Genomic DNA, 57,671 nt, shown 5'->3' with positions numbered 1-57,671 from the left:
TGGTCGAGTGAAGAAGCAAAGGCAACGATGCCCCAGCGTGAGCAGCGGCCGTAGGTTGGCTTGATGCCGACCGTGCCTGTGAAGGCCGCCGGCTGGCGGATGGAACCGCCGGTATCTGTGGCTGTAGCGCCCATGCACATGCGCGCGGCAACCGCTGAAGCCGAACCGCCCGAAGAACCGCCCGGAACGAGATCCTGGTTGGAGCCGGTCTTGCGCCAGGGGTTGATGACGTCGCCGTAATAAGAGGTCTCGTTCGACGAGCCCATGGCGAATTCGTCCATGTTGAGCTTGCCGAGCATGACCGCGCCATCGGCCCACAGGTTCGACGTCACAGTGGACTCATAGGCCGGTTTGAACCCGTCCAGAATATGGGAACAAGCCTGGGTATGAACACCTTCGGTGCCAAACAGGTCCTTGATGCCGAGCGGAATGCCTTCCAGCGCGCCGCCTTCACCCTTTGCGAGTGTGTCGTCGGAGGCCTTGGCCATTTCACGGGCCTTGTCGGCGGTAACGGCAACATAGGCGTTGAGTGCACCATTGGCTTGTTCGATGTTGCCGAGAAAAGCATCAGTGAGTTCAGTGGACGTGTAGTCCTTGTTCTTAAGCCCCTCGCGGGCTTCGGCAATGGTGAGTTTTGTAAGGTCTGTCATGGGTCCAGGTCTTTCAGGCTGCCGTCAGGCGCCGGGAATAGAAAAGGGATTCAGGATGTTCGGGATAGTCCAGGATCGGGCTGCACACTTCAAAGCCGCTGGTCTCATAAAGGTGCTTCGCTGCCGCATAATTGACGCCGGTTTCCAGAGCGGCCTCAGAAAAGCCTTCCTCGATTGCGAGCGCTAGAATCCGGTCCAGCAATTTGCGTCCAAGGCCCAGGCTTTGGTAAGCCGGACGTGTGTACATCCGCTTGACTTCTGCAACACTGCCCTTGTGGCGGTAAAGCGAGCCGCAAGCGGCCAACTTGCCATCGACACGCGCAACGAAAACAGTTGTCCGCGCATCGGCCATCTGTTCGACGGTCAGATGATGGCAGGCGTCTTCAGACGTCAGGCTCAACAACAGGTCATTCAACTCGCCGACCATCACGCGCATTTCATCACTGAGCGGCGTTTCAACGGCGATGGAAATGGCTGGCGCGGACGACATCCCGGTTGCTCCTGCTTATTCGACGACTTTCGGCACCATAAAGAAGCTGTCTTCAGAGGCCGGAGCGTTCTTGGTGATGTCGGCAGCCTTGTTGCCGTCTGTTACGCCATCTGCGCGCTTTTTCATGGTTGTTTCGACCACGGAGGTCATCGGCTCAACACCGTCGATGTTCACTTCGTCGAGCTGTTCGACAAAACCGAGGATGGCATTCAGTTCGCCGGTCATGCGGGTGGCTTCATCTTCGCTCACCTTGATGCGGGCAAGACGCGCAACGCGCTTTACCGTTGCAGTATCTACGGACATGTTTTTTCCTTTGACCGTTGGAAATCTGGTTTGGGATTTGATTACCGCCCCAGACGTTCGTTTTCCAATGAATGTCCTTGCTGAACGCATCAAAACATGAAATACGGTCCTGATGAGGACCGAATTATGAGTGATGGTTCAACACGCCGGGGGCGGAAAGACGAGCCCAGCCTGACCGGCCGGCTGCAATCCGCGATGATGAGGGCTCTGGCACATCAGGGGTACGAGCCGGTTCGTTTGGACAATCTCGCGAACACCGCGGGCACCAGCAAACAGGCAATTTATCGCCGCTGGTCCGGCAAACAGGATTATGCACTTGCCACGCTTCAAACTGCCCTGTTTCAGATCCCTGCCCCCACACCCGAGCGCACGAACGCCGCGCGGGACCTCTACCGTTTGATCGCCGGTTACCGGGCCGCCTTGCACAGTGATCTTGGCAAGGCCCTGCTGCAGGTGCGGGCTTTCCCGGAATTCCGATCATTAATCTTCGAATTTGAGGATGAGATCCGGTTTCACATCCGCCAATGTTTGATCGCAACACCGTTTGAGCAGGACCTTCAGGCGAAAACCACGCTGATCCTGGGGCTCATCTGGCAGGACCTGTTTGATCTGCATTTCGGACGCGGCGGGCTGGATGACACCGGATTGGAAAACGCGATCTATCTGCTTTTGGGGCTGACTGCCCCCCGATCATCTATGGAACTGTCGCAGCTCCCCGGATTGTGAGCCACAGCAAAAAACCAAGGTGTTCACAAATTCTGGCGGCGTGCTTTCGTCTCTGTGAACAAGGGTGATTGGTGTTTGGCAGCGGTCATGGCCATTCTCCAGACACCGGGCGCGAACATGTGCCTCAACTCAAAAACCTTCCGGAGTTCTCGATGCCGCTCTACACCTCGAAATCCGTGCTTCTTGGCCTCACAGCTCTTTTTTCCGTCACCGGCTTTGCCGTCTCGGCTGACGAAATCACCACCTTTACGAAGAACGGCGCCGCCATTGGGGGCACCGATCCGGTTGCCTATTTCACCCAAGGCAAGCCGGTCGCCGGTTCTGATGAGTACACGTTCCAATATGATGATGTGACCTGGAAGTTTTCGTCCGCTGAAAACCGGGACAAATTCGCCGCCGATCCGGTGAAATACGCGCCGCAATACGGCGGTTTCTGCGCTTTCGGCCTCAGCAAGGGCTTCAAGGTACCGGTCATTCCGGAGGCCTGGAAGATTGTTGATGGAAAGCTCTACCTCAACAACAGCATCGCCGTGCAAGATCGGTTTGAAGGCAACACCGAAGAGTATATCAATCACGCAGACCTGAACTGGGACATAGTGAAAGACACCAAGCCGGAAGATCTGAAAGAACCGATCATCCGGTAAACTCTGCTGCCAATTTCAAGAAATAGCCCGCCAATTCGGCGGGCTTTTTCTTATGCCACCTGACACGCCGTTTCCTGTGATGAAACAATGACGCCTTTAAAAACTGCCTGGGCGATGCTAAATGCTGAGTATTGAAGTCAGCATTTAAAGGTTTTTCATGGCCGCCCTGCCGAAACGCAAACCCCGCTTTTTAACCGTCAAGTCGGCCGTGTATTTAAGCCCGCACATGATCCGTGTGACCTTTGCCGGACCCGAACTGGAAGGATTTCCGCTTCATCAGGAAGGGGCGAATTGCAAGCTGGTGCTGCCGAGGGACGGTGAAAGCCGGGAAGACTTCGAAGCATATTTTGGTCCCGATGGACCTGAAGAGAAGGTCCACCCGGTCAGGACCTATACCGTGCGAGGCTATCGGCCGAACGGTCTGGAGCTCGACATCGATTTTGTCGCCCATGGCGACAACGGACCGGCAACCCGCTGGGCCCAATCCGCCAAACCCGGATCATTCCTCGGCTTCTTCGGGCCAAGTCAGAAGAAGATCAAGGAATTCTACGCTGATTGGTATCTGGTGGCCGCGGACCTCTCCGCCATGCCAGTTGCCGAAGCCGTTCTGGAGCAGATGCCACAGGACGCGAAAGGCGTTGCCCTCTTTGAAGTGCCGTCCAAAAACGATATCCGGGAGATTGTGGTCCCAAGAAACATCGAAATCCATTGGTTGATCCATGAGGATCCGCATGTAGTTTCCACCGCACAGCTCGACTTCATAAGGTCGATGGCGTGGCCGGGCGGCGTCGTGCAAACCTGCATTGCCGGGGAAAGCTCGGTCATCCGGTCGATCCGCGATCATCTGAACAATACCCGGCAGGTGCCGCGAAAAGAAACCTACATCTCGGGCTATTGGAAAATCGGCCTTGTCGAAGACGAGCACCAGAAAATGAAACGGGCGGAAGCCGCCTGACACCCCTTTCGATCTGGCAGGCTGCCGAGCGCGTAGTCTCTTCAGTTGATGGAGAGCTGCGATGGCCCGCTATTACGTGTCAGTGACCGGTTTGCGGCTGAAGACCTGGTTTCATGCCGTCCGCTTCTGGCGGCATGCGATCCCAAGTTTCAATCAGGCAAAAGCAGCTGACGGCAACATCTTGACCGATACACGGACCGTGCGCGGTGTCCACCACACCTTGACCGTCTGGACAAGTGAAACGGCGATGAAACGCTATCTCTATCGCGGGGCACACCGCCAGGCGATCAAGGCGTTTCCATCAATCGCAACTGGAACGACATGCGGCTACCACACTGATGACATTCCATCCTGGCAGGAAGCTCTTGAGTATTGGGAGCGCCATGGACGAGACTACGAGACGCCTATGACGGACAGCACGCGGAGCCCCTAATCCAACTTTGTTGCTTCAGCCAAGCTGGAACGCGGCAACAGCTAATCCCGTGGCCCGAGGTATTCAACACGCAAATCTTCCACAAAGCCGGATTCCTTGGCGGCAAGAAGTTCGATATTGAAAGCACGGGTGTTCCGGCTGCGCAGCGACAAGGCAAACCCGTATTTGTTGGGATCAAAGAGCGGCCCGACCACTTCCACATCCGCATTCGGATTCGTGTGGTCGTAGTACTCAAGTGTCGGCGCATCACCAACGAACGCGTCGATTTCACCATTATCCAAAGCCGCAACACCCTGATCCAGTTCATCAAAGACCATCACCGACCATCCCTGCTCGCGCGAGTAGTCTTCGCCGACACTGCCATCGAACACGCCAACGACCTTTCCGGGCAGGTCCGCAACACTCTGGATCTGATTATGCAGCGACAAGGTGGTCATAACGCTTGTGACGGAGGACGTAATGAACGCCATTACCGCAAGTCCACACACCAGCCAGATCGCCTGCCACACACGCCCAATCCAACCGAAGAGGTTCTTGCGCGATGGAGCCTTGCCGGATGTCACAACAGACATCACCGAATAAAAACTGTCCGCAAGCCCATCGGGCCACTTTTGCGAAAAAGACTTGTCGAATCGGCGGTCAAAAAGGGTCATCAGGAGCGTGGCAACCACAATGACAAACGCGAGCCAGCCATAGGCCTTCAGGAAACCCGCCTCTTGAAGTCCTTTAACCACTTCCCAGAAACTGGTTGAGCCTGCAGAGCCAACCATGATGCGCAGACCTGAATCGAACCAGGGCTGGGTAAAATCCATTTTCTCCAAGCGCGCCTTGGTGATGGTCAGATTTGAGATCGCAGCATCTGTTTGACCCTCCGCAGTCGCGTCGATCAAGGCCCGCACATTGGGGTAAGGCTCATACTGGTATTCAACACCAGCGGCCGCAGCGAGGTCTTCCCAAAGCTCGATCGCCATCCCGGTGTATCCGTCAGCCGTTTGCATCACGAAAGGCGGACTCACCCGAACGCCAACCTTCAGCGGCGCTTCGCCGGTTACGGCTCCCGACGCTTGACCGGCATCCTGCGCAATACCTGGCGATACAACCAGTATCATTGCACTGATCAGCGTTATGATCGGGAATACGGCACGCAAAAAGGCACTAAAATTCAAAAGCATGGTTCCCCCAGGGCAAAGGCACAAAGACATATGCGTCCAGACGATACAACCTAAAGGGTAAAACAGTCGCAAACGCCGGTGCGATGCCTTTGAAATCGAGAATTGTGGCTGCTGGGTCCCGTCCTCCACCGGGCTGGCGCGGTAGTGTCGCGGCTCACGAGAACTTTCCCCACCAAATCCGCCTCCCGCGTCTCGCCAGCGCCGCATTTGTTGCTATATTGTTCTCCAAGCGCTTTTAACCGGACCGATAAACCATGACCGACCCGGACGGGTATGACGATCCCTTTGACGATCCATTTCAACCCATCGGGACGCGGGCGGAAGCTCCACCTGTTGCGCCGCCACCTGGCGCGTCGTCATCTGGGGCGCCGCCTCCTGGAGGCGGCATTGCCGCTCGGGCCATGGCGGCACGCAGGGCGCCCGACTATCTGACCGGCCTCAATCCGGAACAACGTCTGGCGGTGGAAACGACCGAAGGACCGCTTTTGGTTCTGGCGGGTGCGGGAACCGGCAAAACCCGAGTCTTGACCACCCGGATCGCCCACATTCTGGCCTCCGGCTTGGCGCGTCCGCACGAAATGCTGGCCGTGACCTTCACCAACAAGGCTGCGCGCGAAATGAAAGAACGCATTGCCGTGTTTGTCGGCGGCAATGTGGAGGGCATGGCCTGGCTCGGCACGTTCCATTCGATCTGCGTGAAGATCCTGCGAAAACATGCCGAGCTGGTGGGTTTGAAATCCGGCTTTTCCATCCTCGACACGGACGATCAGATCCGTCTGATTAAACAGATCATTCAGGCCGAAGGGCTCGACGACAAGCGCTGGACCGCCCGCGCCTTTGCCACCATGTTGGACGGCTGGAAAAACCGGGCCTTGACGCCGGATCAGGTCCCTGAGGGCGAAGCACGGGCTTTTGCGAATGGCAAGGGCCGCAAGCTCTATCAGGAGTACCAGGACCGCCTGTCGATCCTGAACGCCGCCGACTTCGGCGATCTGCTGCTTCACGTCATCACACTGTTCAAGACACGTACTGATGTTTTGGCCGATTACCAGCGCCGCTTCCGCTACATGCTGGTGGACGAGTATCAGGACACCAACATTGCCCAGTATATGTGGCTGCGCCTTCTGGCCCAAGGCAATCCGAATGTCTGCTGCGTCGGCGATGACGACCAGTCGATCTATGGCTGGCGCGGCGCGGAAGTCGACAACATCCTGCGCTTTGAACACGACTTCAAGGGCGCGGAAGTGATCCGGCTGGAGCGCAATTACCGCTCCACCAGCCATATTCTGGCCGCTGCCTCTCATCTGATCTCGTTCAACGAAGGCCGGCTCGGCAAGACGCTTTTCACCGACTTTCACGAGCCGGATCATGACCTTGTGTCCGTTGCCTCCGTCTGGGATTCAGAAGAAGAAGCCCGCACCATCGGTGACGAAATCGAAGCGCTGCAGACCAAGGGCCATGCGCTCAACGAGATGGCCGTTCTGGTCCGCGCGTCTTTCCAGATGCGCGAGTTCGAGGATCGTTTTGTCACTCTCGGGCTGAACTACCGGGTTATCGGCGGTCCGCGCTTTTATGAGCGCATGGAAATCCGCGATGCCATGGCGTATTTCCGCTGTGTCATGCAGCCGGCGGATGATCTGGCATTTGAACGCATCGTCAACACGCCGAAACGCGGCCTTGGAGATGCCACGCTAAAGCTCGTGCATGAACTGGCGCGGGCCGAACGCATCCCCTTGATGCAAGCCGCCAGCCAGCTGATCGATTCTGAAGAACTGAAACCCAAGCCGCGCAATTCCCTGAAAACCGTGCTCGACAATTTCGAGCGCTGGCGGCGCCAGCTCGACAGCATGAAGCACACGGATCTCGCTGAGATCATTCTGGATGAAAGCGGCTACACGGAAATGTGGCGGCAAGACCGCTCGGCCGAAGCGCCCGGACGGCTCGACAACCTGAAAGAACTCATCCGCTCCATGGAAGAGTTTGAATCCATGGCCGGTTTTCTGGAACACATTTCCCTCGTCATGGACCGTGACAGCGCGGATGCACAGGACGCCGTCTCGATCATGACGCTGCACTCTGCCAAGGGCCTGGAGTTCGACACGGTCTTCCTGCCCGGCTGGGAAGAAGGCCTTTTCCCGCACCAGCGGGCACTGGATGAAAGCGGCCGGGCGGGCTTGGAAGAGGAACGCCGCCTCGCCTATGTCGGCGTCACCCGCGCCAAGAAACGGGCAAAGTTGTATTTTGCCTCCAACCGGCGCATTCACGGCCAATGGCAGTCGAGCATTCCGTCCAGGTTCCTCGATGAACTGCCGACTGAACACGTTGAAATCGCGGAAGCTTCGTCCAACTACGGCGGGTATGGCGGTGGCGGCTATGGTCCGTCGCGCTTCGACCGTCAGGATGCCTTTGAAACCGGCAGCTATTCGACGCCCGGCTGGCAACGCGCTCAACGCGCGCGCCAATCCTCGAACGGGTTTTCAGACGGCAGCGGGCGTGGCTATAAGTCCGCCCGGCAAAAACGCCAGGGCCCGCTGACCATTGAAGGGGAACTGGTTGCCAAGTCGGTCAGTGACACACCCTCGGAGTATTCGGTCGGCGAACGAGTGTTCCACATCAAGTTCGGCTATGGCGCGATCAAGTCGATCGAAGGCAACAAGCTGACCATCGATTTTGAAAAGGCCGGTCAGAAAAAAGTCATCGACAGCTTCGTCGAGCGACACTGATTTTAAGACATTGATATTTATAACAATATCAAACTGAACTGAGCAATATTTACGTTAGGTTAAGCATAAAATCGCTAGTGTGATCGGACAGTTAGACTGATCCGCATTTTGTTTCTGCGTAGCGGATACGGCAGGAGCACAACATGCGTTTAGGAAACAACAAGTCGGCCGTCAATCGCGCAGGTTTTCATGCAGCCACGCTGGTGTTTACGGCAACTGCGGCGACCTTCCTGGCCCCTGCAGCAGCAAATGCAAAATGCGATGCGTTGGGGGCGGGCGTGCTCCGTGCTTCGGGTAGTGAACGGCTCGACCCAAGCAGCTTCACCCCTTCAAGTGTTATATGCCTTGAGAGACGGACGGAGATCGTGGTTTCCCCGGGAACCATTCCCGCCGATGGTGCCTATGACTATTATTCGCCCGTTTTCTTTGACCTGAAACGGGCCTCGAAAGTCAACTCCTTTACGTTCATCGGGAATAGCATTGAAAGTGCTCCGTCTCCGGGCACAAACTTCCTCAGATTGCTCCAGGCACCGGCGACTGACGATCTCGGGGCAACCTGGATCAACTTGATAGATGTCGGTATTGGTGCAAACCGCGCTATCACCTTAACCGAACAAAGCGGTGATACCCAATTTCAGAATGTTTATATCGCAAGCGCGTCGTCTTCCCCTTTGACATACACCTCCTTTACTGTCGCCAACCCGTCCTTGTTTGCGGTTGGGCAGTACAACATCGTGGGGCAGAATTTCGATTCAGCGACTGAGCTGACCCTTAAAGACAGTTCAATTTCAAACGCTCTCATTACTTCCGTCGTGGCCGGTTCCGAGCTGAAGCTCGACAATACGACAATCGATACCCGCTTCTTCAAACTTGACGGAAAGTTATCAGGCAATGGCACCATCAATGGCAAGACAGGCGCAGGCGGCACGGGTTTCCTGACATCCGCAGGTGCCGAGATCCGTCCCGGCAACTCCATCGGAACGCTTTCGATCAACGGCGATATGTCTTTTCAGGGCGCGACAAGTCTTGTCTCTGAACTGGACCCGACAGCGTCTCAGACTGCGGACCTGCTGGATGTGTCCGGTGACATAACCGGTGCAGACAACTTGACCGCGACACTTGAAAAGGACAGCGGATATTCAGGGGCGGGCGCCACCGAAATCAGTGATTTCATCAACTCCACCTTTGTCATCGCGCGCGCCGGCTCGTTTGACAGTGACAGTGTTACCCTGGTCGAAGGCAGTTCGTTGAATGCACATCTGAGTGCAAGCCTCGCCAGTCCGCCGACACAAACCTCACAGGTTGAAGTCAAGTTCTCCGACAACTCGCCAACACCAACCTTCCTGCCGACCAAGGTAAAGACCATCCAGCAGACCGGTGGCGGTAAGCAAGTGATCCCCCCGCCTGTGACAACGACCACCACGACACCAACGGCGACAGTTACAACCACCACCACGACGACACCAACGGTCACAACAACGACGACGACCACAACGACAACCAACACGACCACGCCCACCACGACGACGACAACATCAACAGTTCCGACCCAAACCACGAAACCGCCTGTCTCGACGCCGTGGGTGGATTTGGTGACGGCCGTATCAGCGACGCACAATGAAACACCCATAGATGGCGTGTCAGGCGGGAGCGGTGGCGGCAACCAAATCCTTGCCGGCGGCAACACGGTGAGCGATGGGTATTTGTCCTTGACCAACGGTGACCTGATCACCTTCAACGAAGTTCACGCTGAACCCTATTCCTCCAACCTGACCGTTGGCCTGGAACATCTCGATCACATTGCCGCTTCGGTGATGAATCGGATTTCCGGCAGTCACGATGTCCTCGACAAAGCCAATCAGGTTCGCGATGCTCAAGGACGGGCCATCTGGCTGGATGCGTCCGGGCTGAAGGGAAACGTGGACGGCAAAGACGGTCTTGGAAGTTTCAATTATTCAATTGCCAGCGTAATTGGCGGTGCTGATCTGCTCGCAAGTGATCAGGGAAGCGTCGGGGCGTTTGCAGGCTACGGCTATCAACGGATGGACGAGCATGACACCGTCGATCAGTCCTTCTCTGCTCAATCCGGCTTTGCCGGATTGTATGGAACACTCTACCGCGACAGTTGGCGGCTGGCGGCCTCCGGCGGATACTCTTACAGCGCGAACAAAGGCAAGCGAAACAACCCGAATGTCGGCTTGTTCACCGGTGGGCGCGCGGAATCCGATTTCGATTCCCATGCCGCCTTTGTCGCCGCCAAGGCAGGCTATGAACTGCCTCTAACGACCCAGTTCAAATTGACGCCGTTTGCTGCAGCTTCCTACGCTCATATTTGGCAGGGCGAGGCACGGGAAACCGGAGGCGGTGACTTCAACTACACCGTCCATGCTGCGACTGCGGACGCGGTTTTGACCGGTCTTGGATTCGACTGGGCAGCGGACGTTTGGACGACGGACACGGGAACGGCGAAGCTGGTCGGTTTTGCGCGCTACGATCATGACTGGAGCGCGTCAGCAGATTCAGCCCACGATATCACTGTCACGTCCGATCTCTTCGGAACTTTCAATCAGACGGGCCAAAACCGCGGCGCCCATTCCGTAACCGCCGGATTGGGCTTTGTTGGCTCCGTCGGCAGCGCGGGCGCTTGGCGATTGGGTGTTGCCGGCGCACTCAATGAACATGGTGAAGAAATTGGCGCGGGCGCCCACTTTTCCTGGCGGTTTTAGAAACGTCGAGGTTGCAGACCTCAGTAGGCAGCTGGGTTCCGGCGATCGTCCATTAAAGATCAATTCCCTTTTCCTCGTGCTCCCTGATCAGCAGGAAACGTTCGGGAATGAAGGGATGCAGGGCGACAGCCTCCCGCAAGGCTTGTTGAGCCAGCCTGACCCTGCCCTGCTCCATCAGGATCCGGCCCTTGCCGGAGAGGGCCCCGAAATGCCGGGGCTCAAGTGCGAGCACCCGTTCGATGTCCTCCAGCGAGCGGTCGGGTTTGCCCTGGAGGTAATGGATGAACGCCCGCTGGTTCCACGCTTCGGCATAGTCGGGCGCTGTCTCCAAGGCACTGTTCAACTCCATAAGTGCCCCCTCATAGTCGGCAACGCGCCGTTTGCTCATCGCTGATCGTACCTTTGCCTCCAAATCCGCAGAAGGAGCAGCTGCAATCCAGCTTTCCCAGATTTCCGCCTCCACAATCCGGGCCTCCATCTCGCTCTTCGAGGAAAGCAGCGCATCGAACAGACGCTGATCAGGAAGGTCACCTGCCTGCGCTAACCTGCATGCGTTCAGAAACGCAAAACAAAGCAGCAGAGCAAGTGCCGGCAAGATGCGCCGGGACTGAAGGATTGCGCTTGCCTGCATGTTGGATCTCCGTGGATATCGCCGGGCTTCATAGTGAAAATCTATGGCAGCTGAACGATTTCGCCAGATCAAGCGGGTTTTAGTATGAAAACAAAAAAGAGACTGGCCGGAGAAATTCGCTGAGGCTATACCGCTGAACCAAGCCACCAAACCAACAGACACCTCAACCGAAGGCCTGCCTTTATGAAAACCATCCGGGTGAAGATCACGGCCGAAGAACTGGAAGCCAAACGGATCTCCGAAATCCTGGAGCGGGCCTTCGAAGACGAGGGCAATCCGGTCACGATCTACGAAGACTCCAGCGACGGGAAGATCTGGTCGGCCGAAATCCTGCTCTTCAGCATGGAGCCGGACGAAGCAGCCGCACTGGTGCGCGACCGGGTCGGCGCCGATGCCTTTGCAGCGCCGCTGGAAGCCGAAGAGCTGCCGGACATCAACTGGGTGGAAAAGAGCCTCGAAGGATTAAAGCCGGTCCGCGCCGGGCGCTTTTTCGTCCACGGAAGTCACGACCGCGACAAGGTGCCGGGCGGAGCGATCGGACTGGAAATCGAGGCTGCGCTCGCCTTTGGAACCGGCCACCACGGAACCACCGCCGGATGCCTGGAAGAAATCGACCGGCTGTTGTCCATGCGCGAGTATGACAGCATTTTGGATCTCGGAACGGGAACAGGTGTTTTGGCAATTGCCGCAGCCTTGAAAGCCCGCCAGCAGGTGTTGGCGACCGACAATGATCCGATTGCAACGCGCACTGCTTTGGAAAACGCCCGGCTGAACGGTGCCCGCCATCTTGTGACCGGATTCACCGCCAATGGCGTGGAAGACCGGCGGTTCAACCTCTATGGCCCTTTCGATCTCGTGATCGCCAATATTCTGGCGCGGCCCTTGATGAAGATGTCGAAATCCATTTGCGCGCGGATGACACCCACATCAACGCTGATCCTGTCAGGTCTGCGGATCGAAGACGGTCCGCGGATCCTGTTTGCATATGGGTGTCAGGGATTTGTCCTGGACCGCCGCCGGGAAAAGGACGGATGGCTGACGTTGACCCTGGTCCGCGGACGCAAACACGCCTAAGGCATAAACTTACCGAAAACGAAAAGACCCCGCCGGTTGAGCCGGCGGGGTCTTTTTTCGTGCACAGTTATTCTTCAGCGGCTTAGAACGCGCTGGTCGCAGAGCCTTCGCGTTCCAGCTGCTCACGATCATAACCGTGGGCAGAAAGGGTCGCATCGTCCAGTGACAGGAGGTAGCCGTTGACATAACGGCGGGCCTGTACGGAGCGGGCTTCGATCATCCGGTCGAAAGCGCGGCGCATGAAGCCGCCAGAAGCGCGTGTGGATGTAGTCGTTGCGATGGTCATTGTCTTTAATCCCATTCGAAGTTGAAGAGCTTCCCTAGGGAGAAACGTCTTTATTAGCTTGTTGGCAGTTAATATGATCGTGGATGCGCGGTTTAGGTAGGGGGCGATCTGCATGCCAGCCCTGCGCATTTCGCATATGCGAAATGATTTGTGCGTTGCACATTTTCGAAACGAAAATTCCCGTATCCAATCTTTTCAAGAAATAATTATCCGACTTGATTGCGTCAGGGACCCCTTTTAGTTTTGCCGCCATGTTTCAGAATTTTGACGATCTCAGTGATCCTTCCTGCGGGGCGCCGCATGCAGCGCTTCTCAGAGCCGAACTCAAGCGTCTGGGCCTTGATGGTTTCCTGATTCCCCGTGCCGATGCGCATCAGGGGGAATATGTCCCGCCGCATGACTGCCGTTTGCAGTGGTTGACGGGCTTCACCGGATCCGCCGGTATGGCGGCAGTTTTGGGCGAAGATGCTGCCGTTTTCGTCGATGGCCGCTACACCATCCAGGTGCGCGAACAGGTCGACATGGACGTGTTTCCGGCCCAGCATCTGATCACGGAACCTGTCACGGAGTGGCTGGTCGCACGCCTCAAGCCGGGCCAAAAACTTGGCATCGACGCCATGCTGCACACCGTGCGGGAAGTCCGCCGGTTGCGGGAGATCTGCAAAGAGGCAGGTGCCGAACTGGTCACTTTGGAAGACAATCCGGTTGATGCGGTTTGGGCGGATCGCCCGGAGCCGCCTGTCGGTCAGGTTATGCTTTATCCGACAGAACTTGCAGGCCGTGGGTCGGAAGACAAGATCGCCGAGATCCAGAAAGCCATTCAGGACAAGAAGGCCGATGCCTGTGTCCTGACACAGCCCGATTCCATTGCCTGGCTGTTCAACATCCGCGGCTCGGATGTCACGCACACACCGCTGCCCCTGTCATTTGCAACCGTTCCGGCAGAGGGCAAACCCTCGCTTTATATCGATGGCCGGAAGCTCTCCAATTCCGTGCGCGATGCCCTTGCCGATTTGACCGAGATTTCCGAGCCGGCCGACTTTCAAGGCGGGTTGAAAACACTCGGCACGGAAGGGAAGAAGGTCATCATCGACCCGTCTCTTGCCGGGATTGGAATTGCAGAAGCCATCACAGATGCCGGTGGAACGCTTGTTGAGGCCTCTGATCCTGTTCTTTTGCCGAAAGCCGTCAAAAACGAGGTCGAGCTGAACGGCGCCCGAAAAGCCCATGTCCGCGATGCGGCTGCCTATATCGCCTTCCTCTGCTGGTTCGATGAAGAAGTTGCCAAGGTTGAGCTGGACGAGATCGGGGCTGCGGAAAAACTGGAAGAGTTCCGCGCGGCAACAGGTGAGCTAAAGGACATCTCCTTCGATACGATTTCGGGTGCCGGACCGAACGGGGCGATCTGCCACTACCGGGTCAGCCGCACCAGCAATCTGAAGATCCCGCAAGACAAGCCCTTCCTGATTGATTCCGGAGCGCAATATATCGACGGCACCACCGACATCACCCGGACGCTCGCCGTTGGCACTGTGAGCGAAGAGATGAAGAAGCACTACACGCTGGTACTGAAGGGCCATATTGCCATCTCGACCGCGAAGTTTCCGGAAGGCACGACCGGTGCCCAGCTGGATACCCTTGCGCGCATTGATCTTTGGAAAGCCGGCCTCGATTTCGATCACGGCACCGGCCATGGCGTTGGCACGTACCTCGGCGTCCATGAAGGTCCGCAGCGCATCGCCAAGACCGGCCATGTGCCGCTGAAACCGGGCATGATCCTGTCCAATGAACCGGGCTACTATCCCGCCGGTGAATACGGCATCCGCCTGGAGAACCTCGAAATCGTCACCGCACCGAAGGACATTCCGGGCGGCGAACGGCCAATGCTCGGGTTTGAGACGATCACGCTGGTCCCGTTCGACCGGCGCTTGATTGTCGGCGGCATGCTCGCGAGCGACGAGCGCTCCTGGCTCAACCGCTATCACCAGCGTGTCCGATCCGAAATCGGGCCTTTGCTGGCCGCAAAAGACCGGATTTGGCTGGAACAGGCGACCGAAGAGCTCTGAGCAACAGCCTTACGTCCCAAACAAAAAACCGCCCAGACAGTGTCCGGGCGGTTTTTCTATATGCTGAAGTTGGTCGGCATTCGACGCCGAACGAGCAACTTTCTGTCAGAGCGTGATGCGATAGCGGGCAAATCCATCGGCCCCATCGCCGTAAGGCTCAATGTTAACGCCTTCGACGGATGCTGCATGATCCTTGCCGCCGGGCCCGGTATCGAAGAGAACACTCGTTCCCGGCATCGGCTTAAAGGTCCAGTTGGCGTCGGCAGACGGATTGATCGTCCCTTCCTGAACAATGTAGCGGACCAGAGCATCACGGTTCGTATCGGGGGCAACCAGAATCACAACGCTCTCGTCGATCCCCGGGAAATTGCCGCCGCCTCCGGCGCGGTAGTTGTTGGTGGCAACCACAAACCGTGCTTCTGGATCAATCGGCGCTCCGTTGAACTGAAGATCAAACGATGCGGCTAGCCTCCGCATTGAGGACTTCACCCTTGGGGCCGTATTTTGACGGCTGGCTGAGGTCGATCTGATAGGTGACGCCATCGATGATGTCGAAATTGTAGCTTGGGAAGTCCGGATTGAGCAGAACCTGATCTTCCTTGCCCGGCTCGACCTGCTGAAAGATCCCTGCGGACCTCTCCAGCCATTCCTTGACCAAGGCACCTGTGATTTCGACCGCCCGAACCGTATTCGGGTAGAGATAAAGATCGGCGACGTTCTTGATCGCGACATCTCCAACCGGTACGTCGGTGTAATAGTCCGCCCCGCCGCGGCCGCCTGCTTTGAACGGAGCGGCGGCAGACAAAAGTGGCAAACCTTCCCAGTCCGTGTTTTTCAGCATTTCCCCGACATACCAAAGCTGTGCCTTGGAGACGATCTGGACACTCGGGTCGTCCGCAACCAATGCAAAATAGGAGTGCAGCGGTGCGGACGTCTTGCCGACCGGGCGGCGCACATAGGCGAGCGTTGCCTCGTGGTCGTCCTTCACCGCATCCAGCACATCCTGCTGGCTTTCGGTAAGTGGAGTGACCTTGCGGCCTTCCTTTTCGTAGATGGAGCGCGCTTCGGTGGTGAAGTTCGCCACGCGCCAGCTGCTGCCATCGCGCTCCAGCATCAAATCAATAACCCCGAGGTGCGAGCCCCAAAAGCCACCCATGGCTGCCGGTTTGCCAAAGAGCGTGCCCCTCTCGATGTCCACTTCCGGGATACCCTCATAGGCAGGGCCGGGGAATACCAGGTGATGGTGACCGGTAAAGACAGCATCAATCCCGTCAACAGCAGCCAGATGCAGGGACGCATTCTCCATGCCGTCGGTATAAGCACCACCGTCAATCCCGGAGTGAGAGAGCGCAACAATGATGTCGCAGCCCCGCTCTTTCATTTCCGGAACGAATGCTTTGGCGGTGCTAACGATATCGCGGGCATTCACCTTGCCTTCCAGGTGCCCGCGGTCCCAGTTCATGATTTGAGGCGGTACGAAGCCGATGAAACCGACTTTGATAGGGTGGCTGTTGCCTGCACCGTCCATCACAGTCTTTTCCACGATGACGTAGGGTTTCAGGAGAAGGTTGTCGTCACGCGCATTGGCTGCCAGGCCTCCCTTGGCGACGTTGGCGCACACAACGGGAAAATTCGCCCCGGCGAGCGCCTTTTCGAGGAATTCCAGACCATAGTTGAACTCATGGTTGCCGAGCGTACCGGCATCATATCCGAGAACATTCATACCCTTGATGACCGGGTGAACATCACCTTCCTTGAGGCCTCGCTCATAGGCAATAAAATCTCCCATCGGATTTCCTTGCAGGAAGTCACCATTGTCGACAAGGACAGAGTTGGTCGCTTCATCCCGGATGCCGCGGATCAAACTGGCGGTGCGAGCAAGGCCTGCCGTGTCAACCGGCCGGTCGCCGTAATAGTCATATGGGAACACATGGACGTGGAGATCCGTCGTTTCCATCAGCCGCAGGTGCGCCGTGTTCTCCTTGGCCATCAGGGAATAAGGATGCATGACGGCCGCAAATCCGGTTGCGGCCATGCCCCGCAAAAGCGTGCGCCGGGAGACGGACGATGAAAGAAGATGCGACATGGGAAACCTCCAAAACTTATCCGCCCGGGACCGGGCAAGGAATTTATCTGTTGTCCAGCCACCTGATAAGGCCACTGTGTACTGCGGTTCAAACCGCTGTCTTGTTTTATGTTTTGACGCTCACCATAACCAAGGCGCCATCACACTCAGCAATTTTTTGATCATATGGTCAAAAAATACTGACATGTTTTTCCTGCAACCGCCAGTTAAACCTGAATGATGACACAGTCATAACGCAAGCGCGGAAGGTTGCCGCCGACGGTGTGCCCGGCAAAAGAAAAGCCCCCGACCATGCCGGGGGCTTGTATCCGTTAGAAACTGACAGGCGTGTTATGCCGCTTCGTCTTCCTCGCGCACCTGCTCCAGGAAGTGGCTGACCGCACCCGAAAGACTGTTGGCAACCTTACCGAGCTGATCGGCTGATTGGCTCATCGCCTGCGACTGTTCGCGGGTCTGGTCAATAGACCCGGACACACCGGCAACGTTGGACGCTGCAGCAGACGCCCCGTCCGAGGCCAAGGTGATGCTGTGTGTGATCTCACTGGTCGCTATATTCTGTTCATCGACCGACGCGGCAATGGTGCTGGTGACCGACTGGACTTCACCAATCTGCTCCACGATGGACCGGATTGCTTCTACCGACTTCTGCGTGGATCCCTGAATGCCCGTGATCTGGGTTGCAATTTCGTCGGTCGCTTTGGCCGTTTGGGTCGACAACTCCTTCACCTCAGCTGCAACAACTGCAAAGCCTTTGCCAGCCTCGCCTGCCCGCGCAGCCTCAATTGTGGCGTTCAAAGCCAAAAGATTGGTCTGTTCTGCGATGGCTCGGATGATCTCGACAACCTCACCTATTTTGTCAGCAGTTTCCGCCAGAATGGAAACATCTTTGTCAGCCGAAACCGCAGTCGATGATGCCGTTTCAGAGATTTCCATGGCCGTATTGGCCTGGCGGGAAATCTCACTGATGGAGGCGGACAGTTCGGCAGCAGCGGACGCTACAGTCTGGACGTTGGTCGTCGCTTCTTCCGTCGCTGCATTGGCAGCACTCGCGCTTTCTGAAGCATGACCCGCAATCTGAACCATTTGGCCGGCAGATTGACTGACTTCGTGCGTTTCGTTCTTCAGTTGCTGCTGAACCGCGGAGACCTCATCTTCAAACTGTTTGATGGCAGCTTCCAGATGGGCGTTCCGTTTGCGCCGCTGAATACGGCCCTTTTCCGCTTCTTCTTCGAGCGTGCGTTGTTTTATCAGATTGTCCCGGAAGACTTCCGCAGATCGGGCAATGTCGCCGATCTCATCCGGACGGTCCGTATAGGGCACTTTTATGTCGATATCGCCTTCTGCAAGGCTGGCGATGGTATCGCGCTGGTCGCGCAACAACACCGAAATTGCGTAAACTTGCCAAACAGCAAGGCTTCCGCTGAACAATGTGACGGCAACTGCAATCACAGACACCCAAAGAAGCAGCGTGGCAAGATTTTCGGTGTCTGCATCAGCAGCAGCTTCCGCGCGGTGAATAAGCTTGTCGGACACTTCCTTGATAAGATTTAGGCGTTGCGTCGCGGTCGCAAACCAATCGCTGCCCGAAACACCCTTTGCGTCTCCGCTCTGAGGAAGTCCTTGAAGAATAGGCCGCCACTTTTCGACTGTTTCTATTGCGGGCCCTTTTACGGTCGCGGCAAAGAGTTCCTTTTGATCTGGCAGCGCGATCGCTTTAAACTCCGACAGGAAGGCTTGTTCAGCGCCGTACTTAGCCATGAACCTTTTGTAGACATCAAAGTTTACTTCACCTGTTAGCGCGAACTCATTCAACATGCCTGCGCCCAGGGCGCGTTCAAGCCCACCTGCTTCCTTTGCTTCAACAAGAGCAATGAAGGGGAACAGCTCTGCCGTGATTTCAGGTGACGGGCTTGCTTCGATGGCAAGGCCGATCAAATGAACAAGCGCATGGATCTCTTTGGTATATGAGGCGACCACTTCGGGCGCTGACTTGGAACGGTTATCAACCTTTATCCTGAAGCCGTCGACCTCATGCACCGCTTTACCGACCTTGCGCAACTCTTCGAGCGTATAGGCATCGTTGAGATCAACGGCGGCAAGATGATCGTCGAAGATCTTGATCGCCGCGTCCGTCAGGGGGCGCTGTTTTTGTAACTTAGACAGGTTTTCAGCAGCATAATCGGAACGGATCATGCCAACAGTCATGCCCCGTTCTTTTTGCAATTCGTGAATTACATTGCCGGCGTCTTCGGCGATCCGTGTCAAAGGCCGCATATGTTCGTGATGCGACAGCTGAACATTTGTTTCATAGACTGAGAAGCCTGCGAAACCGACCACCGCAAGCATTGGCACCAAAGCCAATACCATGATTTGTACTTTAATCCGTTTCATTGAGCCTACCCCTCCTAGGCGCTAATTGCTGGCAGAGTGGGTTTCTCAGCTTACTCATACCTTAACGTAAGGCAGAAATTTGGCATTTTACGACAGCGAAAAAACAATAAATCAATAGAAACAATTTAAGGTGGTGCAATTAAGAATTTCGCTATTGATAATTATACGGACATTGATCGCCTATATTTATTTTCGATAATAGTTTCAGATATTTAGAACTAAAGGAAATGCTGTTTAATTGGTTCGAGCAGACAAAACCAAAGGGCGACCCCTTAAAATACCACAATCTAGGAAACCGTGATCGTCACTCTGAAGATCAGAAGTGTCGCCAGATGCAAATTACGTTACGTCAACCAAATCGAACCAATCGTCCTCGGAAATGACTTCGATCTCGAGCTCGGACGCCTTCTTGAGCTTGGATCCGGCGCCCGGACCGGCAACGACCAAATCGGTCTTTTTGGACACCGACCCCGACACCTTCGCGCCGAACCGCTCTGCCATGGCCTTGGCCTCGTCACGGGTCATGCGCTCCAGGGAGCCGGTAAACACCACCGTCTTGCCGGCAACCGGCGAGCCGGAAGCATCGATCTTTTCCGCATCCGTCGGCGTCACCTCTTGCAACAGCGCATCAAGTTGCTCTCGGTTGTGATTTTCCGCAAAGAACTCCACCAGGGCATCGGCGACAATGTGCCCGATCCCGTCAATGTCGTTGAGTTCGGCCCAAGCCTCACTTCCATGATCGCTGGCCTCCGTCATGGCTTTGTAGAAGTTTGCCCATGACCCATAGGCCCGGGCCAACAACTTGGCATTCCCCTCACCGACATGCCGGATGCCGAGAGCGAAAATGAACCGGTGAAGATCAATTTCCCTTCGAGCATCGATCGCCTCGAACAGGTTCTTGGCGGAAACTGCGCCCCAGCCCTCGCGGTTGCGCAGCTTGGTCAGGGATTGCTTATCGCGTTCAGCAAGTGTGAAGATGTCAGCCGCGGTCATCACCAAGTCATCCTGATAGAACGCATCGACCTGCTTGTCGCCGAACCCTTCAATGTCGAAGGCGTTGCGGGAGACGAAGTGTTTGAGTTTTTCCGTTGCCTGCGCCGGACAGATCAGACCGCCTGTGCACCGGCGCACCGCGTCCTTGCGGCCGGTCTTTTCGTTTTCCTCGCGCACCGCATGGCTGTTGCACCGCGGGCAGCGGGTCGGAAATTCATAAGGTTCCGCGCCGTCGAGACGCTTGTCGAGGTCCACATCGACGATCTGGGGAATAACGTCGCCGGCCCGCTGAATCTTGACCGCATCGCCCTTGCGCAGGTCCTTGCCGCCGCGGATCGGCTCTCCATCCTGGCCAATGCCCTTGATGTAGTCTTCGTTGTGCAGTGTCGCATTGGAAACGACCACGCCGCCGACCGTGATCGGCTCCAGCTTGGCAACCGGGGTCAAAGCACCCGTTCGGCCGACCTGGATTTCAATGTCATTGAGCACCGTCCAGGCCTGCTCGGCCGGAAACTTGTGCGCAATCGCCCAACGCGGAGACCGGGAGACAAAACCAAGCCGTTCCTGCAGATCCAGCCGGTCGACCTTGTAGACAACACCATCAATATCATAGTCAAGCTGCGCCCGGTTCTCCTCAATACCGTGATAGACTGCGAGCAGCTCTTCCACCGTTTCACAGCGCTTCATCAGCGGATTGATCTGGAATCCCCACGCGGCCAGCTGCGCAACCATGCCGTCTTGCGTGTCCTTTGGCAGTGTGCTCATTTCCCCCCAGGCATAGGCAAAAAACCGAAGCGGGCGGGACGCGGTGATTTCGGATTTCAACTGGCGCAAGGAACCGGCCGCCGCATTGCGCGGGTTGGCAAACACCTTGCCGCCATTGGCCACCATCCGCGCATTCAACGCCTCAAAATCCTTGTGGGCCATATAGACCTCACCGCGGACCTCCACCACGTCCAGCACCGAGCCGGCCAGCGTGTGCGGGATGTCCGTGATGGTCTTGGCGTTTGCGGTGACGTTCTCGCCCGTCGTGCCGTCGCCCCGCGTTGCGGCATAGACAAGCTTGCCGTCCTCATACCGCAAAGACAGGGACAAGCCGTCAATCTTTGGTTCGGCAGTGACAGCAAGCGCACCCATCAGCGGATCGAACTTCAGGAACCTCCGCACCCGGCCGACGAAATCACGGACATCATCATCGCTGAAAGCATTGTCGAGCGACAGCATCGGGACGCGGTGCGTGATCTTTCCGAACCCGGAGGCCGGTGCCGCGCCGACCTGAGCGGACGGCCCGTCCGCAAGAATCAGGTCCGGGAAGCGGGCCTCGATTGCCGAGTTCCGCCGGCGCAACGCATCATAGTCCGCATCCGATATCGTCGGCGCATCTTCTTGGTGATAGCGCCGGTCGTGCTCGGCGATTTCTGATGCCAACCGCTCAAGTTCGGCCTTGGCAGCTTCCGGTGTCAGGTCCAGAACCGCGATATCAGGTGCCGGTGTGCTGGAAGATTCTTGGTCGCTCATGAGCAATATCCGGCTTAAACGGTCAACAGTTTGCGCGCTGCTGCGCGGGCTTCTTCGGTGATCACGCTGCCTGCCAGCATCCGAGCAATTTCCTCGCTGCGATGGTCGTCATCAATCCGTTTCACCCGGGTTGCCACCCGGTCCGGCTTCATAGCTTCCTTGGCGATCAGGAAGTGGCCCTCAGCCCTTGCAGCGACCTGAGGCGCATGGGTTACGGTCAGGACTTGCACATTGCTCGCAAGACGGGCCAGGCGCAGACCGATCGCTTCAGCCACGGCACCGCCGACGCCTGTGTCGATTTCGTCAAAAACCAGCGTCGGCGCCGATCCCTTGTCGGCAAGACAAACCTTCAGCGCCAGCAAGAACCGGGAGAGCTCGCCGCCGGAGGCCACTTTCATCATCGGGCCGGGTTTGGTGCCCGGGTTGGTCTGAACATGGAATTCGAGCTGGTCGATGCCGGATCGGCTACGCTGCTCCGGATCGCTTGCAGTTTCAACGATGAACTTCGCACGCTCCAACTTCAGATCCGGCAATTCCGTCTCAACAGCCTTTTCAAGGCGCGCAGCAGCCTTGCGTCGCTTGTCTGAGAGGTTTGCGGCCTTCCGGTCATAGTCGGTCCGCGCTTTTTGCGCCGCGTCGATCAAAGCCGCCAGTTTGTCCTCACCGGCATCCAGATCGGAAAGATCGGCAGCCATGCGCTCGGCCAGGGCCGAAAGGTCGTCAACGGGCATAGAGTACTTCCGCGACGCTGCCCGAAGCGCAAACAACCGCTCCTCCACAGCCTCAAGTTCGCGGGGATCGTACTCAGTCTCCCGGAGCGCTCCCTCCAACCCGGAGCGGCACTCTTCCAGCTGATCCAGGGCGCCTGCCAGATATTGAACCGGTTGCACGAACAAGTTCGGCACCTGATCGGCCTTCCGCTCCAACCGCCGCAAGAGACTGGCCAATTCTGGGATGGGCGATGCTGACCCGTTCAGAGTTTCGTAGGCTTCGCTCAGGTCCCCTGCAATCTTCTCGACCGCCATCATATCCGTGCGCCGGGCAGCCAACTGGTCTTCCTCGCCGGCTTCCGGCTTCAATTGGCTGAGTTCTTCGACGGAGGATCTCAGATAGTCCGCCTCGTTGCGGGCTGCTTCGATGCGCGCTTCATGATCCGACACTGCCTTTTCGGCTGTGCGATACGCTTGGTAAGCTTTCGCCACCGCGTCCACGTCGGAGGTCAATCCGCCAAACACGTCGATCAAGGCCCGATGGCTCTCCGGATCAACCAAGGCCCGGTCATCGTGCTGACCGTGAATTTCCACCAGCAAGGCCCCTGCTTGCCGCAAAAGCCCTGCACTGACCGGCTGATCATTTATGAAAGCCCGCGTGCGCCCGTCTGCAGCCTGAACGCGGCGCAGAATGACATCACCATCATCATCGATGCTGTTGTCTTTCAGAAAAGCGCGGACCGGATGCGCCATCTCGACATCGAAAACGGCGGTCACCTGTCCTTGCCCCTCGCCGTGACGGACAAGATCCGCATCCCCCCTTGCGCCAAGCGCGAGGGACAGGGCATCCAGCAAGATGGATTTGCCGGCGCCAGTCTCACCAGTCAGCACAGACATTCCGGCGGCGAAATCAAGATCCAGACGGTCGATCAGAACAATGTCACGGATAGACAACGTGACCAGCATGAACAGGACGCTCCTTAGAAGTCGGCTCGGACGGGCACCTTAAACATAGGTGCCTTTTCGAGTCGGTCTAGTTTAGAGCTTGATACCCCTGAATGCGCGGCTAATCCAGCTGCCACTGTCTTCAGACGGTTCATATCCGCCGCTGTTCAAAAGAGTGTAAGCGTCTTTGTACCACTGCGTGTCCGGGAAGTTGTGCCCCAGAACCGCGGCAGCGGTCTGGGCTTCGCTGATCACCCCAAGCGCATAATAGGCTTCGGTCAAACGGAACAACGCTTCTTCCACGTGGCGGGTGGTCTGGTAGTTGTTCACAACGGTCTTGAATCGGTTCACCGCTGCAACGTAATTCCGGCGTTCCAGATAGTACCGGCCCACCTGCATTTCCTTGCCGCCAAGTTGGTCTTGAACGATCAGAAGCTTGCGTTGCGCATCCGGCACATATTCCGATTCAGGAAAACGCTGAAGCAGCTCTCCGTAAGCGGAGGCTGCACGTTCGGTCGTTGCCTGGTCGCGTGTGATGTCCGGCATCTGGCGGTAGTAGCTCTGGCCAACAAGGTAGAGCATATAGGCCGAATCCGGGTCGCCCGGATAAAGGGTCACGAACCGGTTGGCCGTTGTCACAGTCTCCGTGTACTTGCCTCGCGTGTAGTTAAGATAGGCAAGGTTCACCAAAGACTTCTTTGAGTATTCAGAATAAGGGTAGAGCTTGTCGAGCTCCTCGAATTTGGCGGTCGAATCTCTCAGTTTGCCCTGCGCCCGGAGTGCCAGGCCTTCATTGAACAGAACTTCTGCAGGCGTGTCGTTCAGCGCAAGCTCATCGAACTCGTCCTTGCTGCTGCACGCTGACAATGCCAAAGGCGCAGCCAAAACCGCGAGAGCCAAATAACGCTTGAGACGTGGAGCCGTCCACGCCGAAAAGCCGAGTTGTCTTCCGTTCACACCTATCTCCCGAGCTGCACATATCAGCCCAAACACAGCCCTGCACCGAGCGGCGCAGAAATTCCCGATTTCATTAACACGAGTGTTTAGCGGAAACGAACCGTCCGCGTCACGCTTTCAAACGCGATCTGCCGGATTTTTAGAGCTATTTTGTGGCAAGCCACCACAAACGGCGGGTCTGCCAGTAATTAATTTGGGAGGCATTCGGGCCTCCCTTGAAAGAAAAATATCAGGAAACGTCCGGACCGAAGGCCGCGGCAGCAGCCAAACCGCCCTTGTCGACCTGGCCAACCTGGCGGAAGGCCGGAGATTCGACGATCTCGAATGCAGACGGGTCTTCGAACAGTCTGACAAGAATGGAGTGGTTCATCTTGTGACCACCCTTGAAGGAGCGATAGAGCCCCAGGATCGGCAGACCGGCCAGCGCCAGGTCACCTACGGCATCAAGTGCCTTGTGACGCGCAAACTCATCCGGCCAGCGCGTGCCTTCCGGGTTAAGAACCTTGTCGTCGGAGATGGCGACAGAGTTTTCCAGCGAAGAGCCGAGAGCGAAGCCCATCTTCCAGAGCTGCTCAACATCCTTCACGTAACCGAAGGTCCGTGCACGGCAGAGTTCATTGCGGAACACATCCGGTGTGATGTCGGAAACGAATTTCTGGTTGCCGATCGCCGGAGTGTCGAAGTCAATTGTGATGTCAAACTTCGTGCCGTCATAGGGATGCAGTTCACACCAGGCGCTTCCGTTGTCGACGCGAACGGTTTTCTTGACTTTCAGATACCGGCGGCCCCGGTCAAGCTTCCTGATACCGACCTGTTCTATCGCCTCAACGAACGCATGGCTTGAGCCGTCCATGATCGGCATTTCAGGGCCGTCGATTTCAACGATGACGTTGTCGATGCCCATTCCAAACAACGCAGCCATCAGGTGCTCAACGGTCGAGATGCCATCTTTGGACGGATCATCGAGAACGGTGCACAACGCGGTCGCGGACACTTTGTCCCACAGCGCGGGAATTTCCTTGGAAGAGTCGCTGTCAGTGCGTGAGAACACAACCCCCACACAAGCTTCAGCAGGCACCAATGTGATTGACGCAGGTTTACCCGAATGAACACCGATACCTGTCAGCGTCACCTGATCGGCGAGCGTCGTCTGTCGGTCTACATATGCGGTCATATTCCCCTACCCTTCCGGTTTGGCGCCGGTAATGGTCAGTCATTTGCACGTGCAAAGTTACGGACTTTTAACGATCGCCAGCTGCGGGCAACATAGTCGGTAATTATGGTAGGGCGAAATAAAGCTTTATTACGGTTTGTAACGATTCACAGGCCGGCAAATCATTGAATTATCACGTCATTTGACTCAGTGTAACAAAAGCGGCCCGAAGTCGTGACTTCGGGCCGTTGCGATCAGGGAAGAAGATCGCGGGTCGAATCAGTTGGCCTGCCGGCGCAGGAACGCCGGGATCTCCAACTGATCGTCTTCTGACTGGCTGACCGGCGTTGGGGCCGATCGGCCGGTGCTATCAAGTTGTCCGGTTGCCCCTTCGCTGTGAGACCGCGGCTGCGGTGCACGCGGAGCCGGACGAAGTTGCGCTGCCGGACGGGCAGTCTCAACGGGAGCCTCTTCGTGGTGCTCTTCTTCGTCTTCCTTGCGGCCAAGACCACTGGCAAGACGCCGCAGAAGACCCATTGGGCGCCGTTCATCTTCAACATCATGCTCCAGATCCGCAGCCGGATCGGCCGGAACTTGCGCCGCTGGTGCTGCCGGAGCGCTGGCCGGAGCAGAGCTTGCCAGAATTTCACGCTGGGCAATCGGCGGGAAGTCTTCAACGCGCGGCATCCGCGGGGCCGGAGCATGTTCTTCGGCTGCCGGCGGAATGTATGGCTGTGCCATCGGCGCTACATCGGCGACCGGTGCCGGCGTGTCGTTGTCCAGATCCATCATCGAAGACGTTCCTGGCGCTGGTGTGCGGGCAGGCTGCACTTTCTTGATCTCAACGTCCGGATCACTGGCAACAGAAACGGCTGCCGGCTCTGGAATCGCCAGTTCTTTTTCAAGGCTGGCCATCGCCTTTGCTGCAGCATCGTGAACCTTTGGCATTTCAGCCGCCAGCGCGGGCTTTGACTGGAGTTCCGGTGTACGTGGCGCGACGTGCTCGGATTTCAGAGTTGGAGCTGTGATTCCGGGAAACGTGCCAGCCATTTGGCCCTCCTCCCGGTCAATTCCAGTTGCAACAACCGACACGCGTATGATGCCATCCAGCGTCTCGTCAAAGGTCGCACCAAGGATGATGTTGGCATCCGCGTCGACTTCTTCCCGGATCCGGGTTGCTGCTTCATCCACTTCAAAGAGCGTCAAATCATTGCCGCCAGTGATGGAGATCAGCAATCCTCTCGCACCCTTCATGGAAGATTCATCGAGCAGCGGATTTGCTATTGCGGCTTCAGCCGCTTGCTGAGCGCGCTTCTCGCCAGAGGCTTCACCGGTCCCCATCATCGCTTTGCCCATGCCGCGCATCACAGAACGCACGTCGGCAAAGTCGAGATTGATGAGACCTTCCTTGACCATCAGGTCGGTGATGCAGGCAACACCGGAGTAAAGAACCTGGTCGGCCATGGCAAACGCGTCGGCGAATGTCGTCTGCGCGTTTGCAATCCGGAACAAGTTCTGGTTAGGAATGACAATCAGCGTGTCAACGTTGCGCTGAAGCTCTTCGATGCCGCTGTCGGCAATGCGCATCCGGCGCGCACCTTCGAACTGGAACGGCTTGGTAACAACACCAACCGTCAGGATGCCCTGCTCGCGCGCTGCACGGGCGATCACAGGAGCTGCACCGGTGCCGGTACCACCTCCCATACCGGCCGTGATGAACACCATGTGCGATCCAGACAGATGATCGTTGATCTCATCGATCACTTCTTCGGCCGCTGCCCCGCCAACTTCTGGCTGGGAACCGGCTCCGAGACCTTCCGTAACGGCCACGCCCATTTGGACGAGACGATCGGACTGGTTCATTGCCAGTGCCTGGGCATCCGTGTTGGCCACGACAAAGTCGCACCCCTGGAGGCCTGCTGTGATCATGTTATTGACGGCGTTTCCGCCCGCGCCGCCGACACCGAAGACCGTGATACGCGGCTTCAGTTCCTGAATGTCGGGCATCTTCAGGTTTATGGTCATGTTATCCTCGCGACCCGTTGGCGCCCCCGATACGGGAGAACCCTCTTCTTCCCTAATTTCCTCTGCCACTCCTGGCAGCTCCAACTCTAGGCTCTTGTCGTCTGTCATTTGCTCAAAAGCTCTCCCTGATCCATTGGCCCACACGAGCCAAATAGCCAGATTGCCCGCCCCACCCGGATCTGCGGTTCTTGTGTTCGAACTGCTCGATCTGGGCGACTTGCGGATAAATCAGGAGGCCAACGGCCGCGGCGAATGCCGGACCTTTTGCAGCCTCGGGAAGACCGGCGACGCCTAGAGGCCGGCCAAGACGGACGTTGCGGCCAAGGATATGGCGCGCAACCTCACCAAGACCTGTGAGCTGACTGGCACCCCCCGTCAAAACGATCTGCTTGCCGACCCGCCCGGCAAAGCCGGACGCCGTCAAACGATCTCTCACAAGTTCAAGGATTTCTTCAACGCGTGGGCGGATGACACGGGTCAACGCCGAACGCGGGATCTGGTTTGGCAAATCGCTGTCGCTTTCCAGCGCCGGAACGGTCAGCATGTCCCGTTCATCCGAGCCGGAAGCCAGCGGTGAGCCATAAAGAGTTTTCAGCCTTTCGGCATCTTGCAGACGCGTTGCGAACGCCCGAGCAATGTCCATGGTAACGTGGTTGCCACCAACCGCGATTGCGTCGAGGTGGACCATATGACCGTCCACGAAGACGGACAGCGTTGTGGTACCACCACCCATATCAATGCAGGCAACGCCGAGTTCAGCTTCATCATCCACGATTGTCGACAGACCGCTGGCGAACGGTGTGGCAACCATGGTTTCGACGTGCAGATGACCACGGTTGATGCAATGTTCCAAATTCCGGACCGGCGGCACTTCTGCCGTGACAACCTGCATATCGACACCGAGCTTGTGGCCCATCATGCCGCGTGGATCCCGGATACCCCGGCTGCCATCCAGAGTGTAGGAAATCGGCAGCGCATGCGTTACTGCACGGCCATCGGTCACCGAGTGACTGGAACCGGCGGAAAGGACCCGTTGAATATCCGCCTCGCAGACGCTTTCGCCGGACAGTGGCACACTCGCGCTGTAGATTTCGCTCTGCAACCGGCCGCAGCTGATATTCGTGATCAGCGATTCAACGGTCACCCCGGCCATACGCTCGGCGCTGTCGACGGCAAGACGAATGGCGTGTTCGGCCGCATCCATGTCAACGACGACACCGGACTTGATGCCTCGGGACCGCTGATAGCCGTAGCCGAGAACCTCGACCTTGTGGGACCGGCTGGACAGGATCGCGTTGTCGTCTTGAGGGATCAGTTTGGCAATCAGACAGCAGATCTTTGTTGATCCAACATCGAGGACCGACATAACGACGGAGCGCCGGCTAGGCAGCGGGCGCATCTTTGGCAAATACAAGGGCTGATCAGACCGGCTCATGTGTCCCGCCCTCCATTGCCCGAACGCCCACGACCACCGGTCATGATTTTACGCTGTTCCGCAGCCTCTTCGCTCAAGCGAACCGTGATCCGGTCCTCAAGACGCATGTCGATGGCCATGATATCGCGGGCAAGCAGCCCGTCTTCCTTGTCCATTCTCACCAATTCAGCCAAAGCGGCTTCCATATTCTCTTCCGGCAAGCGGACAAAAATCCCATTTTCCAATTTCAAGTCCCAGCGGCGGTCACTGATCAGGAACGCAGCGCGCACCCGTGGACGAAGATCCGGCACTGTGGCAAGCGCCGCACTGATCTCGCCGGCCCGGCGCTGCGCACCGTGGTTGACCACCAGCAGGAGATTGGCGTACCGGCCATCCACCTCATCGGTGATAACCTCCCCGGCCTCGTTCACGATCGAGACCAGATCTCCCCGCTGCCAAAGCGCGTAAGGCACCTTCTCCTCGATCCGGATCTGCAATGTGCTCGGGTAGAACTTCATCACTGAAGCATTCTTGACCCAGGCCATGTCGTTCAGCCGTTCACGGGCGCCATCGGCATCAAACAGGATCAGGGACGACCCGTCGTGAATTTCGAGCGCTTCCAGGATCTGGAATTCGTTGATTTCCCGCTGTCCGGACAGCTTTACGGCCTCAATCCCGAAACCGACCGCCGACAAGAGTGCATCGCTCACGATACGCCCGTGTCCACCTATGACTATTGCGTAGGAAATCGTTAAGGTTAAGAAACCGATAGCAGCTGCAGAACCCGTCCAGCGTGGCAAGTCCGCCAATCGGCCCGCCGCGCGCCAAACAGGCTGCCGGTGCAAACGCGCAACGCCGCGCCCGCGCGGAGCCAGCTCGGCTTCCAGCGGCGCATATGCGTCCCGTTTATATTTGCGACCTAACGACAGCAACTCGCGTCCTCAACCATCCAACTCACCAGGTCCTTGAAGCTCATCCCCTTGTAGGCGGCCATTTCGGGCACCAAAGAGGTCGGCGTCATGCCTGGTTGCGTGTTCACTTCAAGGCAGATCAGGTCCCCGCTTCCGTCTTCGCGCTCGTCGAATCGGAAATCGGCCCGGGAAACCCCACGGCACCCCAAGGCCTGATGCGCCTTAACCGCTAGTGTCTCCGCTGTTTGGTAAACAAGTGGTGAAATTTTTGCAGGAAGAATGTGTTTTGAACCGCCTTCTGCATATTTTGCATCGAAATCGTAGAACTCCTGCCCTTGGGTCACGATGTCGATCACACCGAGTGCCTGATCATCCTTGACTGCGCAGGTCAGTTCGCGGCCCCTGATGAATTTCTCGCACATCAACACATCCGGATAAGGCCAGTCTTCCCGGTGCAGCTCCTGGGGCGGAAACTCTTGATCTTCCTTGACAATCAGGACGCCGAAGCTCGAGCCTTCGTTGATGGGCTTCAGCACGTAGGGCGGCTCCATTGGATGCTCCCGGCTGATATCATGACGGTTCACAACCTTGTGCTCCGTGACCGGAATCCCGGCCGCTGCCATGACCGCTTTTGCCTTCACTTTGTTCATTGCAAGGCTCGAAGCCATCACTCCGGAGTGGGTATAGGGAATGTTAAGAAACTCTAATATTCCCTGAACGCAGCCATCCTCACCAAAGGGTCCGTGCAAAGCGTTAAAGGCCACATCCGGCTGCAACTCGGTCAAAACGGCCGATACATTCCGGTCCACATCCACCCGTGAAACACGATATCCGGCTTCTTCCAGCGCGATCGCGCATTCCTTGCCACTTGAAAGGCTGACCGGCCTTTCATTGACCCAACCACCCATAAGGACAGCAACATGTTTCTTGGTCATGGATGGGTTCTCCCTTGATAGGACCGTTTCCCGGACTTGAATCCGGGAAAGCGGCACAAATAAAACGCAACTAATGGAAACTGTGGACAGAGACCGGCAACCCGGTCACGCCTGCCCCAAGAACGGCTCAATCGCGCCTTTCGGCCCGAATTCTCCAAGGCGCTTGATTTCCCACTCAAGCCGGATGCCGGTGACCTCAAGCGCCTTTGCTCGGACGGTTTCACCGAGCAGCTCCAGATCGTGGCCTGTGGCACCACCAGTGTTGATCATGAAATTGCAGTGCATCTCGGACATTTGCGCACCGCCGACCATCAATCCACGGCATCCTGCAGCATCGACCACTTTCCAGGCCGAATTGCCGTCCGGGTTCTTGAATGTTGACCCGCCCGTTTTTTCACGGATCGGCTGGGCGTTTTCCCGGTGTTCGACAACGGCGGCCATTTCCTCGCGGATTGTCATCTCATCCTGGGGCACGCCTTCGAACACAGCCGTTGTAAAGATCAGATCGGAACTGGCACCAGAATGCCGATAGCGGTATTCCATGTCCGAATTGGTCAAAACATGCCGGTTACCATCCCGATCGATTGCCGTGAGTTCAATCATCCGGTCCCGTGTTTCCGTGCCATGGGCCCCGGCGTTCATGCGGAGCGCCCCACCGAGCCCGCCTGGAATTCCGGTGTAAAACGCAAAGCCACCCAGGCCCGCCTTGGCTGCAGCTTCCGCAAGCCGCTTGTCCGGGACAGCGGCGCCAGCGCGGAGACGATTGTTGCCAAGCTCCTCGATCTGGCCAAAGCCCTTTGCGCTGAGCCGGACAACAACCCCTTTTAACCCGCCATCGCGGATCAGGAGATTGGAGCCGAGGCCCACCGACAACACGGGAATGTCTTTCGGCAGCTTTTTGAGAAATACCGCGAGATCGTCTTCATCCGCGGGCTGAAACATCAATTGCGCCGGTCCACCCGTACGGAACCAGGTCACGGCAGAAAGCGGCTGATTGGGCGTCAGTTTTCCGCGGATACCATCCGATAGGTCCGGAACCTCTTCCAGAAGGTCGGGAAAACTCATGCCCCCTCCTTTTGCAGAGCGTCCAGCTGTTCTGGCAGTGCGTAGGCCCACTGGGTGATGTTGCCCGCACCGAGGCAGATGACGAAGTCTCCGGGTCCCGCCAATTCCTTGACAACAGAAGCCAACTCTTCTGGGCCGTTAATGGCCTGCACCTGCCGGTGACCACGAGTCTTTAACCCGGAAACCAGATCCGTGTGGCGCGCGCCCTCAATCGGCTGCTCTCCTGCCTCGTAAACCGGTGTAATTACAACCGCATCTGCGTCGTTGAAGCAGTTCGAGAAGTCGTCAAACAAACTGTGCAGGCGGGTGTATCTGTGCGGCTGCATAACCGCGATCACCTTGCCGTCAGTGGATTCCCGGGCCGCATGCAGTACAGCTTTGATCTCCACCGGGTGGTGGCCGTAATCGTCGAAAACCTGAACGCCGCCGGCTTCGCCGGTGAACGTAAAGCGCCGCTTCACACCTCCGAAGGACGAAATGCCCTTTTCAATGTCTTGCGGCGACACGCCAAGCTGGGAGGCCACAGCAATCGCAGCGGTGGCATTTGAAACGTTGTGAAGGCCCGGCATAGGCAGGACCAAATTGCTGAGTTCAGTCTCTTCCCCGCTGCGGCGATCGCGGATGGTCACCGAGAACATGGACTTGCCACCATCCATGGAAACATCTGTGAACCGCACATCGGCCTGCGGATTGGTGCCGTAAGTCACAATCCGGCGATCCTCGATGTTGCCAATCATGGTCTGAACCTCTGGGTGGTCGAGGCACATGACGGCAAAACCATAAAACGGCACGTTGTCGATGAACTGGCGGAAAGCCTTTTGAACGCCCGAAAAATCTCCGTAATGATCAAGGTGTTCAGGGTCGATGTTCGTCACAATGGCAACGTCGGCCGGAAGCTTCACGAATGTGCCGTCACTCTCATCTGCTTCCACCACCATCCAGTCGCCGTCGCCCATCCGGGCATTGGTGCCATAGGCGTTGATGATGCCCCCATTGATCACGGTCGGATCGAGATGCCCGGCATCCAGAAGGGCAGCAACCATGGATGTCGTTGTGGTTTTGCCATGCGTGCCGCCGACTGCAATGGCCTGTTTGAAACGCATCAGTTCAGCCAGCATCTCGGCCCGGCGCACGACCGGGATCAGCTTTTCGCGGGCTGCCACCAGCTCCGGATTGTCTTTCTTGATCGCAGAAGAGACGACAAGAACTTCCGCCTCACCGAGGTTTTCGGCCGCATGGCCCACTGTCACCGGAATCCCGTTCGCGCGAAGACGCTGAACATTGGCATTCTCGGCCATGTCAGATCCTTGAACCTGATACCCGAGCGTTTTCAGCACCTCCGCGATACCGCTCATGCCGATGCCGCCGATCCCGACGAAGTGAACCGGCCCAATATCCTGCGGCATCTTCATGGCCGTACTCCCTTGTTTTCCGCGACGCTTTCAACAAGGTCGGCGAGCCGTTTGACGGCATCTGGTTTTGCAACTGTCCTGGCGGCCTTGGCAGCTGCCTCCAGCATCTCCGGCGCATGCATGAAACGGATCAATTCCTTGGAAAGGCGTGATGGATGCAGATCCACCTGCCGGATTGCCCAGGCTCCGCCGGCTTTCTCAAGAACCTTGGCGTTGGCAGCTTGGTCCTGATCAATAGCCCCCGGCAACGGCACCAGGATGGAAGGCCGACCGAGTACGCTTAGTTCCGATACAGAGCTTGCACCTGAGCGGCAAACCACCAAATGCGCCTGCGCGATCCGCTGAGGAAGGTCTGTGAAGAACGGAGCGCACTCCGCCTCAACCCCAAGATCCTGATAGGCTTTCTGGACCCGTTCCATGTCTTCCGGGCGGCATTGCTGAACGATCTTGACCCGTTTTCGCTGTTCATCGGACAGCTCCGCAACGGCCGGAGGAACGAGATCTGAGAAGAACCGCGCTCCTTGAGAGCCGCCAAAAACAAGCAGCTTCAAAGGACCAGCAGAGGCCGGTGGGGTGAAATCCAGTTCGGCTGCATCTAGGACAGCATCGCGGACGGGATTGCCTGTCTCGACCAGTTTGCTCGACAAATCGGATGGAAGTTCTTCGATCGGCACGCTGGTCGCAATTGCAGACACCCCTTTGGCCAACAACTTGTTTGCCCGCCCCATCACGGCATTGGCTTCATGCAGGATCGAGGGCGTGTTCGTTAGGCGCGCCGCGTACATGGGCGGAAAGGTTGGGTACCCACCGAAACCGGCAACGACATCCGGCTGCAAGGCCTTGATGACCTTGCGCGCTTGAAGCGTACCAAACAGCAGCTGAAATGCGGTTTTGGCCAGAGAAACAGGATTGCGGCCCCGGATAGTGGCGGAAGCAATGATATGAACCTTGCGGGCCGGAAACTCGGTGCCGTATTTGTCGGCCCGCTCATCCGTAGCCAGCTCGACGGTCCATCCGCGGCGGCTCAACTCACTCGCAAGTGCTTGTGCAGGAAATAGGTGACCGCCGGTTCCGCCGGCTGTGAGTAAAACGGTTTTGCTCATAAATCCGGGCCAACAATTACATCAAGGAAGACGGAGACAGACGGCTGACAGTAACCGTGTCATTCGACATGGGTCGCGGCCGCTTGCGGGTCAGCGCGAGTATCGCCCCGGCGGACATGGCGGACGCCAAAAGAGAGGACCCCCCATAGGAAATGAACGGCAGCGTCATACCCTTCGACGGGACCAGGTGCAGGTTCACCGACAGATTGATGGTTGCCTGAAGCCCAAACAGGACAACAAGACCGGCAGTCGCCAACCGGCCAAAGGCATCTTGGTCCCGGCTTGCGTGCTGCAATCCGCGGATCACGATGAAGGCAAAGACAATCACCAGCATGAGGCAGGCGATCACACCAAACTCCTCGCCCACCACGGCGAAGATGAAGTCAGCATGACTGTCCGGCAGGATCCGTTTCACCGTGCCCTCGCCTGGTCCCCGCCCGAACCATCCACCCGACATGAAGGCCTCGAGCGCGGTATCAACCTGAAAGGTGTCGCCCGTGCTTGGATCGAGGAACCGGTCGACCCGACTGGTCACGTGCGGCAGGAAGGCATAAGCGGCGAACAGACCGGCAATCCCGATAATCCCGAGCGCAACGATAATCATCCACGAGATCCCGTTCAAAAAGAACAACGCCGCCCAGACCATCCCAATCAGCATGGTCTGCCCAAAGTCCGGCTGGGCCACTAGAAGAGTTGCGCAGACAGCAAAAAGAATGAAGGCGAATAGAACGCCCGGCACTTCCCGGCGGCGGCCGCTTTCAGACAACAAAAACGCGATCAGCACAACAAAAGCCGGTTTGAGATATTCCGACGCCTGTACGGACACACCGGCAATATAGATCCAGCGGCGGGCGCCCTTGGTTTCAAACCCCATGAACAGGGTCGCAATCAGCAAGACCACGGAGATTGTGAACAGCACCAAAGCAGCTCTGCGAACCATCCGCGGCGTCATGAGCGATGCCGCCAGCATGATCCCGAGTGCGGGGATCGTGAACATCGCCTGCCGTTTCACGAAATAAAAGGTATCGACGCCAATGCGTTCGGCGACCGGCGGGCTTGCGGCAAAGGCAAACACCACGCCGGAAACGAGCAGAATACTGAAGGCCGCCAGCAGATAGTGATCAACTGTCCAAAGCCATTCGGCAAACCGGCTGCGATCAGCGCGTGAGACCATTTATGCGACCTCCTGAGTGTTTCCACCACCAGGCAAGGCACGCACCGCATTTACAAAAGCAGCGCCCCGCAGTTCGAAATTGGCATATTGATCGAAAGATGCACAGGCCGGAGACAGAAGAATTGCAATTTCTTCCGCGCCATCTTCCGCAGCCTCGGCCGCCGCATCCCGGACGGCCTGCGTGAGTGTACCACTGACTGCATACGGGACATGTCCGTCCAGCGTTTTGGCAAACTCTTCTGCGGCTTCACCGATCAAAAAGGCCTTCGCGATATTCGGGAAGTACTCGTCCAGAGAAGAGATCCCACCGGCCTTGGCACGCCCTCCGGCAATCCAATAGATCCGGTCGAAACTCGCCAGCGCCCGTGCCGCAGCATCTGCGTTGGTCGCCTTGCTGTCATTGATAAAGAGCGTCCGGCCAGTCCGGGCAACAATCTCCATGCGGTGATGGAGGCCAGGAAAGTTTTTCATTGCGGCTGCGATCTTATCGGCCGGTATTTCCAGCGCCCGCAGGCAGGCAAAAGCAGCTGCCGCATTTTGAGCATTGTGGTCCCCGCGCAAACTGTCGATCCCCATGAGCAGGGCGACTTCGGTCTGCGCTCCATCATGGGCCTCAATCAGCCGGCCATTGTGAGCGTAGATGCCGGCCGTCAACTCCCGTTCGCCTGCAATCCGGCAGACCGGTTTGCGGGCCAGTTCCAACCGGTCGGCGATCATGGAGGACAGGCCGTCATCGACGCCGACAATCGCGACCTTCGCACCAGCCACCAGCCGTTCCTTGATTGCGGCATAGTTTTCGAGCGTACCGTGCCGGTCGAGGTGATCCGGCGACAGGTTCATGTGAAGTCCGACCGTCGGGTCCAGCGTTGGGGCAAGGTCGATCTGGTAGGATGAACACTCAACCACATAGTGGCGGCCGGGGCGCGGCGGTTCCAGCTCCAAGACCGGAGTGCCTATGTTCCCGCCCATCTGCACATCCAGCCCCAGTTCGCGCAGCAGATGCGCAATCAGAGCGGTGGTGGTCGATTTTCCGTTGGTTCCGGTGATCGCAATGAACGGGGCTTCAGGACAGAGCTTGCGATGCTCGCGGCAGAAAAGTTCAACATCGCCGATCACCTCAACCCCGGCATTGCGGGCCAGATCGACCGACCAATGAGGCACCGGGTGTGTCAGCGGAACACCCGGCGCCAGCACAAGGGCAGACACGCCCGACCAATCGAGGGTCTTCAGGTCTTGGGTTTTGAGGCCAGCAGCCGCCGCCTCGGCAACTCGCGTTTCATTGTCGTCAAAGCACACCACATTGGCACCGCCCGCCTGCAACGCCTTGGCAGTGGCAAGTCCGGACCCGCCGAGCCCGAAAAGCGCAACGGTTTGTACTTCAAATGTGGTGACTTCAATCATCGCCTTACCTCAACTTCAGTGTGGCAAGGCCGATCAGGGCGAGGACGACCGATATGATCCAGAACCGGATGACCACCTGGCTTTCGGTCCAGCCCTGAATTTCGAAATGGTGGTGGATCGGAGCCATTCGAAACACACGCTTTCCGGTGAGTTTGAAGGACATCACCTGAACGATCACCGAGACCGCTTCCAGAACGAACAGGCCACCGATGATTGCCAGAACAATCTCGTGCTTGGTCGCAACAGCGATCGCGCCGATCATTCCGCCGAGCGCCAGAGATCCGGTGTCACCCATGAAGATGGCCGCGGGAGGCGCGTTGAACCACAGGAAACCAAGACCAGCGCCGATCACCGCACCGCAGATGACCGCGAGTTCACCGGTACCGGCCACATGGTGGATCTGCAGGTAGTTCGCGAACACCGCGTTGCCCGAGAGATAGGCGATCAATCCAAAGGAAGCGCAGGCGATCATAACCGGCACAATGGCCAGACCGTCGAGGCCATCAGTCAGGTTCACCGCATTGCCTGCTCCAACCATGACGAAGGCCGCAAACGGAATGAAGATAAGGCCGAGATTGAGCGTGAAGTCTTTGAAGAACGGGAATGTCAGCGCTCCGGAGAACGATGTCGTGTCGAGCACTGTAACGGTAAACGCCGCGGTTGCGGCAATCAGGAACTCAAGACCCAAGCGCGCCTTGCCACCGAAACCCTTGTGCGAGGACTTCGTGACCTTCAGGTAATCGTCGTAAAATCCGATCATCCCGAAGCCGACGGTCACACCAATCACGACCCAGACGTACGGATTGCTCAAGTCGGCCCATAGAAGCGCAGCCACCAAAGCACCGGATAAGATCATCAATCCGCCCATTGTGGGCGTTCCTTTTTTGGACAGGTGGCTTTCCGGGCCATCGGCGCGGATCGGCTGACCATGTCCCTGCCGGATCCGAAGGCTCGCGATAATTTTTGGCCCAAACAGAAAGACAAAGAACAGGGCCGTCATGATCGCCCCGCCTGTCCGGAATGTGATGTACCGGAAAACGTTCAGAGCAGAGATTTGGTCGGCGAACTGGCCGAGAAAATAAAACATCAGCTATCCTTCACGCCGCTTCGATGTCGTCTGCAGGCGGATATTCTTTTTTCAAGGCTTCGACAAGCGGGCCCATGCGGGTTCCCAAAGAACCTTTGATCATCACGACATCACCGGGCTGCACGTCTTTGAGTAACAGCTCGATCAGGTCTTTGGCCTCTTCGCGGTGATGGGCCTTTACATCGTCCGGCAATTTATCCCAGAGCGCAGCCATATGCGGGCCGGCGCAGAAGACCCTGTCAATCGCAGCTTCGCGGATCGGACCTTCAAGTTCTGCATGAAGCTGGTCGGCATCGGTGCCGAGTTCGCGCATATCGCCAATAACCGCAATCCGCCGCCCGGAGCCGCCAAGCGTGGCTTGCGCCAACACCGAAAAGGCTGCGCGCATGGACGCGGGGTTGGCGTTGTAGCTCTCGTCTATCAGCTGCACTTCGCCGCCACCAACGGACAAACGGCATTGCTCACCGCGGCCCTTGGGTGCAGTCATACCGCCGAGCGCGGCAGCGCCTTCCTGCAGATCCGCGCCCAGATCGGCTACAGCGGTTAACACCGCCAGGCTGTTCTGCACAAGGTGCGCACCCGGAGCACCAATTCCATATGACACGTCCTGCCCGAGGATCGAGGCTTCCACACTCGTGCCATCGTCGGTAGCGACCGCCATTTTCAGGTGGCTGTCTTCTGAACCGATTTGGCCGAATGTCTGAACGTTGCGCACGGCAGCGGTTGCCGCCAAAAACCGAAGCAAATCGTATTGCTTGTTGTCCCGATTGAGGATCGCAACGCCATCCGGCTCCAGACCATTGAAGATTTCCGCTTTTGCCTGGGCAATCTTCTCGACGGATTCGAAGAACTCGATATGAACGGCCTCGACGGTGGTGATAATCGCGACATGCGGCCGAACCATCTGTACCAGCGGCGTGATTTCACCCGCGTGGTTCATACCGATTTCAAAGACGCCAAAATCCGTATCGGCGGGCATGCGCGCCAGCGTCAGCGGGACGCCCCAGTGATTGTTGAACGAGGCAACCGACGCATGAACCTTGCCGGAGGGCGCAAGCGCCAGACGAAGGGCTTCCTTCGTCCCTGTTTTGCCAACCGATCCGGTAACCGCGACTATGCGGGCATTGGTGCGGGCCCGTGCGGCAACACCAAGTGCGCGCATGGCTTCGAGCGGATCATCAACAACGACATAACGCCCGTCATCAGGCAAATCACCGAGGCTGTCTTCGGCAACAAGCGCCAAGGACGCCCCTGCCTCAAGCGCGGCCGCAACATAATCATGGCCATCGAGCCGATCACCTTTGATGGCGATGAACGCATCACCCGGCTCCAGAGTTCGGCTGTCGATGGAAATACCGGTTATGTGCGCGCCCACATCTCCTTTGGCGGTTCCGCCACAGGCGTCGATAAAGACCTCAGATGTCCAAAGCGGGTCGCTCATTTTAATCCCAGTTGATTTAAAGCTTGGCGCACAGAGTCGTGATCAGAGAAAGGTATCACTGTGTCGCCAACAATCTGGCCGGTTTCGTGACCTTTTCCGGCAACGCACAGGATATCGCCAGATTTCAGGCGCCGGATGCCTTCGGCAATTGCTTCGGCGCGATCGCCAATCTCTAGACCACCCGGCGCACCTGCAAGAACAGCTTTGCGAATGGTTGCCGGGTCTTCCGATCTCGGGTTGTCATCGGTCACTATGACCAAATCTGCGTGCCGCGCAGCCGCTTCGCCCATCAGGGGACGCTTGCCGGGATCCCGGTCTCCGCCAGCGCCCACCACAACTGAGAGGCTCCCTTCGGCAAACGGCTTTAGTGCCGCCAACGCTTTGTCGAGAGCGTCCGGTTTGTGGGCGTAATCAACGAAAACCATACCGCCAGCCGGAGTTGTCCCGGCGAGCTCCAAGCGGCCCGGTGCGCCTTTTAGGTTCTCAAGAGCACGAAGTGCAGCGCCGGCATCTATTCCGGCAGTAATCGCAAGACCTGCAGCAATCAAGGCGTTCGAAACCTGAAACCGTCCAATGAGTGGAAGAGTCACCTTGTACTCGCCGCGCGAGGTCTCGACCGTCAAAAGCTGCCCAGCACCGCTCGGCCTTAAGCCGGTCAGCTTGAGATCCTTGCCCGTCTCGCCAACCGTGAAAACCGGCAATCCACGCTCTTCGGCAATGGCCAATACGCGATCTGTGTACTTTTCACCCGGATCTACAACAACATGACCGCCGGCCGGGAGAAGCTCACTGAAGAGACGCAGCTTGGCTTGCAGGTAATCCTCGATGGTCGGGTGATAATCCATGTGATCCCGTCCAAGGTTGGTGAAGGCTGCTGCTGTCAGCCGGACACCATCAAGGCGATACTGATCAAGTCCGTGGGACGAGGCTTCCAAAGCGGCATAGCGAATGCCTTCAGTCGCAAGGTCTGCCAGATCCTTTTGAAGCTGCACCGGATCCGGCGTTGTCAGCCCGCCGTAACTTTCACCATCCGGCTTAATGATGCCCAAGGTTCCAAGACTGGCCGCCGGATGGCCTGCAGCTTGAAAGATCTGACGCACAAAATGGGCGACCGATGTCTTTCCCGCCGTACCCGTGACGGCAACAATCGTATCCGGCTGACGGCCATAGAAGCGGGCCGCCATTTTTGAAAATGTCAGACGCGGTTCGTCTGCGCTGAGAACCGCGACGGTTGGCGGAACGAGCGCACGAACAGCCTCCGCAGCATTGGTAGCGCACAGGACAGCGACTGCGCGAGCTTCGACCGCTTTGGGAACGAACTGAACGCCATCAACCGTGGAGCCCTTGAAGGCAGCAAAGAGAAAACCTGGTTGGACCTTGCGGCTGTCCGCCGTCAGTCCTTCAATGGAAAGGCCATCTGCCGTGTCCGGCAAATCCATGCCGTCGGCTAAATGCTCAAGGTGCATAACATCCGATCATCCGGTTCGTGCATCGTCATTCTCGTGAAGCTTAAAACCGGACCGGATTTCGGCTGCGACCCCGCCGGACCAGTTTGCTTCTTTTATGTCTCCTTAATAGGAAATCTCGATCGGTTCATCCCCTTTGCCAAAGCGCGGCATCACACCGAGCATCGGTGCTGCGCGGCGAATGATCGCCCCGGTCGTCGGAGCCGTGTTCAAACCGGCGGTCGCACCAATGCCTTCCCGCTCCGATTTGGGCTCATCAAGAACAACCAAAACCACGTATCTCGGGTCGTCCATCGGGAAGGCAGAGAGGAAAGAGTTGCGCCGCTTGTTCGACACATAAACACCGTTTTCGATCTTCTCTGCCGTCCCTGTCTTGCCGCCGACGGTATAGCCTGGAACATCAGCCCGGCGCCCGGATCCGGAGAGGACATTTAGGCGGAAGAGATACCGCATCATGCGGCTGACTTCCGGTGAAATCACTTGCTTCTTCAGCGTCTTAACTTCTTCCTGTGTCCGAGGCACAAAGGTCGGCGGCAACAAGGAACCACCGTTGACCATAGCCGCGGCGGCCACCGCTGTTTGCATCGGCGTCACCGACAAGCCGTGACCGAAGGAGATGGTCATCGCTGCCAACTCATTCCATTTCGGCGGCAACAAGGGAGCGGCGTTTTCGGGCAATTCCGTCTGCAATCGCTTCGTCAGATGCAACCGCTCCATGAATTCCTTCTGGCGCGCGACCCCTGTCGCCAGCATCATTTTTGCGGTGCCGATGTTGGATGAATAAATGAAGATTTCCGGCACGGACAGAATGCGGTTTTTCCCGTGGAAATCGGTGATCGTCCGGCCCGCAGCGCGCAGAGGACGGGTCGCATCGAAGCTGTCATTGATCGTAACAGCCCCCGAATCCAATGCCATGGCGGTTGTGAACGCCTTGAACACGGATCCCATTTCAAAGACACCGCCGGTCGCCCGGTTCAGCCGGTCCTTTTCCAACGCTTCGGATCTGTCGTTCGGATCGTAGTCCGGCAGGGACGACATTGCGACAACTTCACCAGTCTTTGCATCCAACACGATACCGGCGGCCGCGATGGCCCGATACCGCTCCATTGCCTTGACCAATTCATCGCGTACGACGTGCTGGACCCTGAGATCTACGGAAAGGCGCACCGGCTCCATGGTGCGGCCAGAGGCAAACCCGATCGATTGAAGATCGCGCAACCATTGATCGTCGACGTATTTCTCAATCCCGCTGAGACCCTGATTGTCGACATTCACTGCGCCGACGATGTGGCCCGCGGTCGGACCGCCAGGATAAAAGCGCTGGTTCTCAGACAGGAAACCAATGCCCGGCAAACCAAGATCATGCACCTGCTCTGCCTTGTCCGGCGTCATTTCACGCTTCAACCAGACAAATCCGGCACCGCTCTCGAGACGGCGGCGGACAAGCGCCTCGTCCAGATCCGGCAAAATGCGGGTGAGCCCTTCGACTGCTTCATCAACATCGAGGATACGGCGCGGCTCAGCGTAAAGGGACGCTGTCTTGATATCGGTGGCAAGGATCTCACCATTGCGGTCGATAAGATCTGGACGGGACGCGGCCACAGAATCCTGGGCAGAAATCCACGCTCGGGACGGCGCCTCGTCCATCTGAGCAAGATAGATCAACCGGCCACCGATGGCCGCGTAAACACAGGCAAAAGCGAGCATGGCGAGATACACGCGCGACTTTACCGCACTCGATGAAACGGAGCTGCGCGCCGCCCTCGGCTGGGTCCGCCGAACCTGGAGAAAGCTCGCTGGTTCTGTTGCCAATGTCATTGCCCCTAAGCCCCTACCTGATCATCGCCGAAGAACCGGCATATCCGCCCATCTGGTCAGCCCCGCCAATCGGCTCCAGAGTCACCGGTCGTGCCGGAAGTTCATCCGGCATGACGATCTGCCGGACTTCCAATGCTTCGAGTTGAAGATACTCGTTGTAGCGTTCGACGAGGTTCTGCAGCCGTTCCGGCTTGTTCAGAACACTCCACTCGGCACGTAAGTGACGGATCGCATTCCGCTCCTCGTCGATTTGCCGCTGTAGCTCCGCGACCTTCGCAGCGGACTTCGTTGCCGCCATCTTCAGGTCGTAAACGGTTGCCGCACCGATCACGACGGCCACAATGAAAAGGATGTTGAGCACCCGAACCATGTCAGCCCCCTAGTCCATGAAACGCTGCAAGGCGCGGCACACCGGCGACATGAATGTCGAGCTCGCGCGCCGGAGCCTCTGTCCGCCGCCCGGCCCTCAGCTTCGCAGAGCGCGCCCGCGGGTTTGCATCCGTTTCCATGTCGCGCGCCTCGACTGCCTTGCGCGTGAGAATTTCAAAAGTTGCCGGCGGAACCTCTTCCTCCGGCATATGACGTGACCCGCCACCCCGTGTTTTTGTCCGATCCTGAAAGAACCGTTTTACGATGCGGTCCTCAAGTGAGTGAAAACTCACCAAAACCAGGCGGCCACCCGGCTTCAGGATGCGTTCCGCCGCGCCCAGCGCCTGAGCGGCCTGATGCAATTCGCCGTTCACATAGATCCGCAGCGCCTGGAACGTCCGTGTCGCCGGATGGATCTGCGCCTTCTTCGGGGAGCGGCCGAGCACTTTCTCGATCAGATTTGCAAGCTCCAGTGTACGGCTGAACGGCTTTTCCTTGCGCGCATTGTCGATCGCATGCGCAACGGATGGCGCCCGCTTTTCCTCACCCAAAACCCCGATGATCCGTATCAGGTCCCGGACCGGTAACTCGTTGACCACATCGGCAGCAGACGGCCCGGCCTGCTCCATGCGCATGTCCAATGGGCCGTCGCGTAGGAAGGAAAACCCGCGCTCGGCCTGATCGAGCTGCATGGAAGAAACGCCCAGATCGAGGACCACACCATCGACGCCGTCAAACCCGCTCTCCCGCGCATGAGTTTCCAGATCAGCGAACTGACCGGGCACCAGGATCAGCCGGCCATCGGACTGGGTGACGAGTTCCTGACCACCGGCGATTGCATCGGGGTCACGGTCAATCCCGACCACCGTCGCATCGCGCTCCAAAAGCTTGCGCGAGTAGCCGCCTGCGCCGAACGTACCATCAACCATGACCTCGCCGGGCTGCGGGTCGAGCCATTCCAGAACCTCGTTAAGAAGAACCGGCACATGACGCTCTGGTCCGCCAGCAGCAAGATCATCCGTCTTGTCGCCGAGCGCCATCATACCGGCTCTCCTTGTGAGGGTGCCGGGAGCTGCCCCGACAGCATTGCGAGTGCGCGCTTTTGGGCCTCTGCGCGATAACCGCGGAACTGCTCTGGTTCCCAGATCTGAAACTTGTAATCCATGCCGACAAACGTGACGGTGTCGGAGAGACCGGCATGGTCGCGAATCATGTCGGAGAGGGTCATACGGCCATCTCCATCAATCTTGATGATTTCGCTGGCGCCGAACAGCGCCGCGGCAAGCATGTCATGATCGGGTGTGAGCTTGGCAAACTGCTGGGCGCGGTTCTGAATTTCAGCCACGAGCTGATTGCCGCCGGCGTCGACTGCCCGGCAATGCGCTGATGAAATACAATAAAGCCCTTCAAACCCATCTCTCGCCAATACCGCGCGGAAGGGTGCCGGGATCGACACGCGACCCTTGGCATCCAGCCGGTTGGTAAAATGCGAAACAAAGCCGGCCATACATCCCCGCTACGGACCCCCGTCCGTGCAATCCCCGAAAAAACCCAAAAAAGAAGGAAACGGCCCACTCTGTCAGCACATGCAAATTGCAACGGCAGCTCTTGCCAGCTCGTCAAGTCATGTCCTGAGCCCGTCGAACATGGGCCCGCGCTCCCCATTCTGGGTAAATATGGGATACCATGGGAAATCATGGGCGGTCAATGGAATCTCATGGATTCCTGCAGGATTTGATCGCGCACGACCCCGTCGAGCGAAGGTAACGCCAACATGCTTAATGAAGCCTTGACAGAATAGTAGAATCGGAGTCGCAGAAATACGGAGGGTCCGCGCTCCAGCCGTCGGTGCGTGATGTCACCATCCCCAGTTTTCAAAGACTTGTGGATACAAAAAACGCCGCGGAAAATCCGCGGCGTAAGTTTGAGCATGCGCTCTTTGCGGCGCTCAAAGCGCTGAGGGTCAGGACCCAGCTATCTCACAGAAGAAAGTCTGTGTTGCCAAGGGCCCGCAGCTGATCGGACACGCCGCCCGCATCAGTGACGACCGTGTTCCAGTCTGCCGCGGTCAGGTTGGCGAGAGACAGATCTTCAGCCTGGATATCTTCCAGCACATAGGTGTGCCCACCATTGTTCTGAACGGTGATTGTCAGATCGGTTCCGACCTCCTGGAGCGAGATGTCGTTGACTGACAAGCTGCTGAAATCCAAAAGATCTTCAGAGGCATCAAAGTTGAGCACGGAGACTTCCCGCCCCCAATCCCACGTGATCGCCACCGTATCGGCACCCGACCCAAGGTTGATCGTATCCGAAGCGGACGGAGTAACCGTTGTTGCGGGCGGTGTTGGAACTTCCGAAGTGTCTGATGTATCGGGCGCGTCCGGTGTATCCGGGGTTTCGGTTCCAGGCACGGCACCCACACCTTCACGGACCTGGAACCCGTCAGTCCCTTGGCCTGCCGGCGCTTCCGGCGTCAGCAACGCTTCCCGCGACACCAACGACACATCGTTCTGATCGATCCCGAAAGGGGCTTCCAGATTGTCTTCCATCACCTGATCGAAATGGAACTCCAGATTGCCTGGAATGAGATCGGCTTTTTGAACGCCAGTGAAGGTGAAGCTTTGACCACTCGGCAGCACACTGATGACCATTCCATTCGGCGTATCCTCAACGCTCAAGCGTTCACGCGTGCCGAAATAGAGGAAACTGATATTCTGTGTTGCCGGATCAAACCCGTTGATCACTTCGGCCTGCCCGTATTCATGAGAGCGGATGTAGACCGTGTCGCCATCCCGCGGGCCAATGCCCTTTTCCCAGGACAGAACACCGCCGAGGTCCTGACGCAGGTGCTCGTTGCCGACCACACCGAAGTTCTCGATGGTGAGATCTGCGAGCTGCACCCCTTGCAGGATCTGCATGTCCGGCCCCCACGGATTGTCGACGATCGGCTCACCGTTCGGGGTCATGTTCAAGATCAGGCCATGAACCGAAGCATTGCCGAAGTCGAGCTGATCCGCGGCCGGGTTAAAGCCGACGATATCATCCTTGCCAAACTCCGCGGCCCATTTGACGCCGCCGAGATCACTCGCTCCAGTCGGAACCGGCGTGTTGGACCCGTCAGCATCGTAGATCACATCGAACCCACCAGTGTTCGGTGTCTCGACTATCTGACCAAGCAGACTGGCGACTTCATTGAGAGCCGATTCTTCAGCCACCATGAAGTTATTCATCGTCATATCTGCTAAAGAAACGCCCGTCAGCACGGTTGTGTTGGCGGTCTCTCCAGTGGCCGTGTAGACGACGACCGCCAGACCGTTTGCCGTATCCAGAATCTCCAGACGTTCAGCAATGACACCCGCCTCAAGATGAAGCATGTCCCCACCCGCCGGATCAAAATCCGGGATCACACGGGACGGGCTGTTCGGCATGATCATTATCATCTGTGCCCCGTCCGGCATGTCGGGCATTTCCGGCATGTCAGGCATTTCTGGCATATCAGGGTTGTCCGGCGTATCCGGTGTACCTGGTCCGGAAACCGTTCCAACTTGCGACAGGATTTCCTGACCGGTTTCCGCGCTTTGAATTGTGAAATTCGACGCCGACAGATCGCTCAAGGTTACGCCTTGAAGTGTCACTGTCTGGTTGTTTGATGCCATCGTGAAAATCACGTTGCCATTGACTTCTGCGACATCAATCGCTTCTGGACCAAACCAGTCGATGAAAATGGTATCATTCTGGGGATTGAAGTTGGACACAACACGATCCGTGCCCCAGGCCCAGGTAATCACAACCGAAGCATTGGCCGCAGTGACCCCCGCGGCTCCGTTCCAGCTGACCGGCTCGACAGGCGGTGTCGGAGTGGGATCAACCGGGTCCGGGTCAACGGGATCTGGATCGACCGGATCCGGGTCGACAGGGACTTCTGGATCTGGATCAACAGGATCTGGCTCCACCGGCACTTCGGGGTCAGGCGTACTACTATCAGCACCGATCAAACCGAAAATCTTGCTGGCTGTTCCAGAATCCAGGACAGTGAAACTGGACGGGCTGAGATCAGACAACTGCACCCCTTGAAGGGTTGTGGTCTGATTGTTTGACGGGACGGCAAACACAACACCGTTTGCTGTCTGGGAAACCGTGAGCTCAGCCGCACCGATCCAGTCAACGAAAATGGTGCCGGTTGCGGGATCGAAGTTCGAAACGACCGTATCCTGTCCCCAGGACCAGGTAATCACGACATCCGCAGAACCTTCGTCGACATCGGCCGATCCGTTGTCTCCGTTTCCAGGCGTCCCTGGTGTTCCAGGCGTGCCACCATCTGGCGTTCCAAGTCCTTCGTCTCCGGTTAGGCGGCTCTCATAGAAAGCGATCGCCTCGGCAACAGTCGGAGCATCGAAGCCACCGAATTGCTCCATATATTGCAGAATGGACGTGCCGTATTCATCTGTACTGACCGCCCCGCTCTGCAGAAGGGACGCAGTCCCCCAGGCACCGCGCAAATGTGCTGCGGCCATGATACCGGTCAACGTCAGCTCGACTGTAACGGTTTGACCGTTCTGCGTGTAGGTCGCGGTCTGGCCGATATAATCGCTCAGCGATTGACCACTGTTTGCGAGCTGGTTTTCGATGACCTGCAGATTGTAGCCAAAGGCTTCCTGGATCGCGACATCCTGGGCGACCTTGGTTGTGAAATCCGCAAAGGAGTTCACGCCATTCTTGCCGGTCCAGGTCCCATCCCACGTGTTGGTGGCCGCACCGTTTCCATAAAAAACAGTGTCGTCGTAGTAGCCGAGATCGATGAGCAACGCTTCACCGAACTGGAAACCAACAAACCCAAGCGAGTTTTGAGACTGGTAGGCCATCGCCTCCCATTCGGCATCTGTCAGCTGAGACCAGCTCGAATACTGCGGAAACCGGTCTTGCACCGGACCGCCAGCCCATTGATCAAGCTGCCAATCCTGAATGACACCAGAGTCGTAACGCTCTCGGTCCCATCCCGATTCAAATGCCAGCAATGCGGACAAGAAGTCTTGATATGTTCCGGCCATTTGTTCCCTGCCTTGTGAGTACATAACGATCTCAGACTAGGCAGCGAATTGGCGTGAATCATGGGCGTAAAATTAAATAGTAGAGGTATTATTGTGGCGAATATTTCATTATTTGTCAATTTTGGGGCAATGATTACTTGGTAAAACTGATCATAACACTTGAGAACAGATTTCATTCCCGAGAAGTTCGAAATTTATTTGGCTATCGGCTGCATCAGCAGAACACACGGCTGCGAGCGGTTGCCTTTGGGGACTCTCCGAAGCGCTTCTTATAGGCAACAGAAAACCGCCCAAGATGACGATGCCCTGATAACTCGGCGACGTCGCTGACAGGGAGGTCGCCATTTCGGGCAAGCAACAAATGACGGGCCATGTTCAGGCGGCACTGCTGCAAATATTGAACAGGTGTGAGGCCCATTTCGCGTTTGAAGACCAGCTGCAAGTTGCGCGGAGTGGTTCCGGCATGACGTGCAAGCTCTATCAGACTGAAATCTTCCCGCAGCCGGTCATGGATCATATCAACGGCCCGCTTCAGGATGGCAGGTCCGGACTTTGGCGTTTCATGTGAGAGCAAGACGGAAGCCGTGTTCTCTTGTACCTCAAGCAGAGAAACGATCAGTTCTTCTTCGAGATACAGTTGGGACGTGCGGTGTTCTGATCCAAACAGCTCTCCATTCTCCGCAGCATGAACCATACCCCAAAGTTTGCGCATCCATCGGTTTGCTTTCGATTGTCTCAGACGAAATTCCGGCACAAATCGCAAACGGGCGCCCAAGTCCATACCCGTGATCCTTGAGGCCACGTCGTCTACAAACTGCCGATCGATCTGAACCAGCAACTGCTCGCAGCCCGAATGCCAACGCATCACCGTATGGCGGTCAGGATTGAGGATGGAGGCTGTCTGCGGGTTTGACGCCACGGCCTGGCAGCCGTTGGTGATTTCGGCAGCACCGCTAAGCGGGATCTGGATCAGAAAAAACCGGGTCAGCTCGCCGGGCTCAATCGTCACGTCGCCGCCATAGCGAAGGTAATTGAGCGAGACATGCTCTCCGGAAACCCGGTGCTGGCAAGCGTCGAACTTGTCATTGGAGGATTGCCGCTGCAGCTTGTGACTGCAGAAATGACGCGCAACGATGTCCCGGGCCGCATCAACATCGAAGGTCTGAAAGCGGCGGAAGTCACTCAGCGGTGGGGGCCTTTGCGGTTGAGCCATCATATCCGAATGATGCCTCCGGCTTTACCGCAGGATCAAGCGTTCTCGCTGCTGCAATGCGGCATTTCGCAGCTCCCATCAAACTAATTTCGCAATCTGGATAAAATGTCCGGGACTTTCAGCGTTAGCCTGATCCTGTCTTGAAAGAGAGGGGACACAAAATGCAAAACGGAGCCGGGATCACCGCATCCAAAGACGGGCTCGACGGCATCAGCTGGAACGTCGTTGGCCACACTTACACACCCAAGGTCCATAGCACCAACGCCTTCATCTGGCATGCCGTGGTGCCGGCGGACACGTTCGTACCGCCGCACATCCACCCGACCCAAGACGAATGGATCGTCATGCTGGAGGGGGAACTGGAGGTCGAAATGGGTGGCAACGTCCATAAGGCAGGTCCAGGCGACACGGTGCGCATGCCCATGGGCGAAGCCCACGGTATCTTCAATCGGTCCGGCAAGACCGCGACCTGCGTCTTCGGCGTCGCGCCAGCGCGAAAGCTCTTCGATTTGTTTGGTGCCTTAAACGGTGTCACGGATCCGGAAGAACTCGTGCGCCTATCTGCCCTGCACGAAGTCGATTTCCTGCCTCCGCCCGATCAGGCCTGATCGCCGCGCATTCTGGAGGGGAAGACATGACAAAACGGAAAACAGTCGCCGTCATTGGTGGCGGCGTGAGCGGCCTTGCGGCTGCCAAAGCCTTCGACGAACGCGGCCACCGTGTTCTCGGGTTTGAACGACGTCACGATTTCGGCGGCGTCTGGGAGCTGTCCCGGTCCTATCCGGATGTGCAGACCCAATCGCCAAAGGATCTTTACCGGTTCACCGATCTGCCCATGCCGGACGATTATCCGGAGTGGCCGAAGGGTCCTCAGGTTCATGCCTATGTTCATGCCTATGCGAAGAAACACAATCTGGCGCGCCTCTTTCGGCTGAACACAACTGTCCTATCCATGGACCGGCGGTCAGACGGCCAACCGGGTTGGACACTCACCCTGGAGACTGCGGACAAGGCCTGGACCCAGGATTTCGACTTTGTCGCGGTGTGTACGGGACAGTTCTCGGACAAAAACATCATCTCCCATCCGGGACAGGAGGCGTTTGTTCAGGCTGGCGGGCAGGTCATGCACAGTTCGGACTATACCGACAGCAGCCTTGCGACCGGCAAAAACGTGGTCGTGCTTGGCGGTTCGAAATCAGCCACGGATATTGCGGTCAATACAGCCAAAAACGGGGCGAAATCGGTCACCCTGGTCTACCGGGAGCCCGTTTGGCGTGTGCCGTATTTCATCGGTGGCATCAACTTCAAGCGGCTGTTGTACATGCGGGCGCAGGAACTGCAATTCAACGGCTGGAGCCCGTCGATCACCGGCAAGATCCTCTCCACGTTGTTCAAGCCACTTATCTGGGCAAATTTCCGCGGATTGGAAATCATGCTCAAAACACAGCTGAAGCTGAAGAAGTGGGACATGGTGCCAGACGTGCCGATCGAGAAGGACGCCTCCTGCTCCTTGCCGATCGTGACGCCCGGTCTGTTCGAAGGTTTCGAGGCCGGGACGATCAAACCGGTCCGGGGAACCATCGACCACTACGAAAACGGCCAAGCGGTGCTGACTACCGGAGACCGGGTGCCCTGTGATGTTTCGGTTCTTGCTGTTGGCTGGAAACTGGGCGTGCCGTACCTCGCCAAAGAATATCAGGACAAACTGATCGAACCGGATGGTCAATACCGTGTCTATCGCTTGTCGGTGAACCCGGATCTGCCCGACATGGGCTTTGTCGGTTTCAACTCCAGTTTCTGCACAATCCTGTCGGCGGAAATGATTGCGAATTGGCTGGTGCGCTTCGCAGACGGTCAGCTCGCAAATCAACCAACTGACAAGGAGATGCAGCAAAACATCGACATGATGCTCGACTGGCGGCGCAAGGAGCGGCCCGCAGCCCAGGTCTATGGAGGCCTGTGTTCCGCCCCCTTCCACTTCCGTCATTTTGATGAGCTGCTGGCGGATATGGGCGCCACAAAAACCAAACGATCCAATCCACTCGCCGAACAGTTCTCCTATCCGAATGCGAACGCCTATGGCGGGTATCTCGCCAGCACGCCGCAATATATGGCTGGATAGAGTGAAGGAATAATGCCAGTCGGCCTATAAGCCGGGTTCTGTATGGCCCACGCCAATCCGAAGATCTGCGCGGACGTGACAGCCATTCATCTGGGACGTCTGTTGCCAGACGCCTCACGCAACCAACCCGGACAACTGGCCTGGAAACCGGCCTGGGCCCTGGATTGCTCCAGGGTCCGCGTTGTCCCTATTCGGTCTTGCTCCCGGTGGGGTTTACCGTGCCGCCGCTGTTACCAGAGGCGCGGTGGGCTCTTACCCCACCCTTTCACCCTTACCCCGGCAAAGCCGGAGCGGTTTGCTTTCTGTGGCACTTTCCCTAAGGTCGCCCTCGCCGGGCGTTACCCGGCACCGTGTCTCCATGGAGCCCGGACTTTCCTCCCCCGCGGCCTTTCGGCACTTGCGGCAGCGGCTGTCCGGCCGACTGGCGCTCCGGGACTTAAGTTGCTTTTAAAACAAGGTCAAGCTGAGCATCCGGTTCTGTTTATTTCCCTGTGCGAAAGCTACCTCAAAGCTGTTTCATCAGCCGGGTCTGTTTCTGGCTGTAAAGCCGAGGTTCTCAAAATCATGCGCTGGTACAGATATCCGATTCCGATGAGCGTCAAACCAAGTCCAATAAAGGACATAGCCCGAAGAACCCCTTCAAGCGCGGACATATCGATCAGGAAAACTTTGAATACAACAACCGCAATGATCCCGCCCGACGCCTGACGCACGCGCAGCTGGTCCAACTTGAGGCCGGCCAGAAGGCAGAGAACTCCGATCGACAGCCAGACCAAGGAATAGACGTATTGCTCCAGATCCCGGATTGGCGCAGTGGTCAAATCGTCTGGGCTGAAGCTGTTGCGTATGGTCAGATTGATAAAGAAGAAACCGAACAGAACGGCAAACACAAACACAGTCTTTGTGTACCAGCTGGGACGGCAGCCTCTTGACGCGAGTGACAGAAGCCCAAAAAGGATGCAGGGCACCCCGTAAGCAAAGGTCACCCAGTTGATGATCACACCTGTACCAACAGACTGGCCAGTCAGCACCGGATTGTTGATCAAAAACAGCGAGTAACCGCCAATCACCATACCGCCGACACTCAACGCCATAGCCATGGCTTCCAGCACCGACTGCCGTTTTCCCGGCAGGAAGCATGTCAACGCCAGCGACAAACCGGCGCCGACCAAAATCAGCATAGCAGATCCTTGGAAACGAGTCCCCGGATCACCGAACCGGAACATCGGATCAACTGCATGAAGCGACAGCATCGATAGGGTCAATGCCAAGGCGAAAATCGCAATAGCCTGCATCGCTTCGGACCAGCGGTCCTGTTTTTTTGTGGTCATCACGACAGCCGAGACGATAAATCCAGCGCACGGGACCCCATAACCGTAAAGGAGAGCGTTGAAGACCGGTGTTGTTCCAAGGGTATCAACGACGATGAAAGGGTCCCATTGAAGCCGAAGCGCATACGGAATGACGGCGAGCGGCGTTAGAACTCGCAATTGCGGCAAGGGATACCGCAGATAAGCGAGCATTACAGCCGGTACCAGCAAACCCAGCGCGACTGTAAGCGCGGCTTTTTCGAAGGCCAACGTTGCTGAGAACGTGAAGGCAAACAGCCCCCCTATAAGCCACGCGGACAGGCATTCCGTCCCGCCCAAGGCGTTGGAGAGCTCATCTTTGTACCGTTCGGCGATTGCGAAATAAAGCAACCCGAGAGCCAGCGACAATGCCGCGAAGGTGATTGAGACCTGCCAGGATTCAATGCGCAAGTACGCAATTGCGAAGAGCCCGGATGTGGCCAAAACAGCACCACTTGCAATCACAGCCCGCCCCGCGCTCCGCGCGGAACCCAAAATGCCCAAAAGGAAAACGAGAACACCGAAAAACAGAACAAAGCTGACAAATTCGATCAGGGCGTCCGTTGCTTCAGACGGCAGCGGCGATATCACTCGCGCCAGACCATCTGCACCATCCATCAAAGCTGTAATGTCCAGCTCTGCCTGAAACTGAAAAACATGGATGAGAGCACATATCAGCGGAACAAATATTGCGTAACGAAGTGCGGTATGAACGTAGGCAAGAGCGAACGGCAGAAGCAGCAGCATGGCCACTTCAAACCCGCTGGCGCTTACAGAATGCTGAAATTGCATCTGTCCGAGCATAGGCAACGCAAAGATGGATAATGCCACAGTCGCCGCGCGGTCAACTGGCATCGGATGAGCGGGATCTACGGCATGAACCCGCCAAACGAAACCGCCATAAACAATCATCAGCGCTCCGGCGAAAAAGATGTTTAGTAACAGCCTTTCACCCGGGCCCGCGCTCACTTCCATAAGGCCGGCATAGAGAAACAGGCCTCCTACCGCAGCCCCAGCAAACCAGAGCCAGCTGCGAAACCGCCCGATGGCAACAGCCGCCGCAGAAACAGCAAGAACATAAATAACCAACGGCAGAATATCGCTGGACCGAGAGCTGATAAGAAACGGCACCACATAACTGCCGAGCAGCCCCAATGTTGCCAGTGCCGGGCCATGAAGCAGTGCTGTCAGCATTGCTGAAAACGCGAGAAGGCCAAGAAGCACAAATGCTGCAAATGATCCGATCAATCCGTAAAGCGCATGAGCAGCAAAGACGGATCCAAACAGAACAAGTGTACCTGAAGCGGTGAGCGTCGCCGGGATGTTGGCATTGTCATATCCCGGTACTTTGAAACGCCGCGGTTGCCGCCGGCTCCACTCACCGCCGACAAGAAGCACCATGCCGAGCAGAGCCCCAATAAGAATGCGAGGAAGGGGCCCGAGAACGCCATGGTCCACCGCGTATTTGACCAGGAAAATGCCACCAATAGCCAGCGTTACACCGCCAACCCAAATGCTCCATCGCGCGCCAATTGTTTGTTCCTTTACGATACTGGCAGATGCCTGCGGCTCGGCTTCCGAAACACTTGCCGCGACAGACGGCACTGTTTTCTCTTCCTCGGAAATGCCCGTTGCTTTTGTAGGTTTTTCCGCGCGCCAAGGCCCAATTTGGAAATCCATGTTTGGCGATTGAGGTTCATCAGCCTCCTCTAAAGCACCTGACGGACGCGCAGCCGATTTTCTGCGGTCTGCGGTGTCACTCGCCTCAGCCGCATCTGTATCTGTATCTGGAGATGCGCTTTTATCTGCAAAGACCGCCTTCAGACTTGCAAGCTCGGCATGCATCTTATGAAAATCCTGCAAGAGCGTTGAGACTTGACGTTCAACACGGGACACCCTAGCCAAGAGTGCAACGGGCAAAACCAGGGCAATGAAAAAAACAACAAGACCGATAACTACAAACAACAAATCCAAAACAGCCCTTCCTGCATTCGAATCGTACTCACGCTGCCACACCTTAATGGGAGGTCAAGCGAAAGATGAATTCCCGCAAAGGTTGATCTTTCACATCAAGCTACAATTTTTCACTTTAACAAAAGCCTTTCAAAAACAATAAATTAAAAACGTTCCGAAGATCATGGCGGACTCATATACCGAGTCCGCGTGCCTTCTTCCGCACCTTCTAAAAGGTCACCCTCACCGGGTGTTACCCGGCGCCTGGCACTCAAGACAGGTCCATGGCACACCGAACCCAGCAGCATCTTTGGGATTGGACCGCCTATCTTTCCTCACGCATTTTCAAGACCTGGACACGTTTTTGAGAGCGCCGGACAAATGCTCGGATTTCTGCCCTTTCCCGCGTTGGATTTATTTTTGACTACTAAGTACAGAATACCTATCTGTGGTTTGGCAATCGCGCCACCCGATGGAGAATTCAATGACTGACTTTCAATTGCACACCAAGGAAACTGCGCCGGAAGGCGGCGCTGAACTTCTGGAAAGATCTGAAAAGGCATTTGGCCGGATCCCGGGCCTGCACGCAGTGATGTCTGAGTCGCCACAACACCTTGAGGCCTATCAAAAGCTTCATGAGCTGTTCCAGCAGACCAGTCTCTCAACGGTCGAACAAAACGTTGTCTGGCTGACCATCAACGTCGAGCACGAGTGCCACTATTGTGTACCGGCGCACACTGGAATTGCACACATGCAAAAAGTGCCGCAGGACGTGATTGATGCGCTGCGCGACAACACACCACTGGCGGATCCGCGCCTGGAATCCCTTCGCGATTTCACGCTGAAGGTGGTGCGTCAGCGCGGGAATGTCAGTGACGCCGATGTTCAAACCTTCCTTGATGCCGGCTTCACCAAACGCAATGTGCTCGACATCATTCTTGGGCTGGCCCAAAAGGTCATGTCGAACTATGTCAATCACTTGGCAGAAACGCCGGTCGACAAGGTGTTCGAAAAATTTGCATGGACACCGCCGGCGCGCGAAGCTGCAGAATAACCCCGTCCCCGGCCGGCATTTTTGTCGGCCGGGCCGCAACCTGATGACTAGGCATGGCAGGAAGACCGAAGAGTTTTGATGAAGATGCCGCAATGGACGCGTTCGTCGACGTGTTCTGGACAAAGGGCTATGGCGGGACGTCCGTAGATGACCTTCAGTCGGCTGCCGGCATCAAGCGCGGCAGTTTTTATGCTTCCTTCGGAAGCAAGGACGACGTCTTCCAAACCGTGATGGACCGATACTGGAAGGGTGTCACAGAACCGGGCTTGTCCAATCTGGAACCGGCAGTAACAGCGGTTGATGGCGTTGCAAGTTTCTTGCGGCACGTCGGCCGATTCATGTCGGAGAACCCGTTCCGCGGGTGTTTACTGCTGTCCTCCGCAGGCACAAGCACGTCCAGGGTTGATGCGTCGGAAGCCGTTTCGGAGCGTATGGCACAGTTGGAATCCCGGCTCACACAACGGCTGCATACCGATCCAGACCTCTCTTTGGATCGCGCCCGCAATCTGGCAGCTTATGTCCTGACCGTTCTACTCGGTCTCAACGCCATGGCACGCATGGGACACGATGGCAGTTCGATCCAGTCTGCGGCCGAATGCGCAGCGCAGTCTCTGTATGCTTTGTCCCAGCAACCATGACGCTCGCAAGCCCGGACTTGTCATATCAATCAGGCTAGTAGCGCTGGTGCGTCGCACAATCTTCATTTGCAAGGCCGGGCGAAACCGGTAATCTTCGAGCAACTGAACAGGCTCGCGGGGGCGCATTCATGAAACATGCGGTCAAGGCGGCGGAAGCTGCCGAAATGATACCGGACGGCTCTTCTTTGCTGATCGGCGGTTTTATGGGTGTGGGAACACCGCACCGGCTTGTCGATGCACTCGTTGCCCGCGGTGCCAAAGACATGGTTGTGATCGCCAACGACACGGCCATGCCGGGTAAAGGCATCGGCAAGCTGGTCACCTCCGGCTGTGTGTCCAAGGTGATCGCTTCGCATATCGGCCTCAATCCTGAAACACAGCAAAAGATGATTTCCGGTGAGATCGAGGTGGATCTCGTTCCTCAGGGCACGCTGGTGGAACGGATCCGTGCTGCCGGTGTCGGACTTGGCGGCATTCTGACCCCCACCGGCATCGGAACATTGGTCGAAGACGGCAAGCAAACCGTTACGGTCAACGGCAAGAACTATCTCCTGGAAGAACCTCTTGGCGGTGATTTTGCGCTGATTGCCGCGCAACAGGCCGATTATGTCGGCAACCTCGAGTATTCGCTGACCGCGCATAACTTCAACCCGATCATGGCGATGGCCGGTGCGACCGTGATTGCCGAACCTCAGACGATCGTCCCGGTCGGCGTCATCTCGCCGGATTCCGTCAAGACCCCGGGAATTCTCGTGGATCACCTGTTGGAGAGGGCTCACTGATGGATGCCAAGGAAATCATCGCCCGCCGGGTTGCACAGGAAATTCAGCCGGACACGCTGGTCAATCTCGGGATTGGCCTGCCATCAATGGTCGCAAACTACCTGCCGAAAGAAGTGCACGTCTTCTTCCAGGCGGAAAATGGTGTGATCGGACTTGGAGCACGGCCACCGGAAGGCATGGAGGATCCCGACCTCACAGATGCGGGCGGCGGATTTGTGACAGCGGTTCCGGGTGCTGCATCCATCGACAGCGCCATGAG

Annotated in this window: 44 protein-coding genes, 1 other RNA gene and 1 pseudogene (1 of these 46 running past the window's edge); 14 read left to right on the top strand and 32 right to left on the bottom strand. The window is 57.1% G+C overall.

Annotated features, from left to right (window positions below; genetic code table 11):
* The 3 genes in view from gatA to gatC are tightly spaced (at most 15 nt apart) and all read right to left on the bottom strand, a layout consistent with a single transcriptional unit that may run on beyond the window.
* Positions 1-650, bottom strand: partial view of an Asp-tRNA(Asn)/Glu-tRNA(Gln) amidotransferase subunit GatA gene (gene gatA / locus SADFL11_RS00235; protein WP_008188852.1) — the beginning only. The gene continues 835 nt to the left of window position 1, outside the view; only the first 650 of its 1,485 coding nucleotides appear in the window; it begins with the start codon at positions 648-650; its stop codon lies beyond the left edge, outside the window.
* 13 nt (positions 651-663) lie between these two features.
* The gene (locus SADFL11_RS00230; protein ID WP_008190492.1) at positions 664-1,140 is read right to left on the bottom strand and encodes a GNAT family N-acetyltransferase; all 477 of its coding nucleotides are present in this window, start codon (positions 1,138-1,140) and stop codon (positions 664-666) included.
* Between the two features lie 15 nt (positions 1,141-1,155).
* Positions 1,156-1,443: an Asp-tRNA(Asn)/Glu-tRNA(Gln) amidotransferase subunit GatC gene (gene gatC / locus SADFL11_RS00225; RefSeq protein ID WP_008193021.1), complete on the bottom strand. Its 288-nt coding sequence runs from the start codon at positions 1,441-1,443 to the stop codon at positions 1,156-1,158.
* Positions 1,444-1,569: 126 nt separating this feature from the next.
* On the opposite strand from gatC, the gene SADFL11_RS00220 reads away from it, so the two are divergent.
* The 4 genes from SADFL11_RS00220 to SADFL11_RS00205 all read left to right on the top strand — a co-directional run bounded on the left by SADFL11_RS00220 (position 1,570) and on the right by SADFL11_RS00205 (position 4,201).
* Positions 1,570-2,169, top strand: a complete 600-nt coding sequence (locus SADFL11_RS00220; protein WP_167578932.1) for a TetR/AcrR family transcriptional regulator — start codon at positions 1,570-1,572, stop codon at positions 2,167-2,169.
* A 152-nt stretch (positions 2,170-2,321) separates the two neighbouring features.
* Positions 2,322-2,813, top strand: coding sequence for a YHS domain-containing (seleno)protein (locus tag SADFL11_RS00215; protein ID WP_040452347.1), 492 nt, complete (start codon positions 2,322-2,324; stop codon positions 2,811-2,813).
* Between the two features lie 157 nt (positions 2,814-2,970).
* Positions 2,971-3,768: a siderophore-interacting protein gene (locus SADFL11_RS00210; RefSeq protein ID WP_008195004.1), complete on the top strand. Its 798-nt coding sequence runs from the start codon at positions 2,971-2,973 to the stop codon at positions 3,766-3,768.
* Between the two features lie 61 nt (positions 3,769-3,829).
* The gene (locus SADFL11_RS00205) at positions 3,830-4,201 is read left to right on the top strand and encodes a hypothetical protein (RefSeq protein ID WP_008196810.1); all 372 of its coding nucleotides are present in this window, start codon (positions 3,830-3,832) and stop codon (positions 4,199-4,201) included.
* Positions 4,202-4,242: 41 nt separating this feature from the next.
* On the opposite strand, the gene SADFL11_RS00200 is transcribed toward SADFL11_RS00205, so the two are convergent.
* A complete protein-coding gene (locus SADFL11_RS00200; protein WP_008195995.1) occupies positions 4,243-5,373 on the bottom strand; it encodes a transporter substrate-binding domain-containing protein in 1,131 nt (376 codons plus the stop codon).
* Positions 5,374-5,627: 254 nt separating this feature from the next.
* On the opposite strand from SADFL11_RS00200, the gene SADFL11_RS00195 reads away from it, so the two are divergent.
* Positions 5,628-8,096: an ATP-dependent helicase gene (locus tag SADFL11_RS00195; protein ID WP_008194461.1), complete on the top strand. Its 2,469-nt coding sequence runs from the start codon at positions 5,628-5,630 to the stop codon at positions 8,094-8,096.
* A gap of 143 nt (positions 8,097-8,239) precedes the next feature.
* Positions 8,240-10,822 carry an autotransporter family protein gene (locus SADFL11_RS25375; protein WP_040450854.1) on the top strand — a complete coding sequence of 861 codons (2,583 nt, stop codon included), beginning with the start codon at positions 8,240-8,242 and terminating at the stop codon, positions 10,820-10,822.
* Between the two features lie 52 nt (positions 10,823-10,874).
* Here the strand turns inward: SADFL11_RS25375 and SADFL11_RS00180 are convergent, their stop codons facing one another.
* Positions 10,875-11,453, bottom strand: a complete 579-nt coding sequence (locus tag SADFL11_RS00180) for a tetratricopeptide repeat protein (protein ID WP_008192561.1) — start codon at positions 11,451-11,453, stop codon at positions 10,875-10,877.
* A 183-nt stretch (positions 11,454-11,636) separates the two neighbouring features.
* On the opposite strand from SADFL11_RS00180, the gene SADFL11_RS00175 reads away from it, so the two are divergent.
* Positions 11,637-12,527, top strand: a complete 891-nt coding sequence (locus SADFL11_RS00175) for a 50S ribosomal protein L11 methyltransferase (RefSeq protein ID WP_008191420.1) — start codon at positions 11,637-11,639, stop codon at positions 12,525-12,527.
* An 82-nt stretch (positions 12,528-12,609) separates the two neighbouring features.
* Here SADFL11_RS00175 and SADFL11_RS00170 read toward each other — a convergent pair whose 3' ends face one another.
* On the bottom strand, positions 12,610-12,813 hold the full coding sequence (locus SADFL11_RS00170) for a hypothetical protein (RefSeq protein ID WP_040452352.1): 204 nt from the start codon (positions 12,811-12,813) through the stop codon (positions 12,610-12,612).
* Between the two features lie 251 nt (positions 12,814-13,064).
* Here SADFL11_RS00170 and SADFL11_RS00165 point away from each other — a divergent pair, with 251 nt between their 5' ends.
* Positions 13,065-14,879 (top strand): aminopeptidase P family protein, encoded by a 1,815-nt coding sequence (locus tag SADFL11_RS00165; RefSeq protein ID WP_008195372.1) that lies wholly within the window; start codon positions 13,065-13,067, stop codon positions 14,877-14,879.
* Between the two features lie 105 nt (positions 14,880-14,984).
* Here SADFL11_RS00165 and SADFL11_RS00160 read toward each other — a convergent pair.
* The 24 genes and pseudogenes from SADFL11_RS00160 to SADFL11_RS00045 form a co-directional block, all read right to left on the bottom strand.
* A pseudogene (locus SADFL11_RS00160) lies at positions 14,985-16,965 on the bottom strand (bifunctional 2',3'-cyclic-nucleotide 2'-phosphodiesterase/3'-nucleotidase).
* Between the two features lie 330 nt (positions 16,966-17,295).
* On the bottom strand, positions 17,296-19,356 hold the full coding sequence (locus SADFL11_RS00155) for a methyl-accepting chemotaxis protein (protein ID WP_134852852.1): 2,061 nt from the start codon (positions 19,354-19,356) through the stop codon (positions 17,296-17,298).
* A gap of 339 nt (positions 19,357-19,695) precedes the next feature.
* Complete coding sequence (gene ligA / locus SADFL11_RS00150; RefSeq protein WP_050775988.1) at positions 19,696-21,867, bottom strand: NAD-dependent DNA ligase LigA; 2,172 nt, start codon at positions 21,865-21,867, stop codon at positions 19,696-19,698.
* A 14-nt stretch (positions 21,868-21,881) separates the two neighbouring features.
* Positions 21,882-23,543 carry a DNA repair protein RecN gene (gene recN / locus SADFL11_RS00145; RefSeq protein WP_008195516.1) on the bottom strand — a complete coding sequence of 554 codons (1,662 nt, stop codon included), beginning with the start codon at positions 23,541-23,543 and terminating at the stop codon, positions 21,882-21,884.
* 72 nt (positions 23,544-23,615) lie between these two features.
* On the bottom strand, positions 23,616-24,422 hold the full coding sequence (locus SADFL11_RS00140) for an outer membrane protein assembly factor BamD (protein WP_008196164.1): 807 nt from the start codon (positions 24,420-24,422) through the stop codon (positions 23,616-23,618).
* A 286-nt stretch (positions 24,423-24,708) separates the two neighbouring features.
* Complete coding sequence (gene lpxC / locus SADFL11_RS00135; protein WP_008195130.1) at positions 24,709-25,653, bottom strand: UDP-3-O-acyl-N-acetylglucosamine deacetylase; 945 nt, start codon at positions 25,651-25,653, stop codon at positions 24,709-24,711.
* A gap of 258 nt (positions 25,654-25,911) precedes the next feature.
* Positions 25,912-27,657 carry a cell division protein FtsZ gene (gene ftsZ, locus SADFL11_RS00130; RefSeq protein WP_008195144.1) on the bottom strand — a complete coding sequence of 582 codons (1,746 nt, stop codon included), beginning with the start codon at positions 27,655-27,657 and terminating at the stop codon, positions 25,912-25,914.
* 112 nt (positions 27,658-27,769) lie between these two features.
* Positions 27,770-29,092, bottom strand: a complete 1,323-nt coding sequence (gene ftsA, locus SADFL11_RS00125; RefSeq protein WP_040450856.1) for a cell division protein FtsA — start codon at positions 29,090-29,092, stop codon at positions 27,770-27,772.
* Positions 29,089-30,003: a cell division protein FtsQ/DivIB gene (locus SADFL11_RS00120; protein WP_209002699.1), complete on the bottom strand. Its 915-nt coding sequence runs from the start codon at positions 30,001-30,003 to the stop codon at positions 29,089-29,091. The genes ftsA and SADFL11_RS00120 overlap by 4 nt, the downstream gene beginning before the upstream one ends.
* The gene (locus SADFL11_RS00115; protein WP_040452359.1) at positions 29,991-30,917 is read right to left on the bottom strand and encodes a D-alanine--D-alanine ligase; all 927 of its coding nucleotides are present in this window, start codon (positions 30,915-30,917) and stop codon (positions 29,991-29,993) included. The genes SADFL11_RS00120 and SADFL11_RS00115 overlap by 13 nt, the downstream gene beginning before the upstream one ends.
* Before the next feature lie 105 nt (positions 30,918-31,022).
* Positions 31,023-31,982 (bottom strand): UDP-N-acetylmuramate dehydrogenase, encoded by a 960-nt coding sequence (gene murB / locus SADFL11_RS00110; protein ID WP_008190023.1) that lies wholly within the window; start codon positions 31,980-31,982, stop codon positions 31,023-31,025.
* Positions 31,979-33,394 (bottom strand): UDP-N-acetylmuramate--L-alanine ligase, encoded by a 1,416-nt coding sequence (murC, locus tag SADFL11_RS00105; RefSeq protein WP_040450857.1) that lies wholly within the window; start codon positions 33,392-33,394, stop codon positions 31,979-31,981. The genes murB and murC overlap by 4 nt, the downstream gene beginning before the upstream one ends.
* The gene (murG, locus tag SADFL11_RS00100; RefSeq protein WP_008193368.1) at positions 33,391-34,497 is read right to left on the bottom strand and encodes an undecaprenyldiphospho-muramoylpentapeptide beta-N-acetylglucosaminyltransferase; all 1,107 of its coding nucleotides are present in this window, start codon (positions 34,495-34,497) and stop codon (positions 33,391-33,393) included. Before murG ends, murC begins: the two co-directional genes overlap by 4 nt.
* 16 nt (positions 34,498-34,513) lie before the next feature.
* On the bottom strand, positions 34,514-35,671 hold the full coding sequence (locus SADFL11_RS00095; RefSeq protein WP_040450858.1) for an FtsW/RodA/SpoVE family cell cycle protein: 1,158 nt from the start codon (positions 35,669-35,671) through the stop codon (positions 34,514-34,516).
* A complete protein-coding gene (gene murD, locus SADFL11_RS00090) occupies positions 35,672-37,072 on the bottom strand; it encodes a UDP-N-acetylmuramoyl-L-alanine--D-glutamate ligase (protein ID WP_008190037.1) in 1,401 nt (466 codons plus the stop codon).
* A 4-nt stretch (positions 37,073-37,076) separates the two neighbouring features.
* Positions 37,077-38,159 carry a phospho-N-acetylmuramoyl-pentapeptide-transferase gene (gene mraY, locus SADFL11_RS00085; RefSeq protein ID WP_008189210.1) on the bottom strand — a complete coding sequence of 361 codons (1,083 nt, stop codon included), beginning with the start codon at positions 38,157-38,159 and terminating at the stop codon, positions 37,077-37,079.
* Positions 38,160-38,169: 10 nt separating this feature from the next.
* On the bottom strand, positions 38,170-39,600 hold the full coding sequence (locus tag SADFL11_RS00080; RefSeq protein WP_008190215.1) for a UDP-N-acetylmuramoylalanyl-D-glutamyl-2,6-diaminopimelate--D-alanyl-D-alanine ligase: 1,431 nt from the start codon (positions 39,598-39,600) through the stop codon (positions 38,170-38,172).
* Positions 39,597-41,066 carry a UDP-N-acetylmuramoyl-L-alanyl-D-glutamate--2,6-diaminopimelate ligase gene (locus SADFL11_RS00075; RefSeq protein WP_040450859.1) on the bottom strand — a complete coding sequence of 490 codons (1,470 nt, stop codon included), beginning with the start codon at positions 41,064-41,066 and terminating at the stop codon, positions 39,597-39,599. The genes SADFL11_RS00080 and SADFL11_RS00075 overlap by 4 nt, the downstream gene beginning before the upstream one ends.
* A 105-nt stretch (positions 41,067-41,171) precedes the next feature.
* Positions 41,172-42,884 (bottom strand): peptidoglycan D,D-transpeptidase FtsI family protein, encoded by a 1,713-nt coding sequence (locus tag SADFL11_RS00070; protein WP_040450860.1) that lies wholly within the window; start codon positions 42,882-42,884, stop codon positions 41,172-41,174.
* A gap of 13 nt (positions 42,885-42,897) precedes the next feature.
* Positions 42,898-43,254, bottom strand: a complete 357-nt coding sequence (ftsL, locus tag SADFL11_RS00065; RefSeq protein ID WP_008191160.1) for a cell division protein FtsL — start codon at positions 43,252-43,254, stop codon at positions 42,898-42,900.
* A gap of 1 nt (position 43,255) precedes the next feature.
* Entirely contained in the window at positions 43,256-44,296 is a 1,041-nt protein-coding gene (rsmH, locus tag SADFL11_RS00060) for a 16S rRNA (cytosine(1402)-N(4))-methyltransferase RsmH (RefSeq protein ID WP_008189638.1), read from the bottom strand.
* Complete coding sequence (locus SADFL11_RS00055) at positions 44,293-44,760, bottom strand: division/cell wall cluster transcriptional repressor MraZ (RefSeq protein WP_008188583.1); 468 nt, start codon at positions 44,758-44,760, stop codon at positions 44,293-44,295. Before SADFL11_RS00055 ends, rsmH begins: the two co-directional genes overlap by 4 nt.
* A 472-nt stretch (positions 44,761-45,232) precedes the next feature.
* On the bottom strand, positions 45,233-48,301 hold the full coding sequence (locus SADFL11_RS25160) for a hypothetical protein (protein WP_050775989.1): 3,069 nt from the start codon (positions 48,299-48,301) through the stop codon (positions 45,233-45,235).
* Positions 48,302-48,515: 214 nt separating this feature from the next.
* On the bottom strand, positions 48,516-49,517 hold the full coding sequence (locus SADFL11_RS00045; protein ID WP_040450862.1) for an AraC-like ligand-binding domain-containing protein: 1,002 nt from the start codon (positions 49,515-49,517) through the stop codon (positions 48,516-48,518).
* Between the two features lie 158 nt (positions 49,518-49,675).
* On the opposite strand from SADFL11_RS00045, the gene SADFL11_RS00040 reads away from it, so the two are divergent.
* Entirely contained in the window at positions 49,676-50,122 is a 447-nt protein-coding gene (locus SADFL11_RS00040) for a cupin domain-containing protein (protein ID WP_008193886.1), read from the top strand.
* Between the two features lie 26 nt (positions 50,123-50,148).
* A complete protein-coding gene (locus SADFL11_RS00035; RefSeq protein WP_008190333.1) occupies positions 50,149-51,636 on the top strand; it encodes a flavin-containing monooxygenase in 1,488 nt (495 codons plus the stop codon).
* Positions 51,637-51,647: 11 nt separating this feature from the next.
* Here the strand turns inward: SADFL11_RS00035 and rnpB are convergent.
* Both rnpB and SADFL11_RS00025 read right to left on the bottom strand, forming a co-directional pair.
* Positions 51,648-52,061, bottom strand: an RNA gene (gene rnpB / locus SADFL11_RS00030) — RNase P RNA component class A.
* A gap of 75 nt (positions 52,062-52,136) precedes the next feature.
* Complete coding sequence (locus SADFL11_RS00025; RefSeq protein WP_134852851.1) at positions 52,137-54,959, bottom strand: DUF2339 domain-containing protein; 2,823 nt, start codon at positions 54,957-54,959, stop codon at positions 52,137-52,139.
* Positions 54,960-55,422: 463 nt separating this feature from the next.
* Here SADFL11_RS00025 and SADFL11_RS00020 point away from each other — a divergent pair, with 463 nt between their 5' ends.
* From SADFL11_RS00020 to SADFL11_RS00005, 4 genes are all read left to right on the top strand, one after another.
* Entirely contained in the window at positions 55,423-55,992 is a 570-nt protein-coding gene (locus tag SADFL11_RS00020; protein ID WP_040452363.1) for a carboxymuconolactone decarboxylase family protein, read from the top strand.
* Positions 55,993-56,045: 53 nt separating this feature from the next.
* Positions 56,046-56,630 (top strand): TetR/AcrR family transcriptional regulator, encoded by a 585-nt coding sequence (locus tag SADFL11_RS00015; RefSeq protein ID WP_008197002.1) that lies wholly within the window; start codon positions 56,046-56,048, stop codon positions 56,628-56,630.
* Between the two features lie 128 nt (positions 56,631-56,758).
* Complete coding sequence (locus SADFL11_RS00010) at positions 56,759-57,412, top strand: CoA transferase subunit A (RefSeq protein WP_008190358.1); 654 nt, start codon at positions 56,759-56,761, stop codon at positions 57,410-57,412.
* Positions 57,412-57,671, top strand: a 260-nt coding sequence (locus tag SADFL11_RS00005; protein WP_322962264.1) for a CoA-transferase, incomplete at its 3' end; no start/stop codon positions are given. The genes SADFL11_RS00010 and SADFL11_RS00005, both read left to right, overlap by 1 nt.

Source organism: Roseibium alexandrii DFL-11 (assembly GCF_000158095.2).
GTDB lineage: Bacteria > Pseudomonadota > Alphaproteobacteria > Rhizobiales > Stappiaceae > Roseibium > Roseibium alexandrii.
The sequence above is the reverse complement of the archived record's forward strand: the minus strand, read 5'-3'. Positions and strand labels throughout refer to the sequence as shown.

Excerpts from the sequence above, each read along its gene's own strand:
- SADFL11_RS00045 (WP_040450862.1), bottom strand. The coding sequence starts at position 49,517 with ATGATGGCTCAACCGCAAAGGCCCCCACCGCTGAGTGACTTCCGCCGC.
- murB (WP_008190023.1), bottom strand. The coding sequence starts at position 31,982 with ATGAGTTTTCCCGACCTTCTGGAAGAGGTTCCGGACCTATCGGATGGT.
- SADFL11_RS00075 (WP_040450859.1), bottom strand. The coding sequence starts at position 41,066 with ATGCACCTTGAGCATTTAGCCGACGGCATGGATTTGCCGGACACGGCA.
- murD (WP_008190037.1), bottom strand. The coding sequence starts at position 37,072 with ATGATTGAAGTCACCACATTTGAAGTACAAACCGTTGCGCTTTTCGGG.
- ligA (WP_050775988.1), bottom strand. The coding sequence starts at position 21,867 with ATGAGCGACCAAGAATCTTCCAGCACACCGGCACCTGATATCGCGGTT.
- SADFL11_RS00165 (WP_008195372.1), top strand. The coding sequence starts at position 13,065 with ATGTTTCAGAATTTTGACGATCTCAGTGATCCTTCCTGCGGGGCGCCG.
- gatC (WP_008193021.1), bottom strand. The coding sequence starts at position 1,443 with ATGTCCGTAGATACTGCAACGGTAAAGCGCGTTGCGCGTCTTGCCCGC.
- SADFL11_RS00175 (WP_008191420.1), top strand. The coding sequence starts at position 11,637 with ATGAAAACCATCCGGGTGAAGATCACGGCCGAAGAACTGGAAGCCAAA.
- rsmH (WP_008189638.1), bottom strand. The coding sequence starts at position 44,296 with ATGATGGCGCTCGGCGACAAGACGGATGATCTTGCTGCTGGCGGACCA.
- SADFL11_RS00020 (WP_040452363.1), top strand. The coding sequence starts at position 55,423 with ATGACTGACTTTCAATTGCACACCAAGGAAACTGCGCCGGAAGGCGGC.
- murC (WP_040450857.1), bottom strand. The coding sequence starts at position 33,394 with ATGAAGATGCCGCAGGATATTGGGCCGGTTCACTTCGTCGGGATCGGC.
- lpxC (WP_008195130.1), bottom strand. The coding sequence starts at position 25,653 with ATGACCGCATATGTAGACCGACAGACGACGCTCGCCGATCAGGTGACG.
- SADFL11_RS00015 (WP_008197002.1), top strand. The coding sequence starts at position 56,046 with ATGGCAGGAAGACCGAAGAGTTTTGATGAAGATGCCGCAATGGACGCG.
- SADFL11_RS00215 (WP_040452347.1), top strand. The coding sequence starts at position 2,322 with ATGCCGCTCTACACCTCGAAATCCGTGCTTCTTGGCCTCACAGCTCTT.
- murG (WP_008193368.1), bottom strand. The coding sequence starts at position 34,497 with ATGAGCAAAACCGTTTTACTCACAGCCGGCGGAACCGGCGGTCACCTA.
- SADFL11_RS00080 (WP_008190215.1), bottom strand. The coding sequence starts at position 39,600 with ATGAGCGACCCGCTTTGGACATCTGAGGTCTTTATCGACGCCTGTGGC.
- SADFL11_RS00035 (WP_008190333.1), top strand. The coding sequence starts at position 50,149 with ATGACAAAACGGAAAACAGTCGCCGTCATTGGTGGCGGCGTGAGCGGC.
- SADFL11_RS00170 (WP_040452352.1), bottom strand. The coding sequence starts at position 12,813 with ATGACCATCGCAACGACTACATCCACACGCGCTTCTGGCGGCTTCATG.
- SADFL11_RS25375 (WP_040450854.1), top strand. The coding sequence starts at position 8,240 with ATGCGTTTAGGAAACAACAAGTCGGCCGTCAATCGCGCAGGTTTTCAT.
- SADFL11_RS00155 (WP_134852852.1), bottom strand. The coding sequence starts at position 19,356 with ATGAAACGGATTAAAGTACAAATCATGGTATTGGCTTTGGTGCCAATG.
- ftsL (WP_008191160.1), bottom strand. The coding sequence starts at position 43,254 with ATGGTTCGGGTGCTCAACATCCTTTTCATTGTGGCCGTCGTGATCGGT.
- SADFL11_RS00220 (WP_167578932.1), top strand. The coding sequence starts at position 1,570 with ATGAGTGATGGTTCAACACGCCGGGGGCGGAAAGACGAGCCCAGCCTG.
- SADFL11_RS00200 (WP_008195995.1), bottom strand. The coding sequence starts at position 5,373 with ATGCTTTTGAATTTTAGTGCCTTTTTGCGTGCCGTATTCCCGATCATA.
- SADFL11_RS00040 (WP_008193886.1), top strand. The coding sequence starts at position 49,676 with ATGCAAAACGGAGCCGGGATCACCGCATCCAAAGACGGGCTCGACGGC.
- SADFL11_RS00095 (WP_040450858.1), bottom strand. The coding sequence starts at position 35,671 with ATGGTCTCACGCGCTGATCGCAGCCGGTTTGCCGAATGGCTTTGGACA.
- SADFL11_RS00180 (WP_008192561.1), bottom strand. The coding sequence starts at position 11,453 with ATGCAGGCAAGCGCAATCCTTCAGTCCCGGCGCATCTTGCCGGCACTT.
- SADFL11_RS00210 (WP_008195004.1), top strand. The coding sequence starts at position 2,971 with ATGGCCGCCCTGCCGAAACGCAAACCCCGCTTTTTAACCGTCAAGTCG.
- recN (WP_008195516.1), bottom strand. The coding sequence starts at position 23,543 with ATGCTGGTCACGTTGTCTATCCGTGACATTGTTCTGATCGACCGTCTG.
- SADFL11_RS00055 (WP_008188583.1), bottom strand. The coding sequence starts at position 44,760 with ATGGCCGGCTTTGTTTCGCATTTTACCAACCGGCTGGATGCCAAGGGT.
- SADFL11_RS00205 (WP_008196810.1), top strand. The coding sequence starts at position 3,830 with ATGGCCCGCTATTACGTGTCAGTGACCGGTTTGCGGCTGAAGACCTGG.
- SADFL11_RS00115 (WP_040452359.1), bottom strand. The coding sequence starts at position 30,917 with ATGACCAAGAAACATGTTGCTGTCCTTATGGGTGGTTGGGTCAATGAA.
- SADFL11_RS25160 (WP_050775989.1), bottom strand. The coding sequence starts at position 48,301 with ATGGCCGGAACATATCAAGACTTCTTGTCCGCATTGCTGGCATTTGAA.
- SADFL11_RS00010 (WP_008190358.1), top strand. The coding sequence starts at position 56,759 with ATGAAACATGCGGTCAAGGCGGCGGAAGCTGCCGAAATGATACCGGAC.
- SADFL11_RS00195 (WP_008194461.1), top strand. The coding sequence starts at position 5,628 with ATGACCGACCCGGACGGGTATGACGATCCCTTTGACGATCCATTTCAA.
- SADFL11_RS00070 (WP_040450860.1), bottom strand. The coding sequence starts at position 42,884 with ATGACATTGGCAACAGAACCAGCGAGCTTTCTCCAGGTTCGGCGGACC.
- SADFL11_RS00230 (WP_008190492.1), bottom strand. The coding sequence starts at position 1,140 with ATGTCGTCCGCGCCAGCCATTTCCATCGCCGTTGAAACGCCGCTCAGT.
- ftsZ (WP_008195144.1), bottom strand. The coding sequence starts at position 27,657 with ATGACCATAAACCTGAAGATGCCCGACATTCAGGAACTGAAGCCGCGT.
- ftsA (WP_040450856.1), bottom strand. The coding sequence starts at position 29,092 with ATGAGCCGGTCTGATCAGCCCTTGTATTTGCCAAAGATGCGCCCGCTG.
- mraY (WP_008189210.1), bottom strand. The coding sequence starts at position 38,159 with ATGTTTTATTTTCTCGGCCAGTTCGCCGACCAAATCTCTGCTCTGAAC.